This window comes from Streptomyces sp. NPDC058685, assembly GCF_042714725.1.
GTDB lineage: Bacteria > Actinomycetota > Actinomycetes > Streptomycetales > Streptomycetaceae > Streptomyces.
This window is the reverse complement of the sequence record NZ_JBHXSL010000002.1, coordinates 175614-233284: the sequence shown is the minus strand read 5'-3', so window position 1 is coordinate 233284 and position 57671 is coordinate 175614. Positions and strand designations below refer to the sequence as shown.

Annotated in this window: 43 protein-coding genes, 1 tRNA gene and 1 pseudogene (2 of these 45 cut by a window edge); 28 read left to right on the top strand and 17 right to left on the bottom strand. The window is 71.3% G+C overall.

The genetic code is table 11. From position 1 onward, the window contains the following. The 7 genes and pseudogenes from ACFWU3_RS02765 to def form a co-directional block, all read left to right on the top strand. Positions 1 to 36, top strand: a pseudogene (locus tag ACFWU3_RS02765) (alpha/beta family hydrolase); it begins 601 nt to the left of the window's first position. 257 nt (positions 37 to 293) lie between these two features. Further along, positions 294 to 959 carry a sigma-70 family RNA polymerase sigma factor gene (locus tag ACFWU3_RS02760; RefSeq protein ID WP_327680466.1) on the top strand — a complete coding sequence of 222 codons (666 nt, stop codon included), beginning with the start codon at positions 294 to 296 and terminating at the stop codon, positions 957 to 959. Further along, a complete protein-coding gene (gene rsrA, locus ACFWU3_RS02755) occupies positions 956 to 1276 on the top strand; it encodes a mycothiol system anti-sigma-R factor (protein ID WP_328861689.1) in 321 nt (106 codons plus the stop codon). Before ACFWU3_RS02760 ends, rsrA begins: the two co-directional genes overlap by 4 nt. A 260-nt stretch (positions 1277 to 1536) precedes the next feature. Continuing rightward, on the top strand, positions 1537 to 2919 hold the full coding sequence (locus ACFWU3_RS02750) for an HD domain-containing phosphohydrolase (protein WP_384430074.1): 1383 nt from the start codon (positions 1537 to 1539) through the stop codon (positions 2917 to 2919). Further along, positions 2916 to 4172 (top strand): HD-GYP domain-containing protein, encoded by a 1257-nt coding sequence (locus ACFWU3_RS02745; protein ID WP_384430071.1) that lies wholly within the window; start codon positions 2916 to 2918, stop codon positions 4170 to 4172. The genes ACFWU3_RS02750 and ACFWU3_RS02745 overlap by 4 nt, the downstream gene beginning before the upstream one ends. A 105-nt stretch (positions 4173 to 4277) precedes the next feature. Beyond that, positions 4278 to 5285, top strand: a complete 1008-nt coding sequence (locus ACFWU3_RS02740; RefSeq protein ID WP_352210496.1) for a hypothetical protein — start codon at positions 4278 to 4280, stop codon at positions 5283 to 5285. 80 nt (positions 5286 to 5365) lie between these two features. After that, entirely contained in the window at positions 5366 to 5998 is a 633-nt protein-coding gene (gene def, locus ACFWU3_RS02735; RefSeq protein WP_327680458.1) for a peptide deformylase, read from the top strand. A gap of 4 nt (positions 5999 to 6002) precedes the next feature. Here the strand turns inward: def and ACFWU3_RS02730 are convergent, their stop codons facing one another. Continuing rightward, positions 6003 to 6971 (bottom strand): GlxA family transcriptional regulator, encoded by a 969-nt coding sequence (locus ACFWU3_RS02730; RefSeq protein WP_384430066.1) that lies wholly within the window; start codon positions 6969 to 6971, stop codon positions 6003 to 6005. A 412-nt stretch (positions 6972 to 7383) separates the two neighbouring features. Between ACFWU3_RS02730 and ACFWU3_RS02725 the strand changes: the two genes are divergently transcribed. Next, positions 7384 to 10509, top strand: coding sequence for an endo-alpha-N-acetylgalactosaminidase family protein (locus ACFWU3_RS02725; RefSeq protein ID WP_384430063.1), 3126 nt, complete (start codon positions 7384 to 7386; stop codon positions 10507 to 10509). 43 nt (positions 10510 to 10552) lie between these two features. Continuing rightward, complete coding sequence (locus tag ACFWU3_RS02720) at positions 10553 to 15310, top strand: HEAT repeat domain-containing protein (protein WP_384430061.1); 4758 nt, start codon at positions 10553 to 10555, stop codon at positions 15308 to 15310. Here ACFWU3_RS02720 and ACFWU3_RS02715 read toward each other — a convergent pair. After that, positions 15297 to 17045, bottom strand: a complete 1749-nt coding sequence (locus ACFWU3_RS02715; protein ID WP_384430058.1) for a beta-galactosidase family protein — start codon at positions 17043 to 17045, stop codon at positions 15297 to 15299. The two genes, ACFWU3_RS02720 and ACFWU3_RS02715, sit on opposite strands and share 14 nt — an antisense overlap. Before the next feature lie 133 nt (positions 17046 to 17178). On the opposite strand from ACFWU3_RS02715, the gene ACFWU3_RS02710 reads away from it, so the two are divergent. From ACFWU3_RS02710 to ACFWU3_RS02690, 5 genes are all read left to right on the top strand, one after another. Beyond that, positions 17179 to 18057, top strand: a complete 879-nt coding sequence (locus ACFWU3_RS02710; protein ID WP_384430055.1) for a helix-turn-helix domain-containing protein — start codon at positions 17179 to 17181, stop codon at positions 18055 to 18057. 20 nt (positions 18058 to 18077) lie between these two features. Then, a complete protein-coding gene (locus ACFWU3_RS02705) occupies positions 18078 to 18404 on the top strand; it encodes a chorismate mutase (protein WP_384430274.1) in 327 nt (108 codons plus the stop codon). 135 nt (positions 18405 to 18539) lie between these two features. Next, complete coding sequence (gene pepN, locus ACFWU3_RS02700; RefSeq protein ID WP_384430052.1) at positions 18540 to 21029, top strand: aminopeptidase N; 2490 nt, start codon at positions 18540 to 18542, stop codon at positions 21027 to 21029. 703 nt (positions 21030 to 21732) lie between these two features. Further along, entirely contained in the window at positions 21733 to 23106 is a 1374-nt protein-coding gene (locus tag ACFWU3_RS02695) for a pyridoxal phosphate-dependent decarboxylase family protein (protein WP_384430049.1), read from the top strand. After that, positions 23103 to 24545: a lysine N(6)-hydroxylase/L-ornithine N(5)-oxygenase family protein gene (locus tag ACFWU3_RS02690; RefSeq protein ID WP_384430046.1), complete on the top strand. Its 1443-nt coding sequence runs from the start codon at positions 23103 to 23105 to the stop codon at positions 24543 to 24545. The genes ACFWU3_RS02695 and ACFWU3_RS02690 overlap by 4 nt, the downstream gene beginning before the upstream one ends. Before the next feature lie 22 nt (positions 24546 to 24567). Here ACFWU3_RS02690 and ACFWU3_RS02685 read toward each other — a convergent pair whose 3' ends face one another. Further along, positions 24568 to 26367, bottom strand: a complete 1800-nt coding sequence (locus ACFWU3_RS02685; RefSeq protein ID WP_384430044.1) for a bifunctional metallophosphatase/5'-nucleotidase — start codon at positions 26365 to 26367, stop codon at positions 24568 to 24570. Positions 26368 to 26543: 176 nt separating this feature from the next. Here ACFWU3_RS02685 and ACFWU3_RS02680 point away from each other — a divergent pair, with 176 nt between their 5' ends. Both ACFWU3_RS02680 and pyk read left to right on the top strand, forming a co-directional pair. After that, positions 26544 to 27257, top strand: a complete 714-nt coding sequence (locus ACFWU3_RS02680; RefSeq protein ID WP_384430041.1) for an SIMPL domain-containing protein — start codon at positions 26544 to 26546, stop codon at positions 27255 to 27257. Positions 27258 to 27402: 145 nt separating this feature from the next. Beyond that, positions 27403 to 28836 carry a pyruvate kinase gene (gene pyk, locus ACFWU3_RS02675; RefSeq protein ID WP_384430038.1) on the top strand — a complete coding sequence of 478 codons (1434 nt, stop codon included), beginning with the start codon at positions 27403 to 27405 and terminating at the stop codon, positions 28834 to 28836. Positions 28837 to 28862: 26 nt separating this feature from the next. On the opposite strand, the gene ACFWU3_RS02670 is transcribed toward pyk, so the two are convergent. Continuing rightward, on the bottom strand, positions 28863 to 29651 hold the full coding sequence (locus ACFWU3_RS02670) for a helix-turn-helix domain-containing protein (RefSeq protein WP_384430035.1): 789 nt from the start codon (positions 29649 to 29651) through the stop codon (positions 28863 to 28865). Between the two features lie 85 nt (positions 29652 to 29736). After that, a tRNA-Leu gene (locus tag ACFWU3_RS02665) sits at positions 29737 to 29819 on the bottom strand. 93 nt (positions 29820 to 29912) lie between these two features. Here ACFWU3_RS02665 and ACFWU3_RS02660 point away from each other — a divergent pair. Beyond that, a complete protein-coding gene (locus ACFWU3_RS02660) occupies positions 29913 to 30566 on the top strand; it encodes an ANTAR domain-containing response regulator (RefSeq protein ID WP_384430032.1) in 654 nt (217 codons plus the stop codon). 104 nt (positions 30567 to 30670) lie between these two features. Here the strand turns inward: ACFWU3_RS02660 and ACFWU3_RS02655 are convergent, their stop codons facing one another. From ACFWU3_RS02655 to ACFWU3_RS02620, 8 genes are all read right to left on the bottom strand, one after another. After that, positions 30671 to 31387, bottom strand: a complete 717-nt coding sequence (locus ACFWU3_RS02655; protein WP_313946962.1) for an ABC transporter ATP-binding protein — start codon at positions 31385 to 31387, stop codon at positions 30671 to 30673. Further along, the gene (locus ACFWU3_RS02650) at positions 31384 to 32274 is read right to left on the bottom strand and encodes an ABC transporter ATP-binding protein (RefSeq protein WP_384430271.1); all 891 of its coding nucleotides are present in this window, start codon (positions 32272 to 32274) and stop codon (positions 31384 to 31386) included. The genes ACFWU3_RS02655 and ACFWU3_RS02650 overlap by 4 nt, the downstream gene beginning before the upstream one ends. 5 nt (positions 32275 to 32279) lie before the next feature. Then, a complete protein-coding gene (locus tag ACFWU3_RS02645; protein ID WP_384430268.1) occupies positions 32280 to 34016 on the bottom strand; it encodes a branched-chain amino acid ABC transporter permease in 1737 nt (578 codons plus the stop codon). A gap of 5 nt (positions 34017 to 34021) precedes the next feature. Next, on the bottom strand, positions 34022 to 34954 hold the full coding sequence (locus tag ACFWU3_RS02640) for a branched-chain amino acid ABC transporter permease (RefSeq protein ID WP_384430029.1): 933 nt from the start codon (positions 34952 to 34954) through the stop codon (positions 34022 to 34024). A gap of 103 nt (positions 34955 to 35057) precedes the next feature. After that, positions 35058 to 36287, bottom strand: coding sequence for a branched-chain amino acid ABC transporter substrate-binding protein (locus ACFWU3_RS02635; protein WP_384430027.1), 1230 nt, complete (start codon positions 36285 to 36287; stop codon positions 35058 to 35060). An 869-nt stretch (positions 36288 to 37156) separates the two neighbouring features. Beyond that, the gene (locus tag ACFWU3_RS02630) at positions 37157 to 37558 is read right to left on the bottom strand and encodes a hypothetical protein (protein ID WP_384430024.1); all 402 of its coding nucleotides are present in this window, start codon (positions 37556 to 37558) and stop codon (positions 37157 to 37159) included. Between the two features lie 133 nt (positions 37559 to 37691). Further along, positions 37692 to 38168: a PaaI family thioesterase gene (locus ACFWU3_RS02625; RefSeq protein WP_384430021.1), complete on the bottom strand. Its 477-nt coding sequence runs from the start codon at positions 38166 to 38168 to the stop codon at positions 37692 to 37694. A 100-nt stretch (positions 38169 to 38268) separates the two neighbouring features. Then, positions 38269 to 40542, bottom strand: coding sequence for an FdhF/YdeP family oxidoreductase (locus tag ACFWU3_RS02620; RefSeq protein WP_384430018.1), 2274 nt, complete (start codon positions 40540 to 40542; stop codon positions 38269 to 38271). Between the two features lie 201 nt (positions 40543 to 40743). Between ACFWU3_RS02620 and polA the strand changes: the two genes are divergently transcribed. Continuing rightward, on the top strand, positions 40744 to 43398 hold the full coding sequence (polA, locus tag ACFWU3_RS02615; protein ID WP_384430265.1) for a DNA polymerase I: 2655 nt from the start codon (positions 40744 to 40746) through the stop codon (positions 43396 to 43398). Between the two features lie 218 nt (positions 43399 to 43616). Here the strand turns inward: polA and ACFWU3_RS02610 are convergent, their stop codons facing one another. Continuing rightward, entirely contained in the window at positions 43617 to 44429 is an 813-nt protein-coding gene (locus ACFWU3_RS02610) for a DUF4184 family protein (protein ID WP_384430016.1), read from the bottom strand. A gap of 199 nt (positions 44430 to 44628) precedes the next feature. On the opposite strand from ACFWU3_RS02610, the gene ACFWU3_RS02605 reads away from it, so the two are divergent. From ACFWU3_RS02605 to ACFWU3_RS02595, 3 genes are all read left to right on the top strand, one after another. After that, positions 44629 to 46356, top strand: a complete 1728-nt coding sequence (locus ACFWU3_RS02605) for a lytic transglycosylase domain-containing protein (protein WP_384430012.1) — start codon at positions 44629 to 44631, stop codon at positions 46354 to 46356. Positions 46357 to 46510: 154 nt separating this feature from the next. Further along, a complete protein-coding gene (locus tag ACFWU3_RS02600) occupies positions 46511 to 46648 on the top strand; it encodes an SPW_0924 family protein (RefSeq protein ID WP_313946971.1) in 138 nt (45 codons plus the stop codon). Between the two features lie 13 nt (positions 46649 to 46661). Further along, on the top strand, positions 46662 to 47651 hold the full coding sequence (locus tag ACFWU3_RS02595; RefSeq protein WP_384430008.1) for a DUF3068 domain-containing protein: 990 nt from the start codon (positions 46662 to 46664) through the stop codon (positions 47649 to 47651). 5 nt (positions 47652 to 47656) lie between these two features. On the opposite strand, the gene hrpB is transcribed toward ACFWU3_RS02595, so the two are convergent. Next, positions 47657 to 50269 (bottom strand): ATP-dependent helicase HrpB, encoded by a 2613-nt coding sequence (gene hrpB, locus ACFWU3_RS02590; RefSeq protein ID WP_384430005.1) that lies wholly within the window; start codon positions 50267 to 50269, stop codon positions 47657 to 47659. After that, positions 50197 to 51018, bottom strand: a complete 822-nt coding sequence (locus ACFWU3_RS02585; protein ID WP_384430262.1) for a class I SAM-dependent methyltransferase — start codon at positions 51016 to 51018, stop codon at positions 50197 to 50199. The genes hrpB and ACFWU3_RS02585 overlap by 73 nt, the downstream gene beginning before the upstream one ends. A gap of 363 nt (positions 51019 to 51381) precedes the next feature. Here ACFWU3_RS02585 and rpsA point away from each other — a divergent pair, with 363 nt between their 5' ends. The 5 genes from rpsA (at position 51382) to ACFWU3_RS02560 (ending at position 55810) form a co-directional block, all read left to right on the top strand. After that, positions 51382 to 52884 (top strand): 30S ribosomal protein S1, encoded by a 1503-nt coding sequence (rpsA, locus tag ACFWU3_RS02580; protein ID WP_313946974.1) that lies wholly within the window; start codon positions 51382 to 51384, stop codon positions 52882 to 52884. A 262-nt stretch (positions 52885 to 53146) separates the two neighbouring features. Beyond that, on the top strand, positions 53147 to 54085 hold the full coding sequence (locus ACFWU3_RS02575) for a PAC2 family protein (protein ID WP_384430002.1): 939 nt from the start codon (positions 53147 to 53149) through the stop codon (positions 54083 to 54085). Between the two features lie 96 nt (positions 54086 to 54181). After that, on the top strand, positions 54182 to 54793 hold the full coding sequence (gene coaE, locus ACFWU3_RS02570; protein WP_384430000.1) for a dephospho-CoA kinase: 612 nt from the start codon (positions 54182 to 54184) through the stop codon (positions 54791 to 54793). A gap of 159 nt (positions 54794 to 54952) precedes the next feature. Then, positions 54953 to 55324, top strand: a complete 372-nt coding sequence (locus tag ACFWU3_RS02565) for a DUF3592 domain-containing protein (protein ID WP_384429997.1) — start codon at positions 54953 to 54955, stop codon at positions 55322 to 55324. 117 nt (positions 55325 to 55441) lie between these two features. After that, positions 55442 to 55810, top strand: coding sequence for a tetratricopeptide repeat protein (locus tag ACFWU3_RS02560; protein WP_384429994.1), 369 nt, complete (start codon positions 55442 to 55444; stop codon positions 55808 to 55810). Between the two features lie 26 nt (positions 55811 to 55836). Here the strand turns inward: ACFWU3_RS02560 and ACFWU3_RS02555 are convergent, their stop codons facing one another. After that, the gene (locus ACFWU3_RS02555; protein ID WP_384430259.1) at positions 55837 to 56094 is read right to left on the bottom strand and encodes a DUF6343 family protein; all 258 of its coding nucleotides are present in this window, start codon (positions 56092 to 56094) and stop codon (positions 55837 to 55839) included. A gap of 192 nt (positions 56095 to 56286) precedes the next feature. On the opposite strand from ACFWU3_RS02555, the gene ACFWU3_RS02550 reads away from it, so the two are divergent. Both ACFWU3_RS02550 and ACFWU3_RS02545 read left to right on the top strand, forming a co-directional pair. Next, a complete protein-coding gene (locus ACFWU3_RS02550) occupies positions 56287 to 57201 on the top strand; it encodes an acyltransferase domain-containing protein (protein WP_384429991.1) in 915 nt (304 codons plus the stop codon). Between the two features lie 138 nt (positions 57202 to 57339). Next, positions 57340 to 57671, top strand: partial view of a DoxX family protein gene (locus ACFWU3_RS02545; protein WP_384429989.1) — the 5' portion only. The gene runs 115 nt beyond the window's last position; only the first 332 of its 447 coding nucleotides appear in the window; its start codon is at positions 57340 to 57342; its stop codon lies off the right edge, out of view.

The window sequence follows — 57671 nt, the reverse complement described above, 5'->3', positions numbered from 1 at the left end:
GCGGTGCGCGCCTGGCTGGGGCGGCTGCGGGAATGACCGGGGGTCCGGCTCTGTTGTGCGGGATGTCTGTACATCAGTACCGGAGCATGGAGTAGGGAGTCCGTCGCATGGGTTCGACCATCTGCCCGAGCCGCAGGCACGCCGCTGACCTGGAGTGGACCGTGCTCTCGGCAGGCAAGAACGCCCCCGTTCGGGCGGCGGGCGGAGTGGATCGGCAGGAGCCGGCAACCGAAGGTCGACTATTCTCCGATTCGAGCGGGTCCGCATTCGGGCTCGCCACAGCGTTGGAGGAGGTGGGTCCGGTCACTGGGACCGACGCAGGGACCGACGACGGCCAGGCGGCACAGCCGGAAGAGACACCCGCGGAGCGCAACGCCCGTTTCGAGCGTGACGCCCTCGGCTTCCTCGACCAGATGTACTCCGCCGCCCTGCGCATGACGCGCAATCCGGCCGATGCCGAGGATCTCGTGCAGGAGACGTATGCCAAGGCGTACGGGTCCTTCCACCAGTTCCGCGAGGGGACCAACCTCAAGGCGTGGATGTACCGGATTCTCACGAACACCTTCATCAACTCGTACCGGAAGAAGCAGCGCGAGCCCCAGCGCAGTGCCGCCGAGGAGATCGAGGACTGGCAGCTGGCGCGCGCCGAGTCGCACATGTCGACGGGACTGCGCTCCGCCGAGTCGCAGGCTCTCGACCACCTCCCCGACTCGGACGTGAAGGCCGCGCTGCAGGCCATTCCCGAGGAGTTCCGTATCGCGGTCTATCTCGCAGACGTCGAGGGCTTTGCGTACAAGGAGATCGCGGACATCATGGGAACACCCATCGGGACGGTGATGTCCCGCCTGCACCGGGGCCGTCGTCAACTGCGCGGCATGCTCGAGGACTACGCACGTGAGCGCGGACTCGTCCCGGCCGGTGCGGGGGAGTCGAACGAAGCGAAAGGCTCGGGCTCATGAGCTGCGGAGAGCCGCACGAGACGGATTGCTCAGAGGTCCTGGACCATCTCTACGAGTTTCTCGACCGGGAGATGCCCGACAGCGACTGCACCAAGTTCGAGGTCCACTTCGAGGAGTGCTCCCCGTGCCTGGAGAAGTACGGGCTCGAGCAGGCCGTGAAGAAGCTGGTCAAGCGCTGCTGCGGGCATGACGACGTGCCCACGGACCTGCGCGCCAAGGTCATGGGCCGCATCGATCTCATCCGTTCGGGACAGGCCGTCCCCGAGCAGGACGTGACGGTCGCGGGCAGCGAGCTGCCGGGCCTCGCCCAGGAGTAGTCCAGGACGCCGCAGCAGCCGGAGGGTGCGCCACGAGACGCGTGGCGCACCTTTTTCATGGGCGGGTGCCTCACGCGCCGGCTTTCGCGGGCAGCGCTTTGACGCGCCGGTGTCATGGGCGGTGCTTCACGCGCCGGTGCCGCGCTTCCGAGCCCGGGCCGGCGCGCTCCCGTGTCACCCGTCTGTGCGAAAGGTGGCCAACGCCCCGCCGTGTCTCCTCCAACTCGCTAGCCTTGCGCTCGATTTGGGAGGGGGCGGCGGTGAGGTCCGTACCGGCATCGGCACGTGCGTACATTCTGGCCGCCCTGCTCTGCGCCGTGGCCTGCGCCCTGCCCGCGCTGCGGCAGGAAGCGGCGGGCGGCTGGAGGGCCGTCGGTCTGCTCGCCGGGCTCTACGCCGTCTGCGAACTGCCCGCCCGCTGCCGCTACCTCGGCAGCTCGGTGCCCGTCGCGGCCGGCTCCTTCTTCCCGGTGCTGCTCGCCGCCGCGTTCCTGCTGCCCCCGGCCCAGGCCGCGCTGGTCGCCGTGCCCGGCGCCCTGCTGGGACGGGTCGACCGGCGGCCCGCGGGCGTGCGGCGGATCTGGCGGGCCGCCCAGCTCACGATCGCCACCTGGAGCGCCGCGCAGGTCTATCTGCTGCTCGGCGGCGAACACGTCCTGCGGGCCCCCGACTTCCCCCACGCACTTCTGACGGCCGCGGGCGGCGCGCTCGCCTTCTGCCTCGCCGTCACCGCTCTCGACGGCGGCATCCTCGCGACCGCGGAGCGGCTGCCGCTGCGTACCGCGTGGCATGGCTCCGCGCTGCGCGCCCTCGTGCCGCATCTCGTGCACGGGCTGGCCGGACTGATGATGGCCGTGCTGTGGGCGAGCCCGTACGGCCCGCTGGCCGCGCTCTTCGTGCTGCTGCCGATGTACATCTCCTGCTGGATCTTCGCGCAGTACCACCGCGAGCGCGCGGCCCACCAGGCCACCATCCGCGCCCTGGTGCAGGCCGTCGATCTGAAGGACAAGTACACCCGCGGGCACAGCGAGCGGGTCGGACGGGCCTCGGCGCTCATCGCACGCGAACTCGACATGGACGAGGAGCGCCTGGAGGTGCTCCGGTTCGCCGGGATCCTGCACGACGTGGGCAAACTGGGGGTGCCCACCCGGGTGCTGCGCAAGGACGGTCCTCTCACCCCCGACGAGCGCCGGGTCATCGAACTGCACCCGGAGTACGGCCACGAGATGGTGCGCGGTATCGGCTTCCTCGGCGAGGCGCGGGCCGCGATCCTGCACCACCACGAACGGCTCGACGGCAGCGGATACCCCTACGGGCTCACCGGCCGGCAGATCCCCGAGTTCGCCCGCGTCGTCGCCGTCGCGGACGCCTTCGACGCCATGACCTCGACGCGTTCCTACCGGCGGGCCCGGCCGGTGCCGGCGGCGCTGGAGGAACTGCGGCGGTGCGCGGGCACCCAGTTCGACCCGCAGATGGTGCGCGCCCTGGTCCGCGCGCTGGAGCGGCACGGCTGGGAGACGGCCGTCACCTCGGACGAGCCCGGTCCGCCGGGCGCGCGGACCCCGCGGGGAGGCATCCCGCCGCAGCCGGCCGTGGTGCCCGCCCGGCGGCGCGGCAACCGCACCCCCGGCGGCGGGGTGTGACGCCGGGGACCGGCGCCGTGGGCGTCGTCCACGGCGCGGCCGCCACGCTGACCTGCGCCGGGCTGGCATGGACCTTCTGGGCCGGTCTGGAGCAGCCCGGCTACGCCCTGGCCTTCGGCGCGCTCATCGTCGTCGGCGAACTCGCCCGCTGGGGTGCGGGGCCCGGGGAGCGGGAACCCGCGCCGATCGGGGCCGCCGGGGCGCTCGCCTACGCCCTGCTCGGGGAGTGCGCGGGCAGGGACACCAGCCACGGCGTCCTCCAGGTGGTCGCCGTCGTCGTGGCGGCCGCGCTCCTGGGGGCCGTGCTCCATGTGGCGCGCGGACGCGGACCAGCGCTCGACCATGTCGCCCGCCGGGTTCTCACCGTCGGGTTCGCCGCCGTCTGCTTCCAGCCCCTCTACAACTCGGGCGAGCTGGAGCGCCGGCTCGGCCACGGCCCGTACTACGCGCTCTTCCTGCTCGTGCTGCTGCTCCTGACGGCCCTGTGCGACGCCGTGCTCGCCGCGGCGATGCTGCGCGCCCGCACCGGCTTCCCGTACGGGCCGCTGCTGCGCGACGAGCTGCGGGCGATCCTCGGCATAGGGTCCGCCGTCTGCGCCACCGGGGCCGTCATGGCGCTCGCCGTCGCCGTCGCCGGGCTGTGGGCACTGCCCGTCTTCTGCGTGCCCCTCCTGCTCACCCAGCTCTCCTTCCGGCGCTACGCGGCCGTCAGAACCACCTACCGGCAGACCATCGCCTCCCTTGCGCGGGCGACCGAGATCGCCGGATACACCCGGCCGGGCCATGCCCGCCGGGTCGCCTCCCTCTCCACCGCCGTCGGGCGGGAGCTGGGGCTCACCGGCGGCGATCTGACCGTTCTGGAGTACGCGGCGCTGATGCACGACATCGGCCAGCTCTCCCTCGTGGATCCCGTGCCGGACGGGGCCACGACCCTCCTGCCGGTGACCGAGCAGCGTCGCATAGCGCTTCTCGGCGGAGCCGTCGTCCGTCAGACCGGAGTCCCGTCCGCCGTCGCCGTCGTCGTGGAGCGCCAGGCCGACCCGTACCGTGAACAGCCGCTCCCCGCCCGGATCGTCCGCGCCGTCAACGCATACGACGATCTGACCGGGGGAAGCGGACGCTCTGCGGGCGGAGCGCTCGGGGCACTCGAACGGCTCCGCCTCGGCACCGGACAGGACTATCAGCCGGAGGTCGTCGAATCACTTGCCAGAGTCCTGGCGAGAGGCGGTCTGGCCCCCGCTCCACCTGGGTAACCCATGGGTAATGAGCCAGCCTCCGACCGGGCATGGTTGGATGCAAAAGAGGACACACAAGCAGCGTGCGGGGGCATTGACCCGAGCGACCGGCAGGCGGGAATCGTGAGGATCTTCGGGAAGGTACGGCATCGGCCCTCCGCCTCGTGGCGGCAGGCCACGGACCGCGCGTTCACGCTGATCGGCGACGGCCGGTACGAGGACGCGGGCGCACTGCTGACACGAGCGGCGGACCTTGAGCCCTGGCTCTCCGAGTCCTGGTTCAATCTCGCCCTGCTGCACAAGTTCCGGCACGACTGGGAGCAGGCCAGGGCCGCCGGGCTGCGCGCGGTCGCCCTGCTGGACAAGGAGACCGGGGCCCCCGACTGGTGGAACGTCGGCATCGCGGCCACCGCCCTCCAGGACTGGCCGCTCGCCCGCCGCGCCTGGCAGGCGTACGGACTGAAGGTCCCCGGCAGCCCCACTCGGGCCGGTGTCACCGGCGCAGCCGCGGCGAACGGCGAACCGGTCGGCATGGACCTCGGCAGCGCCGCCGTACGCCTGTCGCCCGAGGGGGAGGCCGAAGTGGTGTGGGGCCGCAGGCTCGACCCGGCCCGGATAGAGGTGCTGTCGATCCCGCTGCCCTCCTCCGGCCGCCGCTGGGGCGAGGTCGTCCTGCACGACGGTGTGCCGAACGGCGAGCGGACCACGTCCGCGGGCCCGTCCTACCCCGTCTTCGACGAGATCGAGCTCTGGGCGCCTTCTCCCGTGCCCACCTGGGTGGTGCTGCTGGAGGCGGCCACCGAGGCCGACCGCGACGCCCTGGAGCAGTTGGCGTCCGACGCCGGATTCGCCGCCGAGGACTGGTCCTCGTCGGTACGACTGCTGTGCCGGGCCTGTTCCGAGAGCCGGATGCCCAGCGCCGAGGGCGAGGGCGAGCACCTCGACCCGCACGATCACAGTGAGCCCGGCCATCCCGGCCCGCTCGGCCATCGCACGGCCGGCGATCTGTGGTCGCCGGAGCGCGAGTGCGGCATCGCCGCCCCCGCCGGTCTGGTGCGCGGACTGCTCGACGGATGGGTCGCGGACAGCCCGGACACCCGCGAGTGGCGGGATCTCGAGGAAGTCTGCTGACGCCTGCCCGTAGGCTGTACGGACACAGAGTGACCGGCCACCGGGCTCGCATCGGGTATTGAGGAAGGCGTACGGCTGACATGGCGTCGCAGCAGGAGACGGACCAGCAGGTCAACGATGGTTTCGTCGTGGACACGGAGGACTGCGAGGCACGTGAGCTCGCCCATCGCGAGCGGGGCACCTCGCGCCCGATCACGGTCGTCGGCAACCCCGTCCTCCACACGGAGTGCAAGGACGTCACCGCCTTCGACGACAAGCTCGCCTCGCTGATCGACGACATGTTCGCGAGCCAGCGCACCGCCGAGGGTGTCGGCCTGGCCGCGAACCAGATCGGCGTGGACCAGAAGGTCTTCGTCTACGACTGCCCCGACGACGACGGTGTGCGGCACGTCGGTGTGGTCTGCAACCCGGTCCTGGAGGAGCTGCCGCCGGAGCTGCGCGTCCTCGACGACGCCAACGAGGGCTGCCTCTCCGTCCCGACCGCCTACGCCTCGCTGGCCCGTCCCGACTACGCCGTGGTGCGCGGCCAGGACGCCCAGGGCAACCCGATCAAGGTGCGCGGCACCGGCTACTTCGCGCGCTGCCTCCAGCACGAGACGGACCACCTGTACGGCTACCTCTACATCGACCGGCTCTCCAAGCGGGAGCGCAAGGACGCGCTGCGGCAGATGGCCGAGGGCACGCCGCGCTACCCGGTCGTGCCCAACGACTGAGCCGTCAGGCGACGGTGCGCACCGGGCCGCGGAACGTGCGGCGGTAGGCGTTCGGCGTGGTGCCGAGGGTGCGCAGGAAGTGGTGGCGCAGCGCCGCCGCGTTGCCGAACCCGGACCGTCCCGCGATCGTGTCCACCGTGTCGTCCGTCGACTCCAGCAGCTCCTGCGACAGCAGCACCCGCTGTCGCAGCAGCCAGCGGTAGGGCGTGGTCCCGGTCTCCTGCTGGAAGCGGCGGGCGAAGGTCCGCGGTGACATGTGGGCCCGCTCCGCGAGCTGTTCCACGGTCATCTCGCGGTCCAGGTGCCGTTCCATCCAGGCGAGGACGTCGCCGACCGTGTCGCACCGGGTCCGCGGCAGCGGGCGTTCGATATACTGCGCCTGGCCGCCGTCGCGATGCGGCGGCACCACCATCCGCCGGGCGATGTGGTTGGCGACTTCCGGGCCGTGCTCCTGGCGCACCACATGGAGGCAGGCGTCGATCGCCGCGGCGGTGCCGGCCGAGGTGATGACCGAACCCTCGTCCACGTACAGCACATCGGGGTCGACGACGGCCAGCGGATGGCGCTCGGCCAGGATGGCGGTGTGGCGCCAGTGGGTGGTGCAGCGGCGGCCGTCCAGCAGTCCCGCGGCGCCGAGGACGAAGGCGCCCGTGCAGACGCTGATCACCCGCGCGCCCCGGTCGACCGCGCGGCGCAGCGCGTCCAGCAGTTCCTCCAGGTAGTCCCGGGTCGGGTAGTCGCCGCCGGTGGGGACGGCGATCAGATCCGCGTCCTCCAGCCGCTCCAGGCCGTGCTGTGTGGTGATGCTGAACCCGGCGTGCGTGTGCAGCGTGGGTCCCGCGGCGGAGACCACGGCGAAGTCGTAGACGGGCATGCCGTCCTCGCTGCGGTCGAGGCCGAACACCTCGCTGATCACGCCGAGTTCGAAGGGATGCACGCCCTCCAGGAGGACGGCGGCCACGTTTTTCAGCATGGCCCCAGTGTGGCAGTAATTCGATGGTTCATGACAGTCCTGCCACTGACTTCTTTGCCGTCCGAGGACGACAGTGGAGGACATGAACGCATTCCTGGAGTACCTGTTCGTGATCGCCCTGTTCGCACTGATCACTCTTCCGTCCCTGGTGGGGCATGCCAGGGACCGTGCCGTCGACCGTCAGCTGCGGGAGGCCGCGGGACGCCTGGAGTCCGGGCGTCCCGCGGCTACCATCGCCCGGGCCCACGGCCGGGGCCCCCCCCCCCCCCCCCCGGCCGCTGAAGTCCCGTGAAGCAGGGGCAGGTGCCGGACGCTTTAGTCCAACACCTGCCCCTCCTTTGTCCATGGGCGCGTTCCTCCCTCCCGGCGCAGATTGACGTGCACGCAGCACCCGTCACGAGGAGGAACGAGCGTGGACGCACAAGACCGCGGGCCCAGCCGCAGAACCGTCGTGGCCGCCACCGCCCTGGCCGGCGCCGGCGCGGCCGTCGCGGGCCCGGGAACCGCGCTCGCCGCAGCCCGCCGGCCCGCCGCGACCGCCCCCGAGACCGTCCTGCGCTCGCGCGAACTCGACGTCCTCGTCGACCGCGGCTTCCCGCGGATCGTGTCGTACACCGACCGCGGCACGGGCGCGCAGCTGTACGGGCAGCAGCGGAGCGTCACCTCGGTGCTGATCGACTCCGTGGCCCGCACGCCGCAGGTCACCGCGCGGGTCCGCCGCGACCGGATCGCGTACACCCTCGCCTTCGGCCCCACCGCCGGCGACCGGTCCACCGAGACGCACGCGGTCACCGAGATCGACGTCGAGATCCGGGTGGAGGGCCGCACGGTCGACTGGCGGGTCACCCGCATCGCCGACACCGAGGCGCTGCGTGTCGGCACCCTGGAGATCCCCGGCCTCGCGCTCCTCGCGGTACGCAGCGACCAGCCCGGCGCGACGCTGTACGCCGCCCGTATCGCACTGGACAAGGCCGGCAGCGGCGACACCCTCGTCACCCTCACCCCGCAGACGCCCGCCGAGGCGAGCCCGACGGGCTGCGCCTACGCCGTCGTCGCGCACGACCGGCTCGGCGGCGCCGTCGAGACCAACACCGTCTACGACAACCCCGCCGCCACCCCTGGCGCCACCTGGGACAACGGCCGGCTCTGGCGGCAGACGACCGTGACCGACGGGCTGGTCACGGCGCACCTCGTCCCCGGGCAGTGGACCCATCGCGCGGCCACCGCACCCCTCGACGCGGTGGAACCCCTCCCGTACGCCACCGTCGTCATCACCGGCGACCGCAACGGGGACGGTGTCGTCGACTGGCAGGACGCCGCCATCGCCTTCCGCGACATCATGGTCGACCCGCTCGGCGCCGACGAGCAGCATCTGCGGGTCGTCCCGCACATCCCCTTCAACTTCGCCTCGCAGGCGACCAATCCGTTTCTGGCCACTCTCGACCACGTCAAGCGCATCTCGCTGGCGACGGACGGACTGCGCCAGTACACGCTGCTGAAGGGCTACCAGTCGGAGGGCCACGACTCGGCCCACCCCGACTACGCGGGCAACCACAACCGGCGCGCCGGCGGACTCACCGACCTCAACACCCTGGTGCGACAGGGCAGGAAGTGGAACAGCGACTTCGGTGTGCACGTCAACGCCACCGAGTCGTACCCCGTCGCCAACGCCTTCTCCGAGACCTTGGTCGACAAGACGAACGAACAGTGGGACTGGCTCGACCAGTCGTACCGCATCGACCAGCGGCGGGATCTGGTCTCCGGCGGCATCGTCCGCCGCTTCGCCGATCTGCGGGCCGAGACCGACCCCGCCCTCACCACGCTCTACATCGATGTCTTCCGGGAGTCCGGCTGGACCTCCGACCGGCTTCAGCGTGCGCTGCGCGCACAGGGCTGGCTCGTCACCACCGAATGGGGCCACGGCCTGGAGCGCTCGGCGATCTGGTCGCACTGGGCGACCGAGACCGACTACGGCCCCGACACCTCACGCGGCGTCAACTCACGGCTCATCCGCTTCATCCGCAACCACCAGAAGGACGTCTTCGCCGACAAGTGGCCCACCCTGCTGGGCATCCCGCGCACCGGCAACTTCGAGGGCTGGGTGGGCAAGACGGACTGGAACGTCTTCTACGAGCTGATCTGGACCGAATCCCTGCCCGCCAAGTACCTCCAGGCCCACCCGATCAAGCGCTGGACCGACCACGAGATCACCTTCTTCGGGCCGAGCACCGTCTCCGACGAGGGCGGCACGCGCCGCATCGTCACCGACGGCCGCGTGGTCTACGACGACGGCACCTACCTGCTGCCGTGGGAGCCGCGCCGGGCCACCGATCCCGCGAAGCTCTACCACTACAACCCCCGCGGAGGCAGCACCAGTTGGCAGCTGCCGCGCGGCTGGTCCGGCGCGGCGCGGGTCCAGCTCTACCGGCTCACCGACCAGGGCCGGGTGCACGCCGCCGAACTGCCCGTACGCTCCGGCCGCATCACCGTCGTCGCCGAGGCCGGGCAGCCGTACGTCGTCCACCGCACCAGGGTCCGGGCGAACGTCGACCCGGGCTGGGGCGAGGCGACCCCCGTGCACGACCCCGGCTTCCACGCCGGCACCCTCGACGGCTGGACGGTCGAAGGTCCCGCCTCCGTCGTCCTCAGCGCGCTCGGCGACCACGAACTGGTCATCGGCGCGGGCGCGGCCGCCTGTGCCGGGCAGCGGCTCGCGCGGCTCGCGCCCGGGACGTACGCCGCCTCCGTCCAGGTCGAGGTGGGCGAGCGGGCGGGGGAGCGGCGCAGGGCGAGCCTGGAGGTCCGCACCGCCGACGGCGTCACCGCCGCCAACTGGACGGACATCTCGACCGCCGGCAACCACGTCGCCGCCGACCGCAAGCACGGCACCCGCTTCCAGCGGATGTTCACCCACTTCACCGTCCCGCAGGGCGGCGGTCCGGTCACCCTCACGCTACGGGCCGAGGCGGGCGCGCCGCGCGTCCGATTCGACAACGTCCGTGTCGTCTCCGCGCGCCCGACGGCGAAGCCGGACACCGTGGCGTACGAGGACTTCCAGCACGTGCCGCAGGGCTGGGGCGTGTTCGTGAAGGGCGACGCGGGCGGTGCGACCGACCCGCGGACCCATATCGCCCAGCGGCACGCGCCGTTCACCCAGCGCGGCTGGAACGGCAAGGCGATCGACGACGTGGTGGACGGGACGGAGTCGCTCAAGTCCCGCGGCGAGAACGGCGGACTCGTCTACCGGACCGTGCAGCACACCGTCCGGTTCCGGCCGGGAATCCGCTACCGCGTCTCGTTCCGCTACGAGAACGAGAAGGCGGGCCAGTACGCCTGGGTCACGGGCGCCGACGACCGCGAACTCACGCGCGTGCCGCTGCCGGTGGCGACGGACCCGGTGTCCTTCTCGTACGAGTTCACCGCACCCGACGACGCGGGCGAGACCTGGGTGGGCCTGCGCAAGACCGGGGACGACGGCACGGCGGAGTTCGTGCTCGACACCTTCGAGGTACGGGAGGTGGGGCCGGGGGCGCCGTGAATCCCGTTGGTGGGGCGGTGATCGCCGCCCGTACGATCCGACGATGACGACTCCGGCCGACGAAGCACCCCGGCAGGACCCGAGCCGGGGCGAGAGCGGAGCGGCTCGTCACATCGACCCTCTGGTGTGCGCGCCGTCCGTCCTCGCCCGGCTCATCGGGCACCCCGACCCGCACACCGGCCACCTGGGCCTGGTGCTGTTGCGGGAGCGGGTGACCTCGGCCCGGTGGGACGAGGGGGCGGAGGGAGCCGAACTCGCGGGGCTGCTGCCCGTATCCGTGGCGGCCGCGCCGGAAGCGGCGCTCGTCCAGGCGGAACTGTACGGGCGCCTCGGACGGCACGTCCCCGCGCGGAGGTGGCCCGCTTGGCGGACGGCGGGGCTGCCGATGCCGGTGCGGATCGCCTGGCTGCGGGCCGAGCTGCTGCACCGTCCGGAGACCGTACGGACGCAGCCGCGGGACGAACTGCTGTACCAGGCCCTGCGGGAGACATGTGCCCTGGACGCCCAGGGGCCCGAGCGGCTGGTCACCGAACTGGCGGACACCGACGACCCCGTGGTGCAGGGGGAGGCGCTGCGTCTGCTCCGCGAAGGGCTGCACGCCGGACTGCTGAGGCCGTCGCTGGTGCGCGCCCGGCTGTCGGCCCTGCTCGGCGCCACCGGCGACGGCGTCGTGGCCGGCGCGCTGAGCGAACTCGCCGAGCCGTGGGCGGCGCTCGAACCGTTCCCGCTGCCGCGCCTGGCACCGTTCCTCACCGCCGTGGCGTGCGCGGCCCGGCCCGAGGTGGCCGCCACCGCGCTCGCCGCGGCGGCCCGGCACGGACACGCGGACCTGCTGCGGCAGGCCGCCGAGGACGCCGGGCTACCGCCCGCACTGCGGCGACGGAGCCTGGAACTCCTCGGGGACCTGGCCGAACGCGACGACATCGGAGCGCTGACGGCCCTGGCAGGAACGGACCCGCTGCTGCTCGGCGGGCCGGTCCTGGCCTGTCTGAGCGGACTGCACCGGCGCGGACACTTCGCGCAGGACGAGGACGTTTCCGCCATCGTCGCTCTCGCGCTCACCGACCACTCGATTCCGGCGGACGAGGTCGCGACGGTCCTCTTCACCTGCCGGCGGGCGGTGCTCCGGGAACTGACGGACACCGCACCCGACGACCGGAGCCCGCGGCGGCTCGATCTGCTGGTCGCGCTGGCCGCCCAGGGGGCGGGGGATCTGCCGGTCGGTGAAGCGGTCACCCGCCAACTGCCGCTCGCCGCGAGGCCGGAGCCGTTCCTCGACGCGATCCGCGCACTGCGGCACACGGACGCGGAAGAGACGGTGCTCGGTCTCCTGCCCTCCGCCCCCGAAGCCGCCCTGCGCACGCTGGAGGCCATCGGCGGCCGGCGGACGGTTGAGGTACTCGCTCAGGGAATCGGTCTGGGGAAGCAGGAGTTGGAGTCGGCGGCGGGCCCCCACGGAGACGGTGACGTCTCTGTCGTCGTGCCTCATCTCCGCGCCGTGCGGCACCACGCCCTGGAGGTGCTGTGGCTGCTCAACGACGACCCGGAGCTGCGGACCCGGATCCTCGGCCGGCTCGACCCCACCGATCTGCCCGCCCGCGTCGCGGCCGACCTCGGCGGCCCCGACGACCGCGAACTGGCGCTCCTCAGCTCGCATCTCGACCCCGCGCGGCCGGTGACGGCGCTGTGCCGGCTGGCGGCCAACGGCAACGCCGCGACCCTGCCCGTCCTCGCGGACCTGCTGCTGCGCATCGTCGCGGAGGTGGCGGAGGCGCGGGACCCGGACGGCCGAGACCCGGACGGCCGAGAGCCCGCCTCCCCCCAGCCGACCGCCGAAGCCCGGTACGACAGCCGGCCGCCCGCCGAAGCCCGGTACGCCGAAGCCCGGTACGACAGCCGGCCGCCCGCCGAAGCCCGGTACGACCCCCGGCCGGGAGGCGAACCCGCCGTCCCCCAGGAGGTGTTGGACGCCCTGCACGCCCTGGGCGGCCGGCTGCACACCCGGGGCGGCATCCGCCCGGTGTGCCTGCTCGACGCGGCGGGCCCCCGGGAAGCCGGTGACGCGCTCGTCGCGACCCTCGCCCTCGATCTGCTGGAGCGGCCGGGGCTGTCAGACGGCGAGCGGACCGTCCTGCTCGACGTCCTCCTCCGGGCGCCCCGCGCCCGCACCCGCCCTCATGTGCACCGCCTTCTGCGCCACCGCGACCGGCACGTGCGCAAGCAGGTGATCGCCCTGCTCGCCCGCGACACCTCCGGCACCGACGCCCGCGCCCTCTCGGCGACCCTGATCCCACTGACCGCCGCCGAGGACATCCAGACCGTACGGCAGGCACTGCTGGCACTCGGACAAGCCGGGGCACGCTGGGCGGCAGGCGCGATCGCCGCCTGTCTCGACCGCCCCACCATGAACATCAAGAAGACGGCCGCCGAGGTCCTGGTCCGCGCGGGCGGTCCCGAGGCCGTGCCGAAGCTGCTCTTCTGGCTGGGCCGTCACGACAACCCCGGCCTGCGCGCCTCCCTGACCGAGGCGCTGCGCGCCGTCCTCGGCGACGCGTACCCGGCGACGCTGATCGCCGCGGCCGAGCGCGAGGACGACGGCCGCATCCGCGAACTGCTGCTGGCCGGCCTCGACGGCGTCCTGCCCGCGCGCTCACTCCTCGCCCTGGATGCCCAGCAGTCTCCGGTGTCCCCGGTGCTGCTCGCCCTGGCGATGACCGGCCGCATCCGTCTCGCGTCCGGGACGCTCGCCGAGATCGCTGGGGCGGCCGGTCGGCACGGTGTCGTCGCCCCCGACCGCCGACCCGGACCGGAGGAGGCGACGGACACCGAGGCCGCCTCCCTGCTGGCCGAGGGCTGGGACCCCGCGATCGCCCTGCGGATCGCCGAACGCCAGGAGCCGCCGCCCCTCGGCCGGCTGCGCGAACTGCGGCCCCTGCTCGGCGACTGGCTGCGGCTTGCCGCGTCCGCGCCCGGCCCGGCCGCCCGCGGCCGGATCCTGCGACTCACCCTGAGCCTGTGCCCCGCGCCGTGGACGCCCGCCGAACGGACGGCCTTCGCCCGGTCCACCGATGTCCTCCTCGATCAGCTCACCCAGGCATCCGATGCCGACCCGGCCGGCCTCCTCGCCGTACTCGACGCCGTCGCTCCCGAACTGCCCGCGGCCCAGCGGCCGGTGGTCGCCGCCGCTGTACGCGCCCTGCCCCCGACCCCCGGCGCCGGCCGCGTCACCCTCGCTCTGCTGCGCCGCTGCGGAGCGGTACTCGTCCGCTCCGACCTCGACTCGGCGCTGTCCGCCGCCCGGCTCGGCGGCGACCCCTGGCAGGCCGAAACCGCCGTGCTGCGCGAGGCGTTCGCCGTGCCGCCGCCCACCGAACAGGCCGGGAACCCGGCCTGGAGGGCCGCACTGGACGCCGCCGTACAGACGTCGGACGGCCTGGAGGAGTTCCGCCGCTCCTCGCACGCCCCCGGCTCACGGGAGCTGCTGGCCGCGTTGATCGACGCCCACGCCGGCGCCGTACCCGAGGTCCGGGCCGCGCTCATCGACCGGATGACCGAACTCCAGCCCCTCGGCGCCCCGCCGTGGACCATCTCCGAATCGGCCGCGGCACCCGCGTCCGTCCCGCGGACCGTGCACGGCGACGATCTCGACCAGCCGCGTTCGGCGGCCCTGCGACGACGCCTGCTGACCATGCTGGACGCGCCCGAGGCGGACCGTCGGGAGGCCGCCGCCCGGGCACTCGTGGACTGGCCGGAACCCGGCGTCCGGCTCGACGTCCTACGGGCGTATCTCCGCGGCCGGGTGACCGTACTGCCCGCCCCCGACGCCCTGCCGGCCCTCGACGCGGCCGAGTTGAGCGCGGAGGGCACCCTGCCCGACCGGGCGGTGGCCCTGGCGCTGCTGCTCGACCCGGACGACCTGACGAACCTGCTCCCGCTGCTCCTCGGGTGGTGGGAGCGCGGTCCGGCCGCGATCCGTCCGCAGGCCGCACGCGCCCTGCGCAGGGTCCCCGCCGACGTCCTCGCCGGACACCTCGACGACCGGCTCGCCGCCGGCGCCTGGGGATACCTGGACCTGCTCGCGGGGCGGCCCCTGCTCCGCACACCCGCACTGACCCGTCTCGACGCCCGGCTGCGCGCGGAAGGGCGTGCCGATCTCGCCGATGAACTCCGCCTGGTGGACGGCCCGCTGCGCGGCCCGGACGCCCCACGCGACGACGCCGCAGCGCTCGCGGCGCTCCGCGAACGCCCCGCGACGGCGCGGCCTCGGCGGCCCGCGGCACGCGCCGAACTGCCCGCCCTGGCGCAGACCGGTTCCCCGGACGAGATACGCCGGGCCCTCCTGCGGCTGATCGAGGAACACGAAGGTCCGGCCTCGGCGGAACACACCGGACCGGCCGCCGAGGAGGAGCGCGGACTGCGGGAAGTGATCGGCGCACTGCTGGAGCACCCCCGGACCAAGGTCCGTCTCCAGGCCTACCGGACCTCGCGGGCGGTCTTCGACCGCGAGACCCACCTCGGTCATGTGTCGGTGCTGCTGCACGACCCGCAGCCGGACGCGGCGCGCATGGCGATCCGGTCGGTGTGCCACGCGCGCTGGACGCCCGCGATCCCCGTGGTGACCGGACTGCTCGAGCACCCGCATCCCGTCGTCCGCACGGCGGCCGCCGACGGGCTCACCCTGTGGGGTACACCCGCCGTCCCCGCCCTGCGGCACGCCCTGGACCACACACGCCCCGACAAGCGCTCCGTCTACCGGGACGTTCTCGACCGCATCACCGACCGGGGCGTCACACCGGGCTGAAGACCCCGGCCGAAGCTCCCGCCCCCTCCAGCTCCAGCACCCACACCTCGTTCGTCCCCGCCCGCAGCACCGGGCCGGGGACGAAGAGCGAGTGCTGCGGCCCCTTCGCCCAGTAGCGGCCGAGGCAGAAGCCGTTCACCCAGACGAACCCCCTTGTCCAGCCGGGGAGTTCGAGGCGGGCGTCCCCGGGATGCTCGACGACGGCCGAGCCGCGGTACAGACCCGCCGCACCCGCACCGGCCGCCCGGAACGGCACCTTCGCGACCGCCGCCGCACCGAACGCGTCCAGCCGCAGCGCACCGGCCCGCACCCCGTGCAGATACTGGCGCTCGTGCAGCACCCCGCCGGTGATCCCCTTCGGCTCGCCCGTCCGCGGCCCGTAGTTGACCCGCCCCAGCGACTCCACCCACAGCTCCACGTCCGCGGGCCCCGCCACCGTCTCCGCCAGCGCCTCGTTCTCCCCGCCGAGCACCCCCGCCAGGGCCCCGTCGACGAACACGACGGCCCGGTCACGCAGGCCCGCCACGCGCAGCGGGTAGGGCCGGCGGGGTCCCGGAATCCGTACGCGGTAGCGGACCAGGCCGCGGTCCACGCCCAGTTCCTCGAAGGTGGGCGGCACCGGGCCCTCGCTCTCCTCGTCACCGAGCACCTCCAGGACGTCACCGAGCGGCGCCCAGCCGTCGAACTCCGCCCGTGCCACGGCGCCCAGCACGGTGGGCTCCGGCGGCAGATCGGGCAACGGGCCGTCCCCGTACGGCTCCAGGACCTCGCGGAACCGCCAGAACTTCTCCGTGGGACGGCCCGACTCGTCGATCGGCGCGTCGTAGTCGTAGGAGGTCACGGTCGGTTCGAGGTCCTGGTCCTGGAGCTCGCCCGAGCGGTTCGCCCCCGCCCAGCCGGCGAAGCTCGTGCCGCCGTGGGCCATGTACACGTTGACCGAGGCCCCCGCGTCCAGGATCTCCCGCAGCGCCCCGGCCGCATCCGCCGGATCGCGTACGGAGTGGTCCTTGCCCCAGTGGTCGAACCAGCCGCACCAGAACTCCATGCACATCAGCGGGCCGGCGGGACGGTGCCGGCGCAGGGTCGCGAAGGCCTCCCGGGCTCCCGACCCGAAGTTCACCGTCGCGAGCACACCCGGCACCGAGCCACCGGTGAGCATGTGATCCTCGGGCCCGTCGGACGTGAACAGCGGCACGGTCACCCCGCAGCCCCCGAGCAGATCCACGAGATGGCGCAGATAGCTTGCGTCGGTGCCGTAACTGCCGTACTCGTTCTCGGCCTGCACCATGATCACCGGGCCGCCGCGGTCCGCCTGCCGGGCCACGACCTGCGGGAGCAGCCGGGTGAACCAGCGCTCCACATGCCCCAGATACTCGGCGTCGTCGGTGCGCACCCGCCGGCCGAGGCGGCCCGTCAGCCAGTGCGGCAGCCCGCCGTTCTCCCACTCGGCGCAGATGTACGGCCCCGGCCGCACGATCGCCCACAGCCCCGCCCGGTGCGCCGCGTCCAGGAACCGCCCCAGCGCCTCCGGGTCGGCGTAGCGGCCCGGCGCCGGCTCGTGGAGGTTCCACGGGACGTACGTCTCCACACAGTTGAGGCCCATCGCCCGCAGCATCGCGAGCCGGTGGTCCCAGTGGCCCTCGTGCACCCGGAAGTAGTGCAGCGCGCCCGACAGCAGCCGCACCGGCCGCCCGTCCAGCAGAAAATCCTCGTCACCGACCGTGAACTCCGTCACGTCCCACCCCTCGCCCGTTTCCCCCGCCCGGCTCACCATCGCCCCCTGGCGGCGGAGGAATCCATGGACAAAGATCGGCGCTGTTTGGACGCACGCGCAGGCTGATGGCGGGCCAGGGAGAGGACGAAAGCGGATGTACCACACCTGGATGCGCTATTTCACCCCCGGTCCCGTGCACCAGCGGCTCGGCCTGGTCTGCCTCGGCGTCGGACTCCAGCACGGCCTGCTGCCCACGGTCGGGCCCCGCACCCTGGACCACCATGTCGCCGTCGTGATCAGCGCGGGCAGCGGCTGGTTTCGCGAGCCGGACGGACAGCGCACGGCCGTCACCGCGCCCGCCCTGCTGTGGCTCACGCCCGGAGTGCCCCACCACTACGGCCCCGACCCGTCGGGCGGCTGGGACGAGAGCTTCGTCGACTTCTCCGGACCCGCCACCGCCACCTACACCGAACTCGGCTACATCGAGCCCCACCGGCCGGTCGTCCCGCTCTCCGACACCGCCGCCCCGCGCGCCGCCGTGGGGCGCATCGCCCGGGCCGCCCGCCGCGGCAATCCGCTCCTGGAGGTCGAGACCGGCGCCGCCGTGCACGAACTCCTCGTCGCCCTGCGCCGCGCCCGCGCCGACACCAACGCCGCGGGCGACCCCGTACTCGGAGCGCTCGCCCGCGACGCCTTCCAGCCGCTGTCGGTCGCCGAGCACGCGGCCCGCCACGGCATGACCCCCGCCGAGCTGCGCGCCGCCGTGCGCCGGGGCGCCGGGTGCAGCCCCAAGGACTACCTCCTCGGCATCCGGCTCGGCCGGGCCAAGGAACTGCTCGTGGCCACCGAGCTCCCCGTCGCCGCCGTCGCCCGCCGCGTCGGCTACGAGGACCCGGCCTACTTCTCCCGGCTGTTCACCCGCCGTGTCGGAACCGCGCCCGTCCGCTTCCGCGCCCAGCAGGGACGCGCCGTGCCGGGCGGCTGGAGCAACCGCATCCCGGACCCCGAACACCCCCCGACGATCTCCACGTGATCGTCGTAAGCTCGCTGACCATGACCACCAGGGACATCGACGAGAACGTGCGGGCCGAGCTGAACCGCCTGCGCGAGAGCATCGACAACATCGACGCGGCCGTCGTCCACATGCTCGCCGAACGCTTCAAGTGCACCCAGCAGGTGGGCCGGCTCAAGGCCCAGCACCATCTGCCGCCCGCCGACCCGGACCGCGAGGCCCGCCAGATCGAGCGGCTGCGCCAGCTCGCGGAGAGCGCCAGACTGGACCCCGCGTTCGCCGAGAAACTGCTGAACTTCATCATCGCCGAGGTGATCCGCCACCACGAGACGATCGCCGCCGACCCGGACGTCGCGCCGCGGGCATGACCTGAAGCGGGCGCCGCCGACCCGGACGTCGCGCCGCGGAGACGACCCGGGGCGGGCGCACCGGGCGGGGCGTGCGCTCTCAGCGCAACCGATACCCCGTGTGCGGGAGCGGGCCCATCAGGCAGCATGGCCCTCATGTCCGTCCTGACGCGCGACGAAGCGCAGACCCGTGCCCAGTTCCTCGACGTCCACCGGTACACGATCGACCTCGATCTGACCACCGGGGAGGAGACCTTCGACTCCCGTACCGTCATCCACTTCACCGCGCGGGCGGACGGGGACACCTTCGTCGAGATCAAGCCGGACGTCCTGCGCTCCGTCACCCTGGACGGACAGCCGATCGACCCCGAGACGCTCACCGGGAACCGGCTGGCGCTGCGTGGCCTGAGCGCCGGCGAGCACGAGCTGAACCTCGACGCGAGCATGCGGTACTCCCGCACCGGTGAGGGCATGCACCGCTTCACCGACCCCACCGACGGCGAGACCTACGTCTACACCCAGCTCTTCATGGAGGACGTCCAGCGCGTCTTCCCGGCCTTCGACCAGCCCGACCTCAAGGCCGTCTTCGAGCTTTCCGTCACCGCGCCCGCCGGCTGGAAGGTCCTCGGCAACTCCGTCGCCACCGACCTCGGCGACGGACGCTGGTCCTGCGCCCCCACCCCGCCGCTGGCCACCTACTTCGTGGCCGTCGCCGCGGGCCCCTGGCACTCCGTCCTGACCGAGCACGCGGGACTGCCCTTCGGCATACATTGCCGGCGTTCGCTCGCCCCCCACCTGGACGCGGACGCCGACGAGATCTTCGAGATCACCCGCCAGTGCTACGACCGATACCACGAGAAGTTCGAGGAGCCGTACCCCTTCGACTCCTACGACCAGGCCTTCGTGCCCGAGTTCAACGCCGGTGCGATGGAGAACCCGGGACTCGTCACCTTCCGCGACGAGTTCGTCTACCGCTCCGCCGTCACCGACACCGAGCGGCAGACCCGCGCCATGGTCATCGCCCACGAGATGGCGCACATGTGGTTCGGCGACCTGGTCACCCTGCGCTGGTGGGACGACATCTGGCTGAACGAGTCCTTCGCCGAGTACATGGGCTACCAGACCCTCACCGAGGCAACCCGCTTCACCGACACCTGGGTGGACTTCGGCATCGGCCGCAAGTCCTGGGGCTACGACGCCGACCAGCGGCCCTCCACCCACCCCGTCGCACCCGACCCGGACGCCGTCCCCGACACCGCGTCCGCGATGCTCAACTTCGACGGCATCTCCTACGCCAAGGGCGCGTCCGCCCTGCGCCAGCTGGTCACCTGGATGGGCGAGAAGGACTTCCTCGCCGGCATCAACACCCACTTCGCCCGCCACAAATTCGGCAACGCCACCCTCGCCGACTTCATCGACTCCCTCGCCCAGGCCACCGACCGCGACGTGCACGGCTGGGCCGAGTCCTGGCTGCGCACGACCGGCGTCGACACCCTCACCTCGACCGTGACCGAGTCGAACGGCACCTGGTCGCTCACCGTCGCCCAGGACGGCAGCCGCCCGCACCGCATCGCCGTCGGCGCGTACGACGCCGACCCCGTGGACGCCTCCGCCCTCGTCCTGCGCGACCGCTTCGAACTGGACGTCCCGCACAGCGAGAACGGCTCCCGCCCCGGCCGGCGCCCGGCCCTCGTCGTCCTCAACGACGGCGACTCCAGCTACGCCAAGGTCCGTCTCGACCCGGCCTCCTGGGACACCGCCGTCCGTTCGCTGTCCGCCGTCCCGGACCCGCTGACCCGCACCGTCGTGTGGAACGCGGCCCGTGACATGGTCCGCGACGGCGATCTCGCCCCGGCCGCCTATCTGGAGGCCGCCCGCGCCCATCTGCCGCGCGAGTCGGACCTCGCCGTGGTGCAGGGCGTGCTCGCGTTCGCCGCCGGTCAGATCGCCGACCGCTTCTCGCCCGCGGACGAGCGCCCGGCGGCGCTCAGCGCCATCAGGAACATCTGCCGCGACCTGCTGCGCCGCACCGAGGACGGCAGCGACGCCGGACTGCGCCTGACCGCGGTACGCCACTTCATCGACGCGGCCGCCCAGCCCGAGACGATCCAGGAATGGCTCGCCGACGGCAGCGTCCCCGGCGGACCGGAGCTCGACCCGGAGCTGCGCTGGCGCATCCTCTACCGTCTCGCCGTCCTCGGCGAGACGGACGAGAACGCGATCGCGGCCGAACTGGACCGCGACCCGAGCGCGACGGGCCAGGAGGGCGCGGCCCGCTGCCGTGCGGCGCTGCCCACACCGGAGGCGAAGGAGGCCGCGTGGGAGCGGCTGTTCATCTCCGACACGCTCTCCAACTACCTGTTCACCGCCACGGCGCAGGGCTTCTGGCAGCCCGAACAGGCCGACCTCGTACGGGAGTACGTGGCGCGGTACTTCGACGACGCGGTCGCCCTCGCCGGCCGCCGCGGCCCGGCGATAGCGGAGGCGGCGGGCCGGTACGCGTTCCCGCTGCACGCCGTCGACGCGCAGACGCTGGAACTGGGCGAACGCTGTCTGCGCGACGCGGACATGATCCCGGCCCTGCGCCGCAAGCTTGCGGACCAGCTGGACGATGTGCGCAGGGCGCTGTCGGTGCAGGAAGGATAGGCGCGGGCGAGGGGGCGCGCTGCCGGGCGCGCCCCCACCGGCCGGTCGCGGGTCGGTGCGCGGTGAACCCCGCGTGGCCGTCGCGGGTGCTCGGCCGACATCGGCGCCCCGGCCGTTTCTGCCCCCGGTGCGCCCGGGCGTGGCGGTCGCGCGGTGGGAGTGCCCGCCGCGGGTGATCCTCGGAGCCGACCGGGCGGCGGGACGCGCCGGGTGCCGCGCCGGGTGCCGCCCCGCGTTGCCTCCCCAGGGCAGCGCCCCGGGCGCGAGGTGTTGCCTCGGGACGCCGGTCGGTGAACCGCCGCCGCGGTCGCGGGCGCGAAAGCGCCGCCCCCGCTGCGACGCTCGGTGTCCCGGTTGCGGCCCGTGCGTGGAGTCGCAGCCGGTGAACCCGCCCGGCCGTGACCCCGCCCGGCCGTCAACGCGCGCCCAGCCGTGAACCCGCCCGGCCGTGAACGCGCAGCGCTGTGAACCCGCTTGGCATGGTCGCGCGTTGACGCCTCGGTGCGCCGTGGCGCGAAGCCCGGCCTGCCGGTGGCGGGTTGGTGTGCGGGCAGCCTCCCCGCACACCCGTCGCGCGCCGTATCCCCGCGCGCGCCCCCACCTGCCACCCGCGCCAATACCCCTTGCCCTTCCCCGTCGTTGAGCATCGTGCGCACCCTCGTCATCCCGGGGTGCCGGCCCGGCGACACGCGAAGGACCCTCCATGAGTACGCCGCCTCTCGCGGGAGGAACCACAGGTCCCGACGCCCTGCGGCCCCTGCTCGACGTCGTGCTCGACGCGCTCCGGGACGGCGCCGCCGATCGCGGTGGGCCCCTGCCGCCCGGTGGGCCCGTGCCCGTAGCCGCGCGGCTGCGGGAGGCCGCCGCATGCGTTCTCCCCGAGCAGGGCACCGGTGCCGAGGAGGCCCTGCGCAGCCTCGTGCGCGCCCTCACGCACGGCGCCGCCGACCCCGCGGACCCGCTGTGTGCGGCGCATCTGCACACCCCGCCCCTCGCGCTCGCCGTCGCAGCCGATCTCGCCGCCTCCGCGCTCAACCCCTCCATGGACTCCTGGGACCAGGCACCCGCCGCGTCGGAGCTGGAGACCGCCGTCGCCCGGGCACTCGCCCACGAGGTCTATCCCGCGGCACCCGCTCCCGACGCCCTGTTCACCACCGGCGGCACGGAATCCAACAGGCTCGGGCTGCTGCTCGCCCGCGAACGCCACGGCGCGGTCCAGGTGATCTGCGGCGCCGCCACCCACCACTCGGTGCACCGGGCCGCCTGGCTGCTCGGACTGCCCGAGCCGGTGGCCGTCCCCGCCGGATCCGGTGTGCTCGACCCCGCCGGTCTCGACGAGGCGCTCACCGACCTCCCGGGCCCCTGCCTCGTCGTCGCCACCGCCGGCACCACCGACACCGGGCGAATCGATCCTCTGCCCGAGATCGCCGACCTCTGCGCACGCCACGGCGCCGAGCTCCACGTCGATGCCGCCTACGGCGGTCCGCTGCTCTTCAGCGACCGGCACCGCGGCCTGCTGGAAGGACTGGACCGCGCCGACTCCGTCACCGTCGACCTGCACAAACTCGGCTGGCAGCCCGTCGCCGCCGGGGTGTTCGCGGTGCCCGACCGGTCCCGTCTCGGACCGCTCGGCGTCCGGGCCGAGTACCTCAACGCCGACGACGACACCGAAGCCGGACTGCCCGACCTGCTCGGCCGTTCCCTGAGCACGACACGGCGGCCCGACGTCCTCAAGGTCGCCGTCACGCTCCGAGCCCTCGGCCGCGCCGGACTCGGCGAGCTCGTCGACCGCGTCTGCGCCGCCGCCCAGCAGCTCGCGGACCTCGTCGACCGGCACCCCCACCTGGAGCTCCACGACCGCCCCGCCCTGTCGACGGTGCTGTTCCGGCCCGTCGCGGCCGACGACGAGCAGACCGCGCGGATCCGCCGCGTCCTGCTCACCGAAGGCCGTGCCGTGCTCGGCCGCGCCCGCGCCGACGGCCGCCTCTGGCTCAAAGCCACGCTCCTGAACCCGCACGCCACAACCGGCGACCTGGAAGAACTGCTCGAACTCGTGGAAGGCAGCACCCACCGATGACCGGTACGCCCGCACCCGAACCGTCCCACAACCCCGGGGGAGCCTGGGGGGACACCCAGCCCCTCGACCTCGTCGGCATCGGCATCGGCCCGTTCAACCTGTCCCTCGCGGCCCTCGCCGACGGCATCCACGGCGGGCTCGACACCGCCTTCTACGAACAGCGCCCCGCCTTCAGCTGGCACCCCGGCCTGCTGATCGACGGCTCCACCCTCCAGGTCCCCTTCCTCGCCGACCTGGTGACCCTCGCCGACCCGGCGAGCCCCTGGAGCTTCCTGAACTATCTGCGCGCCCGCGAGCGGCTGTTCCCCTTCTACTTCGCCGAGAAGTTCCACATCCAGCGTGCCGAGTACGACGCCTACTGCCGCTGGGTCAGCGACAACCTCCCCGGCCTGCACTTCGGCCACCAGATCGACGCCGTCCGCTGGAACCCCGAACGCGCCCTGTTCGAGGTCGACTTCACCCAGCTCGACGCCGACGGCGAGGCGGAGGCACTCGGCCGCAGCTACGCCCGCAGCATCGTCCTCGGCGTGGGCACCGAGCCGTACGTCCCCGAACCGCTGCGCCCGCTCGCCGACGCCCCGACCGTCCCCGTGATCCACTCCGCGGACTACCTCGACCACCGGGAACGGCTGCTGGAGGCCGAACACATCACGATCATCGGCTCCGGACAGTCGGGCGCCGAGGTCTTCCTCGACCTGCTGCGGGCCCGCCCCGCCGGCGCGGAGAAGCTCCACTGGCTGGCCAGGACCGAGGCGTTCGCGCCCATGGAGTACTCCAAGCTCGGCCTGGAGCACTTCACCCCCGACTACAGCCGCTACTTCCACGCCCTGCCCGAGCAGACCCGCGACCGGCTCGTCCCGCAGCAGTGGCAGCTCCACAAGGGCATCGACGGCGACACCATCGCGGCCATCCACGAGGAGCTCTACCGCCGGACCCTGCACGGTGGCTGGCCCGACGCCGTCCTGACCCCCGGTGTCGGCGTCCGTACCGCCGGCCGGGTCGCCACCACCAAGGTCGAACTCCACCTGGAACACGCCCAGCAGGGCACCCGCTCCCGCCTCACCACCGACGCCGTCGTCCTGGCCACGGGCTACCGCGAGCGCTCCGTCGACCGGATGCTCGCCGGACTGGACCCGTACATCCGCCGTGACGCCTCCGGCCGGCCGCGCGTCGACGGCGAGTTCAAGGTCGTCCTGGACGAATCGGTGACCGGCTCGGTGTATGTGCAGAACGCGGAGAAGCACAGTCACGGAGTCGGCGCGCCCGATCTCGGCCTCGCCGCCTGGCGCAGCGCCGGCATCCTCAACTCCCTGACCGGCAAGGAGCCCTACCCCATGCCCCGGCGTACGGCCTTCACCAGCTTCGGCCTGGAACGCCGGGAGGCGCCCAGCGTCCCCGGGCAGGCGATGGAACTCACCCCGCTCGCCCAGGGAAACTGAACGCCTCCTGACACGCGGACGGTCAGAAGACCGGCGTACCCTCACGCGTCAGCTTCCAGCCCACCGAAGCGAACTGCGCCGGATCCACCGTGCCCTTCGCCGTCACCCAGGTGATGATCGTGTTGCGGATCTCCTCCGAGTTCGCCCACAGCTGCTGGGAGCCCGCCACATGCGGGAAGTTGCCGCCGCCGCTCGCCCGGTAGTTGTTCACGGCGAGCACGAACTGCGCCGCCGGGTCGATCGGCTTGCCGTCGAAGGACAGCGCGGCGATCCGCGAGCCCGCCGGCTTCGCGATGTCGATCTCGTACGTCAGACCCGAGATCGCGTCGTAGTTGTAGTCCGGCGTGTTGTCGGCGTTCGTCAGCTTGGCCGTGTCCACCGGGCCACCCGCCGGCGTCTGCACGTAGTACCGCGCCGAGAACTCCAGATAGTCCTTCAGCTGCGCACCCGTGAGCAGCCGCGCCTCCAGTGTGTTCTCGAACGGGTACAGCCCGGCGGCGTCCTTGATGGTCACGTTGCCGGCCGGGATCGCCGCGGTCCGCGAGAAGCAGGACGCCTGCGAGAGCACCGGCAGCGCCGCCCACTGGCCGCCGGCCAGCGCCGCCTTCACCGTCTCCTGCTGGACGTGGTTGATCAGATCGATGATCGGCTCGTCCTTCCACGGCGCGTCGGCCGTGGTCATCGCGGTGACGGAGGTGCCGATGACCTGGTTGACGTACGCGACGACCTTCTTGTGCTCGTCGCCGAGCAGCCGGGTGATCTTCGGGTCCTCCTCGACGGTGTTCGAGTTCAGCACCTGGGCGCCGACCTTCTCCACCGTCCAGCGGCCCTTGCCCCACACCAGGTCGAAGTCGAAGAGGGTGAGCCGCTGGCCCCACTTCAGCGGCTCGGAGAGCACGACCTTCGCGCCGGTCTCCTTGTTGGTGACGAAGTACTCGGCGATCTCGGTGTGCGCGTGACCGACCAGGATCGCGTCGATACCGGGCACCTGCTCGGCGACCAGACCGGCGGCGTTCTCGATGTGCGGCAGTTGGTCACCGTAGGACGAGGTACCGCTGGAGCCCGAGTGAGCCGAGACGATGACGACGTCGGCGCCCATGGAACGCAGCTTCGGCACCCACTTGGCGGCCTGCTCCTCGAGACCCGGGAAGACCATCTTTCCCTGCACATTGGCCTTGTCCCAGATGGCGATGCCCGGGTTGGTGAGCCCGAGGACCGCGACCCTGACATCCCGTCCGCACGGCGTGGACAACCGGTGCATGCTGTACGGCGCGAACGCCGGGCGCAGCGTCTTGGCGTCCAGCGCGTTGGCACCGAGCAGCGGGAAGCGGCACTGCTCCTCGAACTTGCGCAGCACCGGGATGCCGTAGTTGAACTCGTGGTTGCCGAGAGCAGCCGCGTCGTAGTCGATCGCGTTCATGGCCTGGGCCATGGGGTGCACCGGCCCGCGCTTGGCCGTGATCGGGTCGACCTTCGCGTAGTAGTACGACAGCTGGGTGCCCTGGATGGTGTCGCCGGCGTCGATGAGCAGCGTGTTGCGCCGGCCCTTCTCCTCGCGGATCTGGTTCACCAGCGTGGAGATCTTCGCCAGGCCCACATCGTTGTGCGCCTTGTCGTCGAACTCCTTGTCGGTGAAGTAGTCCCAGTTGAAGACATTGCCGTGCAGATCGGTGGTGCCCATGACGGTGAACGAATACCGCTTCGGCGGACGGCCCGAGGCGCGCTCGTCGGCCGCGGCGGGCACGGCAGCGCTGCCGGCGATGGCCACCCCGGCCCCGGCGGCGGCGGATCGCTCCAGGAACGTCCTACGGTTCAGCGGCATTTCGTATCCCTCGTTCTCTCGGTTCACAGGCACAACGCGCGTAGATTCTGGCTCAGGGGCGGTGCCGGGCGACACCCCCCGCGGGTTTCGATCTGGTGTCTGCCGGTCGTACCACCCGGGATGCGAGAGTGTCGGACACGTCCGCCGGCACGACCACGCCGTACGAGGGAGCCACCGTGACCACCGACGCACCGCCCACCGCCGCGCCGTACGGCACCCCCGAGACCCCGCGGGTCGCCGTCCGCGGCGAGGCCCGCCTGGAGTTCGACCCCGAGATCGCGCGGATCGGCGTCGCCGTGAGCGCACGCGGCACCGACCGGCGCACCGCACTCGACGACCTCACCCACCGCAACACAGCGGTCCTCGACCTCATCAAGTCCTACGGCGACGCCGTGGAGAAACTGGAGACCGGCGCCTTCTCCATCACCCCCGAACTCACCCGGCACGGCCGCGCCGAACGCATCCGCGCCTACCACGGCCGGGTGCACATCACGGCCGAACTCTCCGACTTCACCGCGCTCGGCGAACTCACCACCCGCCTCGCCGATCTCGACCTCACCCGGGTCGACGGGCCCTGGTGGGCGCTGCGCCCCGACTCACCCGCCCACGGCGAAGCCCGCCGCCAGGCGGTGCTCGAAGCCGTCCAGCGCGCCCGGGAGTATGCGGAGGCGCTCGGCGCACGCCTCGCCGCGCTGGTGGAACTCGCCGACCTCGGAGCCGAGAACGCCGTCGGTTACGGAGTGCCACCGGCCCCCGGCGGAATGCGCATGGCCGCCTACGGAGCGGCCGACAGCGCCGAAATGGCCCCCGCACTCGACCTCGAACCGCAGCGGCAGACGGTCTATGCGCAGGTCAACGCCCGCTTCACCATGACGCCGCCGGCACTGTGACGGCCGGGCGCCCCGATCGGCGCAATTGCTCATCGGAGCGCCCCCGCGCACAATTCAACACTTGTCAATAAGCCTTCACGTAAAGGTTGTTGAGTAGTCATGCCCGGCCAATTCCCTACCCGTCGGTAAGCTCTAGGCTCGAACCATGCGCCGAGCAAAAATCGTTTGTACTCTGGGGCCCGCCACCGACTCGTACGACCAGATCAAGGCACTGGTCGAGGCCGGAATGGATGTTGCCCGATTCAACCTCAGCCACGGCACCTACGCCGAGCACGAGGAGCGCTATCAGCGCGTACGCAAAGCGTCCGACGAGACGGGCCGCAGCGTCGGTGTCCTCGCCGACCTTCAAGGTCCGAAGATTCGCCTCGGACGCTTTCGTGAAGGCCCCGTACTGCTTGAACGCGGGGACGAATTCGTCATCACCGTCGAGCCGATGGAGGGCGACCGCCACATCTGCGGCACCACCTACGACGGACTCGCCGCCGATGTCACCACGGGTGAGCGCATCCTCGTCGACGACGGCAAGGTCGCCCTCGAAGTGACGGCCGTCGACGGCCCCCGGGTCACGACCACCGTGATCGAGGGCGGCATGGTCTCCGACCACAAGGGCCTCAACCTCCCCGGTGTGGCCGTCTCCGTCCCCGCCCTGTCCGAGAAGGACATCGACGACCTCCGCTGGGCCCTGCGGATCGGCGCGGACATCATCGCCCTCTCCTTCGTCCGCAGCGGCAAGGACATCGAGGACGTCCACCGCATCATGAAGGAGGAGGGGCGCCGGCTCCCCGTCATCGCCAAGGTCGAGAAGCCGCAGGCCGTCGACAACATCGACGACATCGTGGCCGCGTTCGACGGAATCATGGTCGCCCGCGGCGACCTGGGCGTCGAGATGCCCCTGGAGCAGGTCCCGATCGTCCAGAAGCGCGCGATCAAGCTCGCCAAGCGCAACGCGAAGCCGGTCATCGTGGCGACGCAGATGCTGGACTCGATGATCGAGAACTCCCGCCCCACCCGCGCCGAGGCCTCCGACGTGGCCAACGCCGTCATCGACGGCACGGATGCCGTGATGCTGTCGGGCGAGACGAGCGTCGGCAAGTACGCGGTCGAGACGGTCCGCACCATGAGCCGCATCGTCGAGGCGGCCGAGGAGGACGTACTCGCCAAGGGCCTTCCGCCGCTGAACGACCGCAACAAGCCCCGCACCCAGGGCGGCGCGGTGGCCCGCGCGGCCGCCGAGATGGGCGACTTCCTGGGCGCCAAGTTCCTGGTCGCGTTCACCCAGTCCGGCGACACGGTCAGGCGGCTCTCCCGCTACCGCTCCCCGATCCCCCTGCTGGCCTTCACCCCCGACCCGGCCACCCGCTCCCAGCTCAACCTCACCTGGGGAGTGGAGACCTTCCTCGGCCCGCATGTCGACTCCACGGACGCGATGGTGGCCCAGGTCGACGAGGAGCTGCTGAAGATCGGCCGCTGCCGGAAGGGCGACATCGTGGTGATCACGGCGGGCTCGCCGCCGGGTGTCGCGGGCTCGACGAACCTGGTGCGCGTGCACCACATCGGCGAGGACGACAGCCCGAAGTAGGTGGCACGGGCCGGAGTGCGCGCTGCTCAGTACTTCGGCCCGATGTGTTGGTCCATGAGGGCGACGGATGCCCGGCGGGCGACGGAGATGTTGTACGGCCTCCCGGCCCGGGTGCAGTGCTTCCACTCGACTCCGAGCGTGTCGAGGGTGTCGGTGTACAGCTGCCTGATGTCGTCGGAGACGTTGGTGAACCAGTAGCGCGGGTATTCGTAGCGCTTGACCTCACCGCCCACGAGGCGGGTGGTCCAGTTCATGTTCCGGCAGCCGTCGGAGTGGACCAGACCGCGGACGAACTCCCACGGATGCCGGTCCACGATCGCCTGCTGCCAGTCTTCGAGGGCGATGCGGCGTTCGTGCTTCTTGCCGGCTCCGTGCTGAGGAAAGAGGCACGTCAGGTGCTTCGAGTAGACCTTCACGTTGTGGCAGCCCGTCCTGCGGACGCGGCACACCCCGTTCTCGGGGAAGACGGTGCGTATCGCACGCTCGGCCTCGTCCATGAGGCCGGGCCATGCGTCCCCACAGGTGATCATGAGGTTGGGCACCCGATGCCCCGAGTAGTGGCTGATGTGCCCGTCGCCGAGATAGAGCCCCAGGAGGTACGCGTACGCACTCCCGTCCAGGGCGCGGTCGTCGCATCGAGGGCACTCCGGATTGTGCGAGCCCGGGCATGCACCGCGCTCGGCCCGGTCCCGGTGGAGCCAGTACGCGACGGTGCCGAGAGGCACGTCCAGCCGGCGCGCCACATCCGCGTTCCGGGCTCCGCCGTGGAGGAGCGACAAGGCTTTCCGGCGCACATCAGTGCCATGGACTCTCATGCGACTACTCTGCGCGACAGCGGATGTCGTTGGGCAGCAAAAAGTGGATGTTCCACGCGAACGGGAACATCCACTTGTCCAGGCGTACCGGGTGCGGGACTCGAACCCGCAAGCCCTCTCGGGCAGAGGTGTTTGAGACCTCCGTGTATACCGTTCCACCAACCCGGCCGGTTTCGCTTGTGGGAGTGTACCCGGTGACCGCCCGCCGGTTCAGCTGGGTAGGCTCGGAGGAGCTGTAGCTGCCCTGCAAAGAGGAGTCCCGTGACCGCCCCCGACTCGCCCCAGCCCCCCGCCGACGACGACGCGTCGCACGTTCCCCCGCTGACCACCCGCGTCGTGATCGCGGAGGACGAGGCCCTCATCCGTCTCGACCTCAAGGAGATGCTGGAGGAAGAGGGCTACTCGGTCGTCGGTGAGGCCGGCGACGGACAGCGTGCGGTCGAGCTCGCCCGGGAGCACCGGCCCGACCTCGTCATTCTCGATGTGAAGATGCCGGTCCTGGACGGCATCTCGGCGGCGGAGAAGATCGCCGAGGAGTCCATCGCGCCGGTGCTGATGCTGACCGCGTTCTCGCAGCGCGACCTCGTGGAGCGGGCCAGGGACGCCGGGGCGATGGCGTACCTGGTGAAGCCGTTCAGCAAGAGCGACGTGGTCCCGGCGATCGAGATGGCGGTGTCCCGCTTCACGGAGCTGAAGGCGCTGGAGAAGGAGGTCGCGGATCTCTCGCAGCGGCTGGAGACGCGCAAGCTGGTGGACCGCGCGAAGAGCATTCTGCAGACGCAGTACGGCTTGACGGAGCCCGCCGCGTTCCGCTGGATCCAGAAGACCTCCATGGACCGCAGGCTGTCGATGCAGCAGGTGGCGGAGGCGGTCATCGAGGACGCGGAGGAGAAGAAGGCGGCGAAGGGGCAGTAGATCCCGGCCTCTTGGCTGCCGTACGCCCCGCGCAGTACGTACGAGAAGGGCCCGCACCCCCTGATCCCGGGGTGCGGGCCCTTCTCTGTGCGGGTGCGGGTGGGTCAGTCCTCGCCGAGGTACGTCTTGCGGACGTTCTCGTCGTGCAGCAGGCTCTCGCCCGTGCCGGTGAGCTTGATCTCGCCGACCTCCATCACATGGCCGTAGTCCGCCAGCGAGAGAGCCGCCTGGGCGTTCTGCTCCACCAGAAGAATGGTGGTGCCCCGGGACTTCAGCTCGGAGATGGTCTCCATGATCTTCTGCATCATGATCGGGGAGAGACCCATGGAGGGCTCGTCCAGCATCAGCAGCTTCGGCTGCGACATGAGCGCGCGGCCCATCGCCAGCATCTGCTGCTCACCGCCCGAGAGGGTTCCGGCGGCCTGCTTCCTGCGCTCTCCCAGGATCGGGAACAGGTCGTAGGCACGCTGGATGTCCTTCTCGATGCCCGCCTTGTCGGTGCGCAGGAACGCGCCGAGCTGGAGGTTCTCGGTGATCGACAGACGCGGGAAGATGTGCCGGCCCTCGGGGGAGTGGGCGAGGCCCAGCGACACGATCTTGTGTGCGGGAACTCCCGTGAGCGGCTTGCCGTCGAAGACGATCCGCCCTCCGGCGGGCTTCAGCAGTCCGGACAGCGTCCGCAGTGTCGTGGTCTTGCCGGCACCGTTGGTGCCGATGAGAGTGACGACCTGGCCGGCCTCGACGCTGAAGGAGATGCCCTTGACGGCCTCGATCTTGCCGTAGGCGACCCTGAGGTCCTCGACCTCCAGAAGTGCGGTCACTTGGCGTCCCCTTCCGGGCTGGTGGTGCTGGTGGTGCTGGTGTTGCCCTGCGCCTCGGCGGCCTCGACCTCGGCCGCCTCCGCCGCGCCGGGCTCACCCTCGAAGGGCGTTCCCAGGTAGGCGGCCACGACGCGCTCGTCACCCTGGACGACCTGGGGCGTGCCCTCGACGAGCTTCTCGCCCTGGACGAGACAGGCGACGCGGTCGCACAGGTTGAAGATGAAGCGCATGTCGTGCTCGATGACGAGTACGGCGATGCCCTGGTCCCGGATGGCGAAGATGAGCTCCTCGGCCGCCCGGGTCTCCTGCGGGTTCATGCCGGCCGTCGGCTCGTCGAGGAGCAGCAGACCGGGGTCGCTCGCGAGTGCCCGGGCGATCTCCAGCTTGCGCTGTTCGCCGTAGGGCAGGTTGCGGGCGAGGTGGTCGGCCTTGTGGTCGAGCCCGATGAACTCCAGGAGTTCCATGGCCCGTGTGTGCGACGCGGCTTCGGCCTTCTTGAAGCCGGGGCCGCGCAGCAGTGCCGACCAGAGGCCTTCCTTGGTCCGGGTGTGCCGTCCGACGAGGACGTTCTCCAGGACCGTCATGTTGGAGAAGAGCCTGATGTTCTGGAACGTCCGGGCCACACCGGCCTTGGTGACGAGGTGCGGCTTGGGCGGCAGGACCGAGCCCTTGTAGCTGACCTTGCCCTCGGTGGGGATGTACAGACCGGTGAGGCAGTTGAAGAAGGTGGTCTTTCCCGCACCGTTCGGGCCGATGAGGCCGACGATCTCGCCGGCCCGCACCGTGAGGTCGACCGAGCGCACGGCGGTCAGACCGCCGAAGCGCATGGTGACTCCGGTCGCTTCCAGCACGGGCTCGGCCGTGGTGGTCGTGGTGGTGGTCGTCATGTCGTTCACGCCCCAGCCTTGGCGATGCCGACGCCGGAGTCGGGCAGACCCTTGTCCGGTACGTCGAGTTGATCGGTCTCGTGGTACTCGAGCTGGGCGCGGCGGTTGGCGATGAGGCCCTCCGGGCGGAACCGCATCAGCAGGATCAGCGCGATACCGAAGCCGAGGAGCTGGTAGTCCTGGAGGAACTGCAGCTTGGCCGGGATCATGTAGAGCAGTGTGGCGCCGAGGAGCGGTCCGCTGATGGTGCCCATTCCGCCGAGGATGACGGCCGCCAGCAGGAAGGCGGAGTTGGGCGGGACCGGGCCGGCGAACTGGTACATCTCGGGGACGACGGTGTGCTGGACGTGTGCCTGCACGGTGCCGGCGAGGCCGGCGAGGGTCGCGCCGAGTGCGAACGCGATGAGCTTGACCCGGAAGCCGTTGATGCCCATGGCGGTCGCGGCGGTCTCGTCCTCGCGGATGGCGACCCAGGCGCGGCCGATGCGGGAGCTGCCCGCGCGGCTGAAGACCAGGACGACCAGGACCATCGCGAGCAGCATCAGCAGGTAGTAGTTGGCGTAGCTGCCGAGCTCGATGCCCGCGATGGTGTGCGACTCGCCGAAGTTGTATCCGAAGAACTCGAGGTCCGGGATGTTCGGGATGCCGTTCGGGCCGTTGGTGATCTGGGGGCCCGAGACGCCGTCGAGGTTGCCCATCGCGATGCGGAAGATCTCACCGAAGCCGAGGGTCACGATGGCGAGGTAGTCGCCGCGCAGCCGCAGGGTCGGTGCGCCGATGACGACACCGAAGATCAGTGAGACGGCCGCACCGGTGAGGACGGCGGCCCAGAACGGGAAGTGCACGTCGAACGCGGATGCCGTCGAACCGGAGACGAGGGCCGCGGTGTACGCGCCGACGCCGAGGAAGGCGACGTAGCCGAGGTCGAGCAGGCCCGCGAGTCCGACGACGATGTTCAGGCCCAGCGCGACGGTCGCGAAGATCAGGATGTTGACCGCGATGAGCGTGTACGTGTCGGTGTTCTGGGTGAAGGGGAACGCGGCCGCCGCGACGAACGCGGCGATGAGGGTCACCTGGCGGTACTTCGTGGTGAGCCCGGACAGCCGTGCGACGAGCCCGGCCTTGAAGAGCGCCGCGGTGGCGAAGCCGACGGTGATGAGGTAGCCGGTGAACAGCTCGGCGTACTCGGTGTCGATGCCGTAGGTGATCACGTACATGCCGACGGCGAACGCGGCGACCACGATGAGGATCTCGGCCCAGGAGGGGAGTTCCTTGGGTCGCTGCGCCTTGCGGGTGTCGTCGGGGAGCATGAAGGCGGCGACGACGGGGATGGCCGAGGTCACGGCCGCGACATAGCCGCCCGGTTCGAGGTTGATCACGCCGCCGAGTTCGACGGCGATGGCGATGACCGTGAACCAGGTGGTGCCGAAGGCGCCCAGTGCCAGCAGCTGCAGGGCCTTGGTGGTGCCTGTCGGGGCGAGCCAGCCGAGGCCCTTGATGCCCAGCGAGGCCAGTGCGAAGAGGACGATGACCAGGCCCGCCACGAGGGTGAGGACCTGAAGCCCGCCCGGGTATCCGTAGACCGTGAGGTCACCGGGGAACTCGGAGGTGTACGTCCAGGACATGAAGGTGCTGGCGATCGTGGCGACTCCGCCGACCGCGGCGAGCCAGCGCAGCGCTGTGACGCGCGAGGCGTTGTCCGACGCGGGGACGTCGGTCGTCTTGGTGATGTCGGTGGTCATCGTTCTCACGCCCGATCCGCGACGCGCTCACCCAACAAGCCCTGCGGCCTGACGAGAAGCACGACGATGAGAAGTACGAATGCCCAGACGTTGGACCAGGCGCCACCGCCGAGCTGCTGCATTCCGGGGATCTCTTCGATGTACGCGATCGACAGGGATTCCGCGAGACCCAGGACGACGCCGCCGACCATGGCTCCGTAGATGTTGCCGATGCCTCCGAGGACCGCGGCGGTGAACGCCTTGAGTCCGAGGATGAAGCCCATCTCGAAGTTGATCTGGCCCTTGTCCAGTCCGTACGCGACCGCGGCGACCGCGGCGAACGCGGCGCCGATGGCGAACGCCATCACGATGATGCGGTCGGTGTTGATACCCATCAGCTTCGCGGTGTCCGGGTCCTGGGCGGTGGCCTGCATGGCCCGGCCGCTGCGGCTCTTCGAGACGAAGATGCCGAGGCCGAGCATGCACAGCGGTGCGAGGACCAGGACGAAGGCGTCGGCGCGCTGGATGCTGAGGTTGTCCAGGATCTTGAAGGACTCGCCGGTGAACTCCGGGAAGCTCCGGGCCGCCTTGGCGTCGGGGTAGAAGCCCCAGATGAGTTGCTGCAGTGCGATGGACAGGCCGATCGCGGTGATCAGGGGCGCCAGCCTGGGGGCGCCTCGCAGCGGCCGGTAGGCGAAGCGTTCCGCGGCGGTGGCAACGGCGACGGAGGCTATGGCGCCGCCGATGATCATGAGGGGTATCGACACCAGAAGTGACGTTCCGCCGGGGAGCATCAAGTAGGTGGTGAGGGCGCCGAAGCCCCCGATCATGAAGATCTCGCCGTGGGCGAAGTTGATGAGCTGGACGATGCCGTAGACCATGGTGTACCCGATGGCGATGAGGCCATAAAGGGCACCGAGGGCAAGGCCGTTGGCCAGCTGTTGCGGCAGTTCGTTCACCGCAGGGCCTCCGATGAGCGTGTCGGATATGACACCGCGCGAGGGCGCTGTTTGCGCCCTCGCGCGGCCTGGTTCATGTGATGCAGGGGGGTGATGCGGTGGATCAGTCCTCGAACGTGGCGCTCTTGACGTCCTTCCAGTCAGCGCCCGTGACCTTGTAGACGGTCAGCTGCTTGTTCGTGGTGTCACCGAACTCGTCGAACGCGACCTTGCCGGAGACGCCGTCGAACGACACCTTGGACATGGCCTCGACGACCTTGGCGCGGGCGTCGTCCGGCACCTTGCCGTCGTTGGCCGCGACGACTGCCTTGACCGCCTGGATGATGGCCCAGCCGGCGTCGTAGGAGTAGCCGCCGTACGCCGCGTACGGGTCCTTGTAGCCGCCGGCCTGGTAGTCGGCGATGAACTTCTTGGCGGTCGGGAGCTTCTCGACCGGGTAGCCGACCGAGGTCGCCAGGTCACCGTCGTTCGCGACACCGGAGGCCTTGATGAAGGCCGGGTCGTAGATGCCGTCGCCACCCATGGTGGGGATCTTGGCTCCGGCCTTCTTGACCTGGTCCGAGAGCAGGCCGCCCTCGGGGTACTGGCCACCGAAGTAGACCGAGTCCGCGCCGGACGCCTTGACCTTGTCGGCGGTGGAGGAGAAGTCGGTCTCCTTCACGGTGACGTGGTCGGTGCCGGCGATGGTGCCGCCGAGGCGCTTGAACTCCGCGGAGAAGATCGCGGCGAGGCCGGCGCCGTAGGTCTGCTTGTCGTCGACGACGTAGACCTTCTTCTTCTTGGCGTCGTTGTACAGGTACTGCGCGGCGAACTTGCCCTGGATGACGTCCGTGGTGGCGGTACGGAAGTACGTCTTGAACGGACGCTTCTTCTCGCCCTTGCCCCAGTTGTCGCCCTGGGAGAGGGACGGGTTGGTGTTCGCGGGGGAGACCTGCGTGAGGTTCGCCGTGTTGAACACGCCCTGCATCGACTGGGAAACGCCGGAGTTCAGCGGGCCGACGACACCGAGAACATCCTTATTGCCTACGAGCTTGGTGGCGTTAGCCTGCCCCGAGGCAGGAATTGCCTGGTCGTCGTAGGATTCGACCTTGAATTCAACGCCCGGGACCTCGTTGTTCTTGTTCGCGGTCTTGGCCGCGAGGTCCACGGAGTTCTTGATTCCCTGGCCCAGGGCGGACAGCGAGCCCGTCAGCGGGGCGTCCACACCGATGACCACGGTGGTCTTGCCCCCGGTGTCTTTGCCCTTGTCGTCGTCGCGCGAGCCGCAGGCGGTGAGAGTGAGTGCTCCCGTGGTGACCACGGTGGTGAGAATGAGCAAGGAACGGTTGCGCACGATAAGTCCTTTCCCAAGCGCGGCCCCTCCCCTGAGGTGCCGTTTGGTCGCCGGGCCGTACTGGGGGGTACACGGCCGTGCTTTTGATGCGCCCGGCGGCGCGGTGACTGGCCGTGACTCTAAGCGGAGCCGACGGGGTCAGGGAGCCGGGAAGTCAGGATGTGACGCTCTTGTTATGCCAAGGCCAAGACTTGGTGGGGGAGTGTGGACAGATCGGGCGCACATTTCACCGGCGTTTCGGCCCACATGGTGAGAACGCGCAGTTCCGCTAAGGGGCTTGGGGCGATCTTGGTACTGACATCGGCAAGATCGAGAAAAGGCCGCACGGAAGCCCATTCGTGACGAGGTGGTGAACTGCCCGGTTGGATTTCCGGCTCGCGCTTCCGTTACGGAGGGTGACGACTGGAGCGATTGCCGCGTCGCCGCGGCGCGCCTTCGGCGTCCGCTCGCGCCGGCTCGGTGGCCATGATCCAGGCGCGGAGCCCGCTCGATCGGCGGTCGTCGGCGGCGGTGGACCGTGGGTGCCCGAACATGGCGACGGATCGCCCGACGAGCGCACGATAATCGGTGTTCCATGTACGACTGTCGTGGTCAGGGCCCGACTGAATGGCCTTACTCCGCTGCCTGGTTGACGCCCGGACCGCCCGTTCGGTCCCTGTACGTCTCCGGTGCGTCCCGCGCCCCGGCGCACCATCGGCGCATGCTCCGGAACCATTGAACCGCGGGGAGGGTGCGAGGTGCGTCGCGACCCCCACGAGTACAGCGCGTCGCCAACGCGCCGGGATGCGGCGGCTCTTGGCACCGTCCGCCGCCGCGGCAGCTCTGCGTAACCGTCGCGGCCCGAGGTGCTGAGACACCGCTCCGGTGCGTCATCGCGGTGGGCGCCAGTTCTCCGAGCTGCCGGTGGCCCCGTTCCGGGCGGCACAGCGTTCACGGGCCTGCCGGTCGATCAACGCGAGGGCCTTGTCGCGGCCTTGGCGTCGTTCCTCGGAGCGGCCTGCGGCGACGATCTCCTCGTGGATCGCGTACTGCTCGTTGGACAAGCCCTTCTGCTCCCAGTCGATTCCGGCCGCCTTGCTGCCCTTCAGAGTCTCTTTGGCCCAGTAGGACACGAGACTTGTACAGATGTCCGCCGCCGATGACGCGCGGGGAGCGGCGGTCGGGGCATCGTTCCCGCCGGAGGCGCCGGCCGCCGAACAGCCCGCCGCGGCGAAGGCGAGCGCCAGTGCGTACGCGGTCAGGACGGTGGCGGGGTGCCGGGCGGTCCTCATACGTCGAACGCTAGAACGTCACGATGGGTAACTCAACAGAGCTGCGTGTAGCAGGACGGCGCGCCTTCATAGTCCGGGGCGCGGCAGGCGCGGACGGCTCGCGCTGCTGCCGCACCCCGGGGCGGGGCAACGGTCAAGAAGCGGACTGCGGTGCTCCGGCCGCGTCCCGCAGCAGGCACGTCAGCCGCGCCGTGCACACCCGCTTGCCCTGCTCGTCCGTGATCACGATCTCGTACGTCGCCGTCGAGCGGCCCCGGTGCACCGGCGTCGCCACCCCGGTGACCGTGCCGGAGCGCACGCCCCGGTGGTGCGTGCAGTTGAGGTCCACCCCGACCGCGATCTTGCTCGTGCCGCCGTGCAGCATCGAGCCGACCGAGCCGAGGGTCTCCGCGAGCACGGCCGAGGCGCCGCCGTGCAGCAGCCCGTACGGCTGGGTGTTGCCCTCCACGGGCATCGTGCCGACCACCCGCTCCGCCGAGGCGTCCGTGATCTCCACGCCCATGCGGTCGCCCAGGGTCCCGGCCGAGAAGAGCGCGGGCAGGTCGACCCCGAGCTCCGCGTACTCGTCGATGACCTCTTGCGGGAAGTTGACGGTCTTCTGCTCGCCCATGGGGCCCGGCTCCGTTCTGCTGCCTTGCGTGCTGTGTGCACCGTCTTACCAGATGCCTGAGCGAACGCTTAGCCCGGGCGGGATCATTCCCGCCCCGTCGTCATCCGGCCCGCTCGAACCGCACCACCACGGACTTGCTCGCCGGTGTGTTGCTGGTGTCCGCGGTCGAGTCCAGCGGCACCAGCACATTGGTCTCCGGGTAGTACGCCGCCGCGCAGCCGCGGGCGGTCGGGTAGTGGACCACCCGGAAACCGGGGGCCCGCCGCTCCACGCCGTCCTTCCACTCGCTGACCAGATCGGTGTACGAGCCGTCGTCGAGGCCCAGCTCGGCCGCGTCGTCCGGATTCACCAGGACCACCCGGCGGCCGCCCTTGATCCCGCGGTAGCGGTCGTCGAGGCCGTAGATCGTGGTGTTGTACTGATCGTGCGAACGCAGGGTCTGGAGCAGCAGCCGGCCCTCGGGCACCTTCGGGTACTCGATCGGCGCGGCCGTGAAGTTGGCCTTGCCGGTGGCCGTCGGGAAGCGCCGTTCGTCGCGCGGGGCGTGCGGCAGCGTGAAGCCGCCGGGCCGGGCGATCTTCGTGTTGAAGTCCTCGAACCCCGGCACCACACGCGCGATGCGGTCCCGGATCGTCGCGTAGTCCTTCTCGAACTCCTCCCACGGCGTCAGCGACTCCGGCCCGAGGACCGCCCGCGCCAGCCGTGCGACGATCGCCGGCTCGGAGAGCAGATGAGGGCTCGCCGGGGGGAGGTTGCCGCGCGAGGCGTGCACCATGCCCATCGAGTCCTCGACGGTCACCACCTGGCGTCCGCCGGCCTGGACGTCCTTGTCGGTGCGCCCGAGCGTGGGGAGGATCAGGGCCCGCGCACCCGTGACGGCGTGCGAGCGGTTCAGCTTGGTCGACACATGGACGGTGAGCCGGGCCCGCCGCACGGCCGCCTCGGTGACCTCGGTGTCGGGCGTGGCACCCACGAAGTTGCCGCCCATGGCGAAGAAGACCTTCGCCTCGCCGTCCCGGAGCGCGCGGATCGACCGTACGACGTCGAAACCGTGGTGGCGCGGGGGCGCGAAGCCGAACTCCCGCTCCAGGGCGTCCAGGAACGCGGGGGCGGGCCGCTCGAAGATGCCCATGGTGCGGTCGCCCTGGACGTTGGAGTGCCCGCGCACCGGACAGACACCGGCGCCCGGGCGGCCGATGTTGCCGCGCAGCAGCAGGAAGTTGACGACCTCGCGGATCGTCGCGACGGAGTGCTTGTGCTGGGTCAGGCCCATCGCCCAGCACACGACGGTCCGCTTCGACTCCAGCACCATCGCCAGCGCCCGCTCGATGGCGGCCCGGTCCAGGCCCGTGGCGGCCAGTGTCTCGTCCCAGTCGGCGGCCCGGGCCGCGGTGGCGAACTCCTCGAATCCGTGGGTGTGTTCGCGGACGAACTCCTCGTCGACGGCCCCCTGCGTCTCCAGGACCAGCTTGTTCAGCAGCCGGAACAGGGCCTGGTCGCCGCCGATGCGGATCTGGAGGAACAGATCGTTGAGCGCGACGCCCTTGATCATGCCGAGCGGGGTCTGCGGATTTTTGAACCGTTCCATGCCCGCCTCGGGCAGCGGGTTCACCGACATGATCCGCGCGCCCGCCGCCTTCGCCTTCTCCAGCGCGGAGAGCATCCGGGGGTGGTTGGTGCCGGGGTTCTGGCCGGCCACGATGATCAGGTCCGCCTGGTGGAGATCCTCCAGCGAGACACTGCCCTTGCCGATGCCGATCGTCTCGGTCAGCGCCGAGCCCGAGGACTCGTGGCACATGTTCGAGCAGTCGGGCAGGTTGTTGGTGCCGAACTCGCGGGCGAAGAGCTGGAGCAGGAACGCCGCTTCGTTGCTCGTGCGGCCCGAGGTGTAGAAGAGAGCCTCGTCGGGGGAGGAGAGCGCGGTCAGCTCCTCGGCGATGATCTCGAAGGCCCGGTCCCAGCCGACCGCTTCGTACCGGTCGGCGCCCTCGGGCAGATACATGGGCTGGGTGATCCGGCCCTGCTGACCGAGCCAGTACCCACTGCGCGAGGCCAGGTCCGCGAGTGAGTGCCGGCCGAAGAAGTCGGGGGTGACCCGCCGCAGTGTCGCCTCCTCGGCGACGGCCTTCGCGCCGTTCTCGCAGAACTCGGCCGTGTGCCGGTGATCACCCTCCGGCCACGCGCACCCGGGGCAGTCGAAGCCGTCCTTCTGGTTGACCTTGAGGAGGGTCTGCGCGGTCCGCCGCACGCCCATCTGCTGCCGGGCGATCTTGAGCGTGTACCCGACGGCGGGCAGGCCGGCCGCCGCGCGCTGCGGCTCGGCGACCTGCGGAGCGTTCTGGTCCGGATCACCTGCGGGCGGCTTGCTGGCCATCGTGCTCCCCCTCGGGCGCGTTCCTGTGTCGTATGCATCCAATCCTGTCACGGGCGCCGCCGGTCCCGTCACCCGTCGCTCCGGAGTGCTCGGCGGCGGGCGGTGTGAGCGGCAATGTCAGTGGTCCGTGGCAGGATCGTGTCCGTGGCTGAGACAGCATCGAAGAAGACCCCAGACGACAACCGTCCGCGCCTGCTCCTGATGGACGGGCACTCCCTGGCGTACCGGGCGTTCTTCGCGCTGCCCGCGGAGAACTTCACGACCGCGAGCGGCCAGACGACCAATGCCATCTACGGCTTCGCGTCGATGCTGGCGAACACGCTGCGCGACGAGGCGCCCACGCATTTCGCCGTGGCCTTCGACGTGTCCCGCAAGACCTGGCGCTCCCAGGACTTCCCCGAGTACAAGGCGAACCGCTCCAAGACGCCCGACGAGTTCAAGGGCCAGGTCGAGCTGATCGGCGAACTGCTGGACACGATGAACGCGGTGCGGTTCGCCGTGGACGGCTTCGAGGCCGACGACGTCATCGCCACGCTCGCCACCCAGGCCGAGGCCGCGGGCTTCGACGTGCTGATCGTCACCGGCGACCGCGACTCCTTCCAGCTCGTGAGCGATCACACCACCGTGCTGTACCCCACCAAGGGCGTCTCGGAGCTGACCCGCTTCACCCCGGCCAAGGTCCAGGAGAAGTACGGACTGAGCCCCCAGCAGTACCCCGACTTCGCCGCGCTGCGAGGCGACCCGTCCGACAACCTGCCGGGCATCCCGGGCGTCGGCGAGAAGACGGCCACCAAGTGGATCGCCCAGTACGGCTCGTTCGCCGAGCTGGTCGAGCGCGCCGACGAGGTCAAGGGCAAGGTCGGCCAGGCCCTGCGCGACCACCTGGAGTCGGTCAAGCTCAACCGCCATCTCACCGAGCTGGTGCGGGACGTCGAGCTGTCGAAGGGCGTCACCGAGCTGGAGCGCGCGCCGTACGACCGGACCGCGCTGAAGGGCTTCCTGGAAGTCCTCGAGATCCGCAATCCGAGCCTGCGCGAGCGGCTGCTCGCCGTGGACCCGGGCGCCGAGGAGGACGAGGCCCCCGCCCCCGACGCCGGTGTCGAGCTGGACGGCAGTGTCCTGGGCGCCGGCGAGCTGGCGCCCTGGCTGGAGGAGCACGGCACCCAGCTGCTCGGCGTCGCCACCGTCACCGCCTGGGGACTCGGCGTCGGCAGCGTCAGCGAGGTCGCGCTGGCCGCGGCCGGTGGAGCGGCCGCCTGGTTCGACACCACACAGCTGGACGAGGCCGACGAGCGCGCCTTCGCCGCCTGGATCGCCGACCCGGCCAGGCCCAAGGTCATGCACAGCGCCAAGGAAGCGCTGCGGGTCTTCCCGGAGCACGGCTGGGACATCGCCGGCGTCACCATGGACACCGCCCTCGCCGCCTATCTGGTCAAGCCCGGGCGCCGTTCCTTCGCGCTGGACGCGCTGTCCGTCGAGTACCTCCACCGCGAGCTCGCCCCGGCCACCGCCGACGGCCAGCTGGCGTTCGGCACCGACGAGAGCGCCGAGGCCGACGCCCTGATGGCACAGGCCCGCGCGGTCCTCGACCTCGGGGAGGCGTTCGGCGAGAAGCTGAAGGAGGTCGGCGCCGCCGAGCTGCTGCACGACGTGGAGCTGCCCACCTCCCTGCTGCTCGCCCGGATGGAGCGGCACGGCATCGCAGCCGACCGCGCCCATCTGGAGGCGATGGAGGTGCAGTTCGCGGGCGCCGTGCAGCAGGCGGTGAAGGAGGCGCACGCCGCGGTGGGCCACGAGTTCAACCTCGGTTCGCCCAAGCAGCTCCAGGAAGTCTTCTTCGGCGAGCTGAACCTCCCCAAGACCAAGAAGACCAAGACCGGTTACACCACGGACGCGGACGCGCTGGCCTGGCTGGCGGCCCAGACCGAGCACGAACTGCCGGTCATCATGCTGCGCCACCGTGAGCAGGCCCGCCTGCGGTCCACGGTCGAGGGGCTGATCAAGACGATCGCGGCCGACGGCCGCGTCCACACCACCTTCAGCCAGACCGTCGCGGCCACCGGCCGGCTGTCCTCCACCGACCCGAACCTTCAGAACGTGCCGGTGCGCACCGACGAGGGGCGCGCCATCCGCCGCGGCTTCGTCGTCGGCGAGGGCTTCGAGTCGCTGATGACCGCCGACTACAGCCAGATCGAGCTGCGGGTCATGGCCCATCTCTCCGAGGACGAGGGGCTGCTGGAGGCCTTCGCCTCCGGTGAGGACCTGCACAACACGGTCGCCTCCCAGGTGTTCGAGGTCGCGCCGTCCGCGGTCGACGCGGAGATGCGCCGCAAGATCAAGGCCATGTCGTACGGCCTGGCCTACGGGCTCTCGGCGTTCGGCCTCTCGCAGCAGCTGAACATCGAGGCGGGTGAGGCGCGCGCCCTGATGGACACCTACTTCGAGCGGTTCGGCGGCGTGCGTGACTATCTGCGCCGTGTCGTGGACGAGGCGCGGGCGACGGGATACACCGCGACGATGCTCGGCCGGCGCCGCTATCTCCCCGACCTCAACAGCGACAACCGCCAGCGCCGTGAGGCGGCCGAGCGGATGGCGCTGAACGCCCCGATCCAGGGCACCGCCGCGGACATCGTCAAGGTCGCCATGCTCCGGGTGGACCGGGCGCTGCGCGAGGAGGAGCTCACCTCGCGGCTGCTGCTCCAGGTCCATGACGAAATCGTGCTGGAGATCGCCCCGGGCGAGCGCGAGCAGGTGGAGACGATCGTCCGCCGGGAGATGTCGGCGGCCACGTCGCTGCGCGCGCCGCTGGACGTCTCGGTGGGCGTGGGCACGGACTGGGAGTCCGCGGCGCACTGAGCCCACGCCCGTGGGGAAGAGCGGTTCTGCTCGGGCTTCGCGCTCGGGTGGACCGCTCGGGCTCTCGCGCTCGGGTGGACCGCTCGGGCTCCCGCCCTCGGGTGGACCGCTCGGGCTCTCGCGCTCGGGTGGACCCACCGTCGTCTTCGCGCCTCGGAGTCACCCGCTCGGGCCCCTGTCCGTCACCCGCCCGGAAGCGATGGGGGAGGGGCGGGGGCTCAGACGCGTTCAACCGCCCGTGCGCGCAGCCGCATTCCCGCTCCGTACACCACCATGCCCACCGCGAGCCCCGCACCCGCCCCGAAGCAGGCCGTCGGGATGATGTCCAGGGGCGAGCTGATGTGCCCGTAGTACGCGTACCAGCGAGCACACCGCTGGACGACGCCGAGCAGGACGCAACCTCCCAGCAGAGCCACGGCGAGCCGCCGCCCCCGGCTGTCGAGCACCGGCACGGAGGCCGGCGGCGCGACCGCGGGCTGCCGCCGCAGCGCGGACATCAGGAACCAGCCGAGCACCACCAGCGCGAGCGCCGAACTGCCGTACTGCGCGTACTGGAAGAGTCCGAGACCGGCCACCGTCTCGTTGAGCACAGGCAGTGCCCGGGTGCCCCACCGGTCGTGGTGGGTGAAGGCGTCCCACACCACATGGGTGAGCGCGCCCAGTACTGCCGAGACATAGAAGCGGAACCCGAAGGCCAGGTCCCGCCGGCCGCCCCCGCCCTCGCCCCGGACGCAGGCGTGGACGCGCCCCTGCCAGCGGGTGGGCAGCAGGGCCAGCAGCGGGTCGCGCACCATCAGCCACACCGCCACCAGCGCTGCCGCGACGGCCACATCGACGGTCAGCACACCGGCCGGCGCATGCGTGAACTCCCCGAACTCCATGGCCCCGGGCACCGCTGTCGCGGCGAAGTACGTCATGTCCGGCGCGAGCGAACCCGTCACGAGCGCCGAGGCGAGCAGCGGTCCGCGCGCCCGTCCGTCCCGGCGGATGCCGGGCAGCACCGCGGCGGCGTGGCTCAGCGTGAACGGCATGCGTGAAGTCCCCCTGGAACCGATCCGGATCTTTGACGGTCAGTATGCGTGATGGTCCGGCGCCGAAATCCGGTGGATCCGGAGATGGCGAAGTGGTGAAAACCGGTCAGGTAACGGTGTCCTGAGGCACATAGGTGCCGTAGGGTCGCCTGAGTCATCGCGCTGGGGAGCGCGCGGCACCTCGGGAGGGAACAGACGTATGGCAGCGCAATTCGGCCGCCGGCTGCGCAGGGGAGCGACCACGACCGCAGTGGCCGCGGCTGCTGTGGCCGCACTCTCCGCCTCACAGGCGCCCGGTATCACGCATGCCACCACGGGTGACAGCCAGGGGGCGTCCGACGCCACGCCGCCGCCGGGCACCCCGGTCACCGGCAACTCCCCCTACTACACCGACCTGCCGCCGCTCAACACCCCCGACAAGCCCGGCACCTCGGTCGACCTGCCGGCAACCGGAACCGCGGAAGCGGGCATACCCGCGACCGTCCTCGCCGCCTACAAGCAGGCCGAGCAGACCATCGCGGCCTCGGACCCCGGCTGCCATGTGCCGTGGCAACTGCTCGCCGCCATCGGCAAGGTGGAGTCCGGCCAGGCGCGTGGCGGCAAGGTCGACGCCGACGGCACCACCTTCTCGCCGATCCTCGGCCCCGTGCTCAACGGCGTCGGGTTCGCGAACATATCGGACACCGACAACGGCGCCTTCGACGGCGACTCGACGCACGACCGCGCCGTCGGCCCGATGCAGTTCATCCCGTCGACCTGGGCGACGTGGGGCCAGGACGCCAACGGCGACGGCCGCAAGGACCCGAACAACATCTACGACGCGGCGCTGGCCGCGGGCCGTTACCTCTGCGCGGGCGACCGGGACCTCGGGGTCAAGGCACACCTCGACCGCGCGATCCTCGGCTACAACCACTCCCAGGAGTACCTGCGGACGGTGCTGTCCTGGTTCGACTACTACAAGCGCGGTACGCACGAGGTCCCGGACGGCACCGGCGTCCTGCCGGACACGAGCGGTCCCGACTCCTTCCCCGCCGGCGCCGAGACGCTGCCGTCGCCCTCCCCGACCCCGCCCGGTACTCCCGGGACGACGCCCAAGCCGACGCCCCCGGCCAAGCCCGGTGGCGGCACCAAGCCGCCGACGACGCCGACCACACCCCCGCCGACCACGACGCCGCCGTCGCCGATCGCCCGAATCGAACGGGCCGGCGCCGCAGAGCTGACCGCCATGGCCGGCCGCGACTTCGCCGAGAAGGCCACTGTCCGCGTGAAGAACGCGGCGGGCCGCACGGTCGCGAAGCAGCCCGTGCGTTTCGAGATCGTCGGGGACACCGACGCACGCTTCGCCGGCGGCAAGACGAGCACCGTCGCCGCCACCGGAGCCGACGGCACCGTGGCCGCGCCCGTCATCAAGGCCGGTGAGAAGACCGGCACGTTCACCGTGCGGGCCTCGGTCGTGGGACGCACGCTTCCCGCCGTCAGCTTCACCGGTACCGTCGTCCCGCGTGCCGCGGACGCGATCCGCCGGACCAGCCACGAGGTGCTGACGGCCGCGCCCGGCGCGGAGTTCGCGCAGACGGTCGAGCTCAAGGCCACGTACCAGGGCTCCGCGGCGGAAGGCGTTCCGGTCACCGCCACGCTCATCAAGAGCGCGGAGGACCCGGCGGCGAACGACAAGGGTCCGTACTTCAAGGACGCCGAGGACAAGCCGGTCCGCACACTCACGGACCTCAAGACCCGCGCCGACGGTCTGCTGACCCTCCCGAAGATCTTCGCGGACGATGTGACCGGCACCTTCCTCCTGCGGCTCACCACCGCCGGCGGCGGCACGGTGACCATCGAGCTCAAGGTGGTCGCACCGGACACTCCGACGACCCCGCCCACGACGCCGCCCGCCACACCGAGCGCTCCGGCGTCCCCGGCCGCCTGACCCGCGGCACGACCCAGACGGCACCGCCCCTTTGCCACCGCTCGGCAGAGGGGCGGTGCTACGTGTTCTCATCTCGCGGCCGGATTGCTACGGTGCCCCCGTTCTGACGCAGTATCAGATTCTGCGTGGGTCCCGACGCCCCGGGAGGCCGAGCATGCGCGCACTTGTCGCCGCCGCCATCGGGCTGGCCGCCGCCCTCGCCCTCGTCCTCACGGTCACGGCGATGGGGTCACCCCCGGGCGAGACCTCCCCGAAGCCGCTGCTGACCACCGTCCCCGGCCCCAAGAAGTAGGGAGGGCCGGCCCATGCGCCGCCGCGCCAGTCTCGTACTCCTCGCCCTCGCCGTCTTCTTCGCCGCGCTCTCACCGCTGCTGCGCTGGTACGCCTTTCCGCGGCTCGCCAAGGTCCCGCCGGGCCAGTACCAGGAGATGGTGCTGGAGGCGAAGCCCGCGACCCTCCTCGACTACGGCTCCCTCCAGGCGAAGGAGGTCGAGAAGGTCACCATCGTGCAGACCCTCAAGGGCAATGTGGAGGAGTCGGAGCGGATCGAGCGCAGCGCCGGACGCGATGTCGTCGTCTGGGACTCGCTCTCCTATGTCCAGGGCCCCGACGGCGCGATGGTCTCCTCGATCCCCGAGCGGTACATCTTCGACGCCCACAGCCAGGCACCCGTCCATGCCACCGGCGAGGCGGTCGACGGTCAGGCGGTGCGGCGCGAGGGCATCGAGTTCAAGTGGCCCTTCCTCACCGAGAAGCGGGACTACGAGTACTTCGACGCGCAGACGAGGACGTCCGCGCCCATCCACTACAAGGGGACCAGGACCTTCCGGGGCCTGGACGTCTACTACTTCGAGCAGACGATCCCGTGGACGAAGGTGCCGTACCCGAAGAAGATGCCCATCCCCGGCGTCGACGCGAGCACCCTGGAGAAGCAGACCGGCACCTCCCGCTGGTACACCACCAAACGTATGTTCTGGGTCGACCCGGTCACCGGCGCCCCGGTCAACGGTGAGGAGATCCACCAGGAGGAGCTGCGCGGCGGCACACTGCTGGGCGGCCGGGAGAAGGTGACCGCCTTCTCCGGTCATGTGAAGATGCGCCCCGACTACGTCGACCACACGGTCGCCCTCGTCACGTCCCAGCGGCGGCTGGTGCTCCTCATGACCTCGTATCTGCCGTGGGGCTTCCTCGTCCTGGGCGGCGGACTCCTCGCCCTCGCCCTGGTGCTGGAGGCCCGCAGCCGCCGGCCGCGGGAGCCCTCGGCGGACCGCGAGCCGGAGCCCGTCGGGGCCTGAGGCCGTCAGCCCCGGCTCTCCCGGCCCTGACGCGCCTTCGTGTGCCGGGTCGGCTCCGCGGCCGAAGGGTCCTGCGGCCAGGGGTGCTTGGGGTAGCGGCCGCGCAGTTCCGCGCGTACGGCCGCGTAGCCGTCCTTCCAGAACGACGCCAGGTCGGCGGTCACCGCGGCGGGACGGCCCGCGGGCGAGAGCAGATGGACGAGGACCGGCACGCCCGCGACGCGTGGTGTCTCGCGCAGCCCGAACAGTTCCTGGAGCTTCACCGCGAGGACGGGCTGCGCACCTCCGTACGCGACACGGATCCGCGAGCCGCTCGGCACCTCGATACGCTCCGGCGCGAGTTCGTCGAGCCGGGAAGCCTCACCGCCCGCCCAGGGCAGCAGCCGCTGCAACGCCTGCCCCGCCGGGACACGCCCGAGATCGGATCGCCGACGGGCCCGTGACAGTTCGGGTTCCAGCCACTCGCCGGCGCGGTCCAGCAGGGCCGTGTCCGACACGTCCGGCCAGGGCTCGCCGAGTTCCCGGTGCAGGAAGGCGAGGCGTTCGCGCAGCCCTTCCGCGTCCCGCGTCCAGTGCAGCAGACCGAGTCCTTCGCGGTGCAGCCCGTCGAGCAGGGCGGCACGGACGAGCGCGGGGTCCGGGTTCCGAAGGGCGCGGGCGGACAGCTCGATCGCCCCGAGCCGCCGGACGTCCCGGGCGACGACATCGCCGTTCTCCCAGTGGACCTCCTCGCCGTCGGCGCGGAGATGGGCCGCGGCCCTGCGGGCGGTGTCCTCGTCGATGACCGCGGCGAGGCGTACCCGGGCCGAGGCGGCGGCGGACGGCCGGTCGGCCACCGCGACCGCCAGCCAGCCGGACGTCCGCAGGCGAGATCCCTCCGCGAGCTGCGCCCCGGTCCCGGAGGCCATCAGAAAGGCGCCCTCGCCGCGGGCCCTGGCGATGCGTTCGGGAAACGCGAGTGCCGTCACGAGCCCCGCGACGGCGTCCTCGCCCTGACCGGCCCCGCCCTGGCTCCCCTTACCCGGGTCATGGACGCCTGCTCCCGCCAGTGACGACTGCAGTCGGCGGGCCTCCGAGGTCCACCGGCCCGCATACGCGTCGCCGCCGCGCCGCGCCGTGCGCCAGGCCGCCGTCAGATCGTCCCCGTACTCCCGTGGCGGCTCCTCGCTCAGCAACGCCACCACTTCCGCCGCCCGGCGAGCGCCCACCTCCGGCGCGCCGTCCAGCAGGGCGCGGGCAAGCCGGGGGTGGACGCCGATGCGGGACAGCGTGCTGCCCCGCTGGGTGGCCCGGCCCTCCGTGTCCACCGCGCCGATCGCGGACAGCACCGAGCGCGCCGCCGACATCGCACCGGCCGGCGGCTGGTCCAGCAGGGCGAGCCCCGCGGCGGACGGGTCGCCCCAGCACGCGGTCTGCAACGCGAAGGCCGTCAGATCCGCGACCTTGATCTCGGGGGAGGGGAAGCGGACCAGCCGGCCGTCCTCCGTCTCGGACCAGCAGCGGTACACCGTTCCCGGAGCCTCCCGGCCGGCGCGGCCCGCCCGCTGACGGGCCGCCGCCTGCGAGACGCGGACCGTGGTGAGCGCGCTCAGTCCTCGTGCGTGGTCCATGCGCGGCTCGCGCGCGAGGCCCGCGTCCACGACGGTCCGCACACCCGGCACCGTCAGGCTCGATTCGGCCACCGAGGTCGCCAGCACCACCCGGCGCACGCCCGCCGAGCCCGCCAGCACCGCGTCCTGCACCGCCGCCGGAGCGCGCCCGTGGACCTGGAGCACCTCCGCGTCCACGCCGCCCAGCTGTCCGGCGACCCTGCCGATCTCCCCGACCCCGGGCAGGAAGCACAGGACATCTCCGCTCTGCTCGGCCAGCGCCCGCCGGACCACCGAGGCCACATGCGTCAGCAGCGCCGGATCCACCCGCATGCCGTGCGGCGGCCGCACCGGCCGCGCGGGCGGAGCCCACACGACCTGAACCGGATGCGTGGTGCCCTGCGCCTCGACCACCGGGGCGTCGCCGAGCAGCCGTGCCCAGCCCTCGGCATCGGTGGTCGCCGACGCGGCCACCAGTTTCAGTTCCGGCCGCAGCGCGGCCCGTACGTCCAGGAGGAACGCGGCCACCGTGTCCGCGTCGAGATGCCGCTCGTGGCACTCGTCGAGGACCACCACATCGATTCCGGCCAGCTCCTGGTCACGCTGGAGCCGCTGGAGCAGCACACCGGTGGTGACCACCTCGACGACCGTGTCGGCCGAGACCACCCGTTCACCGCGGACCGTGAAGCCGACTCTCCGCCCCACCCGCTCGCCGAGCAGCCAGGCCATGCGCCGCGCTGCCGCCCGGGCCGCGATCCGCCGTGGCTCCGCGACCACGACCCGCGCGCCACGCCCGGCGAGCACGAGCGGTACGAGCGTTGTCTTGCCCGTCCCGGGAGGAGCGCAGAGCACCGCGCAGCCGTGCGTGTCGAGCGCCTGCTCCAGCGCCGGCAGCGCCGAACGCACCCGCAGCCGCTCCGCCTCCCCCGTCCGTATACCGAGCCCGTCGTCCTCGCTCACGCCCGCTCGCAGACGAAGACGGCCGTCCCCGGGATCAGGTTCCCGCGCAGCGGGGACCAGCCGCCCCATTCCTGGCTGTTCCAGGCCGGCCACTCCGGCTCGACCAGGTCCACCAGCCGGAATCCGCCCGCGACCACGTCCCGCACCCGGTCGCCGAGCGTCCGGTGGTGCTCGACGTAGACCGCGCGGCCCGTGTCGTCCTGTTCGACGTACGGGGTGCGGTCGAAGTACGACGCCGCCACGCTCAGGCCCTCGGGGCCCGGCTCGTCCGGGAACGCCCAGCGCATGGGGTGCGTGACGGAGAAGACCCAGCGCCCGCCGGGCCGCAGCACCCGGTGGACCTCGGTGAACACCTGCACCGGGTCGGCCACGAACGGCACCGCCCCGTAGGCGGAACAGGCCAGATCGAAGGAGCCGTCGGCGAAGGGCAGCGCCGTCGCGTCCGCCTCCACCAGGGGAATGCCGCCGCCGATCCGCAGGGCGTGCTGGAGCTGGCGGTGCGAGAGGTCCAGCGCCACGGGACGCGCGCCCTGCGCCTTCAGCCAGCGCGAGCACTGCGCCGCGCCCGCGCCGATCTCGAGAACGTCCAGGCCCTCCAGGGAGGAGACGGGGCCGAGCAGTCCGGCCTCCGCCTCGTCGAGCCCTTCCGGTCCCCAGACGAAGTGGTCGTCACCGAGGAACGCGCCGTGCTCGCTCTGGTACTCGTCGGCGTGGCGGTCCCACCACCCGCGACTGGCCCGGCTGCTCTCCGTGTTCCCGGCGTCACGCCGGGTGGCTTCCGGTTCTGGATCCTGGAGGTCGCTCAGGTCTTGGATCATTTCCACCGTCGTTGTAGTTTGCGTTCAGCGCGACAAAGGGCGGCCGTTGTGGCCTCCGCAAACATTAGTTGTGCCGGGATTGGGGCGATCCGCCCCGGGTGTGCGCCTTCGCGCATTGACCGCCTCCGGCTGCCCCCGTATGCTACAAGTTGCGCTGCGGGCCTGCGCGCCTCAGACGGAGCAGGTCGCGCTCGCATCTGTATGTATGTCCCCTCGGTTCACGAGGCGCCCCCCGAGGCGTGTTCTCCGGAACAGCCACCCGGGTCGGCGCTTCCAAGGCTGTCCGGCTTCTACAGCTGCGATACGGGTTCTCGGCGTAGCAGTACCTACGACTTCAATGTCCGCACCGGAGCCTTTTCCCACATGACGAGCAGCACCGAGACCACCGCAACCACCCCGCAGGTAGCGGTCAACGACATCGGTAACGAGGAAGCCTTCCTCGCCGCGATCGACGAAACGATCAAGTACTTCAACGACGGCGACATCGTCGACGGCGTCATCGTGAAGGTCGACCGGGACGAGGTCCTGCTCGACATCGGTTACAAGACCGAAGGTGTCATCCCGAGCCGCGAGCTCTCGATCAAGCACGACGTCGACCCCAACGAGGTCGTCAAGGTCGGCGACGAGATCGAGGCCCTTGTTCTCCAGAAGGAGGACAAGGAAGGCCGCCTGATCCTCTCGAAGAAGCGCGCCCAGTACGAGCGGGCGTGGGGCACCATCGAGAAGATCAAGGAAGAGGACGGCATCGTCACCGGTACCGTCATCGAGGTCGTCAAGGGTGGTCTCATCCTCGACATCGGCCTCCGCGGCTTCCTCCCGGCCTCCCTGGTCGAGATGCGCCGTGTTCGCGACCTCCAGCCCTACGTGGGCAAGGAGCTCGAGGCCAAGATCATCGAGCTGGACAAGAACCGCAACAACGTGGTCCTGTCCCGCCGTGCCTGGCTGGAGCAGACTCAGTCCGAGGTTCGCCAGACCTTCCTCACGACCCTCCAGAAGGGTCAGGTCCGTTCCGGCGTCGTCTCCTCGATCGTCAACTTCGGTGCCTTCGTGGACCTGGGTGGCGTCGACGGTCTGGTTCACGTCTCCGAGCTCTCCTGGAAGCACATCGACCACCCCTCCGAGGTTGTCGAGGTCGGCCAGGAAGTCACCGTCGAGGTTCTCGACGTCGACATGGACCGCGAGCGCGTCTCCCTGTCGCTCAAGGCGACGCAGGAAGACCCGTGGCAGCAGTTCGCCCGTACGCACCAGATCGGGCAGGTTGTTCCCGGTAAGGTCACCAAGCTCGTTCCCTTCGGCGCGTTCGTGCGCGTCGACGAGGGCATCGAGGGTCTGGTCCACATCTCCGAGCTGGCCGAGCGCCACGTGGAGATCCCGGAGCAGGTCGTCCAGGTCAACGACGAGATCTTCGTCAAGGTCATCGACATCGACCTCGAGCGCCGCCGCATCAGCCTCTCGCTGAAGCAGGCCAACGAGTCCTTCGGTGCCGACCCGGCCTCGGTCGAGTTCGACCCGACCCTGTACGGCATGGCCGCGTCCTACGACGACCAGGGCAACTACATCTACCCCGAGGGCTTCGACCCCGAGACCAACGACTGGCTCGAGGGCTTCGAGACCCAGCGCGAGGCGTGGGAGGGCCAGTACGCCGAGGCGCAGCAGCGCTTCGAGCAGCACCAGGCCCAGGTCATCAAGTCCCGCGAGGCCGACGAGGCCGCCGCTGCCGAGGGTGGCACCGCCGCTCCGGCCGCTGCGCCCGCCGGTGGCAGTGGCGGTTCGTACTCCTCGGAGTCGGACGACAACTCCGGCGCCCTGGCGTCGGACGAGGCGCTTGCCGCCCTCCGCGAGAAGCTGGCCGGCGGCCAGAGCTGACGCTCTGCCGGCTGACTGACAGCTGACAGCAAGGCCCGCTCCCTTCGGGGAGCGGGCCTTGCTCGTTGTGCGGGGGTTCGCCGGGCTGAGTGGAGCCTCCCAGGGGGCACTGCCGGGCTGCGGGCAGGTCAAGGTCGGGACCTGCAACGATCATGCGATACCCCGAACCGGGGCCCGGTCCGGTGGTGTTCGCTGCGTGCCGGGGGAATGCCCGAGCGTCACGCCGTGTTCTGGAAGGAGAACACGAGGAGGAGCGGTAATCGTGGTTGATCCGCAGGGTTTGTACGAATGGGAGCCGAAGGGCCTCGCGGTCGTCGACATGGCGCTCGCGCAGGAATCGGCAGGGCTGGTCATGCTGTACCACTTCGACGGATACATCGATGCGGGTGAGACCGGCGACCAGATCGTCGAGACGCTGCTCGAAACGCTGCCCCACCAGGTGGTGGCACGGTTCGACCACGACAGGCTGGTGGACTACCGGGCCCGGCGCCCGCTGCTGACGTTCAAGCGCGACCGCTGGTCCGGCTACGAGACGCCCAGCATCGAGGTGCGCCTCGTCCAGGACGCCACCGGCGCTCCGTTCCTCCTGCTGTCCGGCCCCGAGCCCGACGTCGAGTGGGAACGCTTCGCGGCGGCCGTGGAGCAGATCGTCGAGCGCCTCGGTGTGCGCCTCGCGGTCAACTTCCATGGCATCCCGATGGGCGTCCCGCACACCCGTCCCGTCGGTCTGACCCCGCACGGCAACCGCACGGACCTCATGCCGGGCCACCGCAGCCCCTTCGACGAGGCGCAGGTCCCGGGCAGCGCGGAGGCGCTGGTCGAGTACCGGCTGATGGAAGCCGGCCACGACGTCCTCGGCGTCGCCGCGCACGTCCCGCACTACGTGGCGCGCTCGTCCTACCCGGACGCCGCGCTCACCGCGCTCGAAGCGATCACGGCCGCCACCGGTCTGGTGCTGCCCGGCATCGCGCACGCGCTGCGCACCGAGGCCCACCGCACGCAGAACGAGATCGAGCGCCAGATCGGCGAGGGCGACGAGGAACTGGTCACCCTGGTCCAGGGGCTTGAGCACCAGTTCGACGCGATGGCGGGCGCGGAGACGCGGGGCAGCTTGGTCGCGGAGGCGGTGGAACTGCCGTCCGCGGACGAGATCGGCCTCGAATTCGAGCGCTTCCTCGCGGAACGCGAGGGTGACGCGTAGGGCTCGTGTGTGTGCGGGGGCCGATCGACCGACAGACGGTGCGAAGCGGCGAGGGCCCGGCGGGGTGCGTACAGGGCGGGGTCTAAGCTGCGGCTCATGCTGAAGGTGGGCCTGACCGGCGGAATCGGCGCCGGCAAGAGCGAAGTCTCCCGTCTCCTCGCCTCGTACGGCGCGGTCCTCGTCGACGCCGACAAGATCGCCCGCGAGGTCGTCGAACCCGGCACGCTCGGGCTCGCCGCCGTCGTGGAGGCGTTCGGATCCGAGATCCTGACCGCGGAGGGAACGCTGGACCGGCCCGCGCTCGGTTCCATCGTCTTCTCCGATCCCGAGCGGCTGGCGACGCTCAACGCGATCGTGCACCCCCTGGTCGGAGCGCGCTCCCAGGAGCTGGAGAAGGAAGCCGGACCGGACGCGGTGGTCGTCCACGACGTACCGCTGCTCACCGAGAACGAACTCGCCCCGCTCTACGACCTGGTGATCGTCGTGGACGCGGCACCCGAGACTCAGCTGGACCGGCTGGTCAGGCTGCGCGGGATGGCGGAGTCCGAGGCGCGGGCGCGGATGTCGGCACAGGCCACCCGTGAGCAGCGCCGCGCCATCGCCGATCTGGTCGTCGACAACGACGGGCCGCTGGAGGACCTGGAACCGCAGGTGCGTGAGGTCTGGGCCGAACTGACGCGCCGGGCCGCGGCGGCGGACGCTCCGTAGGCGTAGGCGTAGGCGTAGGCGTAGGCGTAGGCGTAGGCGTCGGCAGTCGGGGAGTCCTTCGCCGTCTGCGCTCCGCCACATCCCTGTCGGGCCGCACGCGCCGTCAGGCATGCGTCAATGCTCCACCGGATGTGCGGCGCCGCCAGTAGCATCGAGGCGGTGCACATCGTTTTCGCCACGGTCACCGTGCTGGGCGGGCTGGTTGCCGCCCTCGCCGGCGGACACGGCCTGCGGCAGACCCGCCGGATCACCGGCGAAGGCCACCTCGTCATGGCGCTGGTGAAGCAGCCGCCCCGGGGTGCGGAACGGCCGCTCCTGGAGTTCGAGACCCAGGACGGCCGGGTGATGGAGATCGTCTCGCCGGTGGCCGAACTGACCGTGGGGACGACCGTCGGGATCTCCTACGACTCCCGGGACCCACGCGACGTGGTGGTCGACGGGCATCGGCGGACGGGTGTCGACAGGGGGTTCGTGATCGCGGGCCTGTTGCTCATGGTGATCGGGCTGGTGCTCGCCGTCTCCGGTCTCTGACGTCCACGGTCGTCGCGGGCCTCCCGGCCGTCTATGCGCGCCGGCCCCGGGCATCCGATCGGAATACCGCTGCCGGGTCCCGTGTTGGAACCGTGGAGCGAGGGGAAGGATGCGAACGTGCCCGAAAGCAACCCGGAGACGCACGTCATCGACTACCGGGCGGCTGAGCAGTTGCTCGCCGCCAGGGATCCGCGTGGCGCCGTGAAGCTGCTGGACTCGGTGATCGCTGCCCACCCCGAGAACACGGCGGCCCGCCTCCTGCGCGCCCGCGCCTTCTTCGCCGCCGCTCAACTGCGCCCTGCCGAGCTCGAGTTCGAGCTGGTCCTGGAGCGCGAGCCGGACAACGCCTTCGCCCACTTCGCCCTGGCCCGCACCTTCGAGCGCGCAGGCCGCCCCGAACAGGCCATGCGTCACTTCCGCCTGGCCGCGGCGCTGGACCCGAAGCCGGAGTATCTGAGGGCGGCCCGCTTCGACGCGGACGCGTGAGCGTCGGCCCGTCGGCTCCGCGGCGGTCAGCCGCGGTCGGGTTCGTACGGGGGGATGTCGCGGCCCGGCTGGTAGTGCGGGCCCTGACGGATGTGGCGTACGACCAGGACCATATCGACCAGCACGATCAGCAGCAGTGCTCCGCACGCCGCCGCCCAGCCGGGGCGGGAGGCGAGAGCGAAGGCGACCGTCCCGCCGGCCGTCCAGAGCAGGCCCCACACACTCAGCCAGAACCGCATCCGCAGGGGACTGCGTGCTGTGCTCGGTTCACTCCCGGTACGCATGGCCATCCACTCTCCCCTTCCAGCATGCACCCACGGCGGTTCGGGGGACACGCCGGCGAGGGCCGTCCGGCTGCCCGCGTCCTGAGAGGTGCGGACGCCCCTGGGGCGTAAGGTTCCGAGGTCGCCCGGGCTCGCGCGCACGACCGGCCCGAGGGGGACGCGCACGACCGACCCGAAGGGGAGGAGTCGCCGGTGACAGGCGCTCTGGTGGAACTGCCATCCGCGGACGAGCTGGCGGGCGAACTGCTGGACCTGGCCGTCCCGCACGAGGACATCAACGAACTCCTGGCGCAGCGCGGCCGTATGGCGACCGACCCCGGCCTGTCGCGGCTGCTGGAGGCGGGCGTCCGGGACATGGTGGAGGGCATGGGGAGGATCGACGGTGGCGGGGAGTTGCCACGGCCCGAGGATTCCGGGCCGCTCGGCCGCTGCTTCCCCGTCTACGTGTTCGTCGCGACCCTCCCGTACATCCGGGCCTACCACCGCGAACACTCCGTCCCGGAAGCCGTCTCCCGGCACACCCTCGCCGACCTCGGCCGTCAGATGGCCGTTCATCGCCGGAGGTACGGCATCGGAGGGCTGCCGATACCGGGCTGGCTCGGACTGCACTTCCGCGGTGGGCTCTACCAGTTGGGGCGGCTGCAGTTCGAACGCAGCCGGCTGAGCCGGCGAACCGGGGAGGCGGTGGGGGCGGCCGGGCTGCCCCTCGGACCCGGTGACCCGGTTCTCGGCCTGCACATCCCCGACTTCCTCGGGCCGCTCACCCCCGCCGCCTGCGACCGCTCACTGGCTCTCGCCAGGGACTTCTTCCCGCGGCACTTCCCCGAGGAGACCTACCGGGTCGCCGACTGCCACTCATGGCTGCTCGATCCGCAGCTCGCCGCCCATCTGCCGCGGGACTCCCACATCCGCCGCTTCCAGGACCGCTTCCGGACCGCCTACGAGGAGAAGGAGACCGACGACAGCGGACCGGTCGGTTTCGTGTTCGGCGATCCCGACCTGGCGGCCGCCGACCTGCCCCGGCGCACCACGCTGGAGCGCGCGATCGGTGATCATCTGCGGGCGGGCCGCCACTGGTACGGCGGACACGGCTGGTTCGAGCTGTGAGCAAGGGACCTGTTCCCGGCGGCGGGTTGAAGAAATCTGAGAAGGTCGGAAGAGAGGGGCCCGTGAGCGATGAGTCCGCGGGGCCTGCCCGGTCTACCTCCCGAAAGCACCGCAGAGCCTTTACCGGAGGAGACCACCATGTCCGCGACGACCGCCACCACCACGAACACCGGCGCCACCACCGCGAACGGAACGCGACTGAGCCGCCGCGCGAACATCGCCACGCTCACGCTCCAGATCGTGCTCGCCCTCTTCATGGCCGTCCCGAGCGCGGGCCCCAAGCTCGTCGGTCACTCCTCCGCGGCGGAGTCCTTCGACAAGATCGGGTTCGGCGACTGGTTCATGTACCTCACGGGCGGTCTGGAACTGGCCGGTGCGATCGCGCTGGTCATCCCCATCCTGTCCGGGGTGTCCGCCATGGCGTTCATGGGCCTGATGATCGGCGCGTTCATCACCCAGGTGACGGTGTT

What these genes read in the sequence shown, in the direction of transcription:
- rsrA (WP_328861689.1), top strand. Translation starts at nt 956, where the DNA reads ATGAGCTGCGGAGAGCCGCACGAGACGGATTGCTCAGAGGTCCTGGAC.
- def (WP_327680458.1), top strand. Translation starts at nt 5,366, where the DNA reads ATGGCGTCGCAGCAGGAGACGGACCAGCAGGTCAACGATGGTTTCGTC.
- ACFWU3_RS02730 (WP_384430066.1), bottom strand. Translation starts at nt 6,971, where the DNA reads ATGCTGAAAAACGTGGCCGCCGTCCTCCTGGAGGGCGTGCATCCCTTC.
- ACFWU3_RS02720 (WP_384430061.1), top strand. Translation starts at nt 10,553, where the DNA reads ATGACGACTCCGGCCGACGAAGCACCCCGGCAGGACCCGAGCCGGGGC.
- ACFWU3_RS02710 (WP_384430055.1), top strand. Translation starts at nt 17,179, where the DNA reads ATGTACCACACCTGGATGCGCTATTTCACCCCCGGTCCCGTGCACCAG.
- ACFWU3_RS02705 (WP_384430274.1), top strand. Translation starts at nt 18,078, where the DNA reads ATGACCACCAGGGACATCGACGAGAACGTGCGGGCCGAGCTGAACCGC.
- pepN (WP_384430052.1), top strand. Translation starts at nt 18,540, where the DNA reads ATGTCCGTCCTGACGCGCGACGAAGCGCAGACCCGTGCCCAGTTCCTC.
- ACFWU3_RS02695 (WP_384430049.1), top strand. Translation starts at nt 21,733, where the DNA reads ATGAGTACGCCGCCTCTCGCGGGAGGAACCACAGGTCCCGACGCCCTG.
- ACFWU3_RS02690 (WP_384430046.1), top strand. Translation starts at nt 23,103, where the DNA reads ATGACCGGTACGCCCGCACCCGAACCGTCCCACAACCCCGGGGGAGCC.
- ACFWU3_RS02685 (WP_384430044.1), bottom strand. Translation starts at nt 26,367, where the DNA reads ATGCCGCTGAACCGTAGGACGTTCCTGGAGCGATCCGCCGCCGCCGGG.
- pyk (WP_384430038.1), top strand. Translation starts at nt 27,403, where the DNA reads ATGCGCCGAGCAAAAATCGTTTGTACTCTGGGGCCCGCCACCGACTCG.
- ACFWU3_RS02670 (WP_384430035.1), bottom strand. Translation starts at nt 29,651, where the DNA reads ATGAGAGTCCATGGCACTGATGTGCGCCGGAAAGCCTTGTCGCTCCTC.
- ACFWU3_RS02650 (WP_384430271.1), bottom strand. Translation starts at nt 32,274, where the DNA reads ATGACGACCACCACCACGACCACCACGGCCGAGCCCGTGCTGGAAGCG.
- ACFWU3_RS02645 (WP_384430268.1), bottom strand. Translation starts at nt 34,016, where the DNA reads ATGACCACCGACATCACCAAGACGACCGACGTCCCCGCGTCGGACAAC.
- ACFWU3_RS02630 (WP_384430024.1), bottom strand. Translation starts at nt 37,558, where the DNA reads ATGAGGACCGCCCGGCACCCCGCCACCGTCCTGACCGCGTACGCACTG.
- ACFWU3_RS02625 (WP_384430021.1), bottom strand. Translation starts at nt 38,168, where the DNA reads ATGGGCGAGCAGAAGACCGTCAACTTCCCGCAAGAGGTCATCGACGAG.
- ACFWU3_RS02620 (WP_384430018.1), bottom strand. Translation starts at nt 40,542, where the DNA reads ATGGCCAGCAAGCCGCCCGCAGGTGATCCGGACCAGAACGCTCCGCAG.
- polA (WP_384430265.1), top strand. Translation starts at nt 40,744, where the DNA reads ATGGACGGGCACTCCCTGGCGTACCGGGCGTTCTTCGCGCTGCCCGCG.
- ACFWU3_RS02610 (WP_384430016.1), bottom strand. Translation starts at nt 44,429, where the DNA reads ATGCCGTTCACGCTGAGCCACGCCGCCGCGGTGCTGCCCGGCATCCGC.
- ACFWU3_RS02605 (WP_384430012.1), top strand. Translation starts at nt 44,629, where the DNA reads ATGGCAGCGCAATTCGGCCGCCGGCTGCGCAGGGGAGCGACCACGACC.
- ACFWU3_RS02600 (WP_313946971.1), top strand. Translation starts at nt 46,511, where the DNA reads ATGCGCGCACTTGTCGCCGCCGCCATCGGGCTGGCCGCCGCCCTCGCC.
- ACFWU3_RS02595 (WP_384430008.1), top strand. Translation starts at nt 46,662, where the DNA reads ATGCGCCGCCGCGCCAGTCTCGTACTCCTCGCCCTCGCCGTCTTCTTC.
- hrpB (WP_384430005.1), bottom strand. Translation starts at nt 50,269, where the DNA reads ATGGGGCGGCTGGTCCCCGCTGCGCGGGAACCTGATCCCGGGGACGGC.
- ACFWU3_RS02585 (WP_384430262.1), bottom strand. Translation starts at nt 51,018, where the DNA reads ATGATCCAAGACCTGAGCGACCTCCAGGATCCAGAACCGGAAGCCACC.
- rpsA (WP_313946974.1), top strand. Translation starts at nt 51,382, where the DNA reads ATGACGAGCAGCACCGAGACCACCGCAACCACCCCGCAGGTAGCGGTC.
- coaE (WP_384430000.1), top strand. Translation starts at nt 54,182, where the DNA reads ATGCTGAAGGTGGGCCTGACCGGCGGAATCGGCGCCGGCAAGAGCGAA.
- ACFWU3_RS02555 (WP_384430259.1), bottom strand. Translation starts at nt 56,094, where the DNA reads ATGCGTACCGGGAGTGAACCGAGCACAGCACGCAGTCCCCTGCGGATG.